The sequence below is a fragment of the Undibacterium sp. GW821-FHT07F11 genome (assembly GCF_059418665.1).
Map to the genome: position 1 here is coordinate 54,800 of NZ_JBWKQH010000010.1, position 57,671 is coordinate 112,470.

Here is a 57,671-nt window from a genome sequence, read left to right on the forward strand (position 1 = left end):
CTGGAAGGTTTACGCACGCAAGTGTCGCCACAATCCGCGATGACAGGCTGGCTGGCCGCCAATGAAGCCCCCAAAGGCTTCACGATTGACCAGGACACAGAGCTCAAGTCTTCGGCTGAAGACAAGGCCACCGTGCGCTACGTCCGCTACACGCTGGAAGCCGAAGATACGCAGAAGCACATCAGCGCGGGCAAGCAGTGTACCAAGCTGGCGCTCACCTGGGCCGACAAAGTCAGCTTTGTACTGACAGACACCCTGCAAATCAAGCGTATTAAGCCTTTGGACATCCTCAGTGAAGGCAAAGAAACCGCCAGCAACCAAGACGAGCGCTTTGATGGTGACTTTACGCTGATGGCGGCTGAGCTGGCGCAAATGTTGGATGACATTGTGTTTGCCCTGGGTGGTGAAGGAGTCGCAGCATGAAAATGGCAAAAGCATCAGAAAGGGATATCGAGGCGGCGGGCAACTTCATGTCGATTCTCAACCAAATAGACCGGGACGATTATCCGGTCATTGATGACGATGAGGTCGGGCAGGACTATTTCGATCCCGACAACTATGACCACCTGCGCCACTTCTACGATCTCGTTAAATCGAGTCTGGACAGTTCGCCAAACTGGCATGGGCGGGTAATTGGCGGAATGTGCTACGTGATTCTTTACGACAAGAATGAAATTGTTGATCCGGCATCTGACGTTCTGGACTTGCATCCACGGTTTCAGAAAATGTCGAATGAACGTGACGGTGCCCTGGCATTTCTCAAGGAAGTATTGGACGCATGCGAGCAAGGCAATTTGTCTCCGACACTTGGTCATGGCACTGATTTGATCGACCGCATCCGCGCTTTTGTACCAGGAGATTCAACTTGATCATAAGCAAAGAGCGCATCAAGCGCGAATACGACCACCTTGCCCAACATGAGCAGCCAGACCAGGCGGTGACATGGGTAGCTGAAAAGCTCGGCATCCCAGTGGCAACAGCAAAACAAACCATACAAGAACAGGAGCAAAAAGTATGAGAGCAATTGCAAATACTGAAACCGATGCAAGTCCCGTCATTTCTGAAACATTGAAGTTTATCTTGCCCACAAACGCCATGTCCCTTGCTCACAATAAATTTGCTTTAGCATCCCAAGGGGCCACGGTTGAGGCGCGCAACAAGTTGCTCAATGCCGTAATGAAATCAGCACGCATCCGCAACGATGCTGGCCTGTCCCGTTTGTTGAGCGTGGCGCCACCAGTGATTAGCAAAATCCGTCATGGCCGCTTACCTGTTGGTGCGACATTGGCGATCGCAATCACGGAAGTCGCGCCGCTGTCTATTGCTGATATCACAGCCATTCTGGCTGGCCAGGTGGTTGCATGATCATCGAGAAAGATATCAGGCACTTTCATTTCTGCTGTGGCCTCGGTGGCGGCAAGAAGGGTTTTAATAAAGCCAAGCCTCGCGTGGGCAACATGGTAGGCAAGCTGCGCTGCATCGGAGGTGTGGACGTGGACCCGGCAGCCATTCGTGACTTTGACAAAATGGCCGATGGCCGACCAGGCACAGTTATGGACCTGTTCACGCGTGGCCAGTATACGGCATTCCATAGCAAGCAACCACCTGCAGACTGGAAAGAAGTCACGCCGGCAGATATCCGCCGCGCGGCTGGCAATGAAAGCCCGAACATCGTTTTCATCAGTAGCCCTTGTAAAGGCGCATCTGGTCTGTTGAGCGAAAAGCTCAGCCAAACCGCAAAGTACCAGGCATTGAACGAGTTGACGCTCCGTTGCATCTGGTTGATGGCTGAGGCCTGGTCAGATGACCCTGTCGAACTGATCGTGTTTGAAAACGTGCCCCGCCTAGCTACGCGTGGCCGTCACTTGCTTGACCAGATCAATCAGTTGCTGCAACGGTATGGCTACGCTGTGAACGAGACTACGCACGACTGTGGTGAACTTGGCGGCCTAGCGCAATCCCGCAAGCGCTTTCTCCTGGTAGCCCGACATATTGAGAAAGTGCCATCGTTCTTGTACGAACCAGAGAAAAAGCGCCTGGCAGCCGTTGGCGATGTTCTTGGCCGCATGCCCATGCCAGGTGATTTGGCTGGTGGACCAATGCACCGCATACCTCGTCTGCAGTGGAAAACGTGGGTACGCCTGGCGTTTGTGGAAGCCGGTAGCGACTGGCGCAGCTTGAACAAACTTGCAGTCAATGATGGGCACCTGAGCGATTACCTGATTGTGCCTGAGTATCGCTCTGGATACCTTGGCGTACAAAACTGGTCTGATACTTCGGGCACGGTCTGCGGGAAATCAAATGCGACAAATGGCGCGTTCTCAATTGCTGACCCTCGGATGGTGACCACTGCCGAATACAGCCAGTACGGTGTGCTGCCATGGACAGACTCAACAGGCGTTATCAGCGCTCAATCCGCCCCTGGTGGCGGCAAGTACTCTGTTGCCGATCCGCGCATGCCTCAGAAAGCCAATCGCCAAAACGGCATGTACAGGGTTGTGAAGTGGGACGGCCAGTCTGGATCGGTTACAGGCGCTTGCCACGTCGCAGGCGCAGCAATGTCAGTAGCAGACCCGCGTCGCGCCGGGCCATCGTTCGGCAAGTATGCGGTTACAAAGTTTGATGGGCCTGCCGGTACCGTGATCGCTGGCAGCACAACTGGCCAAGGTGCATTTGCCGTGGCAGACCCGCGCACAAGCATGAATCGCAGGAGCGGCGATGCATATCTGACAGGTGGACATTATGGCGTTGTGCCTTGGGATGCACAGACCGGTGCGGTTAGCGCATCGGCCAATTTGGACAATGGCCGCTGGTCGGTTGCTGACCCTCGCATTGCCACCCTGCCCGCCATGGATGAAAAGACGATCGCCATTATTCAATCGCTTGATGGCACTTGGCACCGGCCATTTACGACCCTGGAATTGGCCGCACTGCAGAGCCTGGTCGAGCCAGAGGAATACTTGGAGCTGGACGGACTGTCTGACAGCGCCTGGCGCGAACGTATCGGCAATGCCGTTCCACCAGCAGCGGCGGAAGCTATTGCCGAAGTCATGGGTACAACCCTGCTCCTGGCCTGGTCTGGTGAAACGTTCGTGCTTTCGGCTATGCCAATTTGGGTTCAGCCTGTGGCGGTTGCTTTGTCCGTCTCTGGACAGCAGATTTAAGGAACGCCGTATGACCAAATCTCGCGGAATTCTTGGGCCTCGGCATAAATGGACAGATCAGGAAATCAAAATTCTCCGGACGCATTATCCGAATAGGAAAACTGTGGATATTGCTGATGAACTGGGCATAAAGCTGCAATCTGTATATCAGAGGGCGAAAGCGCTGGGCCTGAAGAAGTCTGAGGAATTTATGAAAAGTCCGGCATCAGGAAGGACAAACGGCAGGCAAGGCGTTGGCTCAAGGTTTTCTACGGGTCATCTTCCATGGAACGCTGGACTGAAAGGTTTGCAGATTGGCGGAGAGCGAACGCAGTTCAAAGCAGGGCAATCGCCATACAACACCGCTGAGATTGGAAGATACAGGATAACGAAGGACGGGACGTTGCAGCGCAAGATCAGTAATGCACCAGGCAATAACAGCCAGCGGTGGCGCAGCGTGCATGAGTTGGTGTGGATCGAAGCGAACGGCCCAAAGCCTCCAGGTTCAATAGTTGTGTTCAAACCAGGCCAACGCACTGCGGAACTCGCAGAAATTACCTTGGACAAGGTCGAGTGCATCACCCTGGCAGAGAACATGAAACGTAATACGTTGCACAACATGCCAAAGGAACTTGCTGAATTGGTTCAACTGCGCGGAGCCATTACCCGGCAAATAAACAAGAGGAAAGAGAATGTCTAAGACTATAGAAGATTTGCGAAAACACCTGTTTGCCACTCTTGAAGGCTTGCAAGATAAAGAAAACCCATTGGACATCGAGCGAGCCAAGGCTGTGTCTGATGTGGCGCAAGTCATTATCAACAGCGCAAAGGTAGAAGTTGATTTTGCCAAGGTAACGGGAGCATCAATAGGCGGCGGTTTCTTGACGCCCAATGAAGTTGCCACGCCTGGAACTTTGCCAAATGGAATCACTGGCATCCGTCAGCACAGGATTAAAGGCTAATGATGAGCCACGACAAAACGCCATGGAACCCATCAAAAACGGCTACAGCCAGGGTTAAGAATCCGCTGTCAGCGCCAACCATGTGCCCGTTCTGTGATCAATGCACTGTAAAAATCGTTCATCACAACGAGGTTTATGGTCGCGTTTATGGCGAATGGCCGTGGGTCTACATGTGCAAGGCCTGCTGGGCATACGTTGGAATGCACCCGTTCACAAATATTCCGCTCGGCACGCTTGCGGACGGCGCGCTCAGAAAGGCCAGGAAGACCTGCAAAGATCCATTTGAGCAGATCTACCTATCGAAACAGATGACGCGTGACGAAGCGTATGAGGGTTTGGCTGCGCACTTCGGCATACCCAAGGAGGAATGCCATTTCGGCTGGTTCGATATCGCCCAGTGCGAAAAAGCGAAGGTATGGGCTGTTCAACAGTTGAGAGGCAAAACAGTATGAACCAAGTAAAAGAACGCCCTATTCTGTTTTCCGGTGCAATGGTACGCGCTCAACTGGACGGCAGCAAGACTCAGACGAGGCGCGTGTTGAAACCTCAACCTAAGAAAGAGGAAAACGGGTTCTGGAGTGCGTTTGACGCAATGTGGACTGATGGAATGAAGTCAGTTCCAGCTGTAGCTGGCCACTCGCTTGCTTTCAACTGTCCGTATGGCATTACTGGAGAACAGATCTGGGTGCGCGAGACTTTCTATGCATATGGCCGGTGGGTGACGCGTTTCAGCGAGAAAAAGAAGCGTGATGAATGGCATTTTGTGGACATGACAGTCGAGTGCGATCGCGCCTATCAGTATGCTGCCGACAATCCCGAAGTGCCACTGGCAACTAGCCGCGGTGGCGCACTGCCTGGCTGGTACAAACGCCCTGCCATCTTCATGCCGCGCGCGGTTAGCCGCCTGCAGCTTGAAATCATCAAAGTGCGAGTTGAGCGTCTGAACGACATCAGCGAAGAGGATGCAAAGGCAGAAGGTGCGCCTGGTTACGAGGAAGGCATAGACCCGCCCCCACCAGATGAACATTGCGAATGGTCATATCAGGCGTCGTTCCGTAGGCTTTGGGAATCAATCAATGGCGCTGGCAGTTGGGCAAAGAATCCCTGGGTTTGGGTCGTGGAATTTCGGAAGGTCAAGCCATGACCTATCACCTGTTTGAACTCAAAACAGTCATTGCCAAGAAAAAGCACAAATGCATCTGGTGCGGCCAGTCGATACAACCTGGTGAAGCGTACGAACGCGAAAAGTCAGTTTATGACGGCAATTTCCAGAATCACAATTGGCACCCAGAGTGCCAAGAAGACGCGCAGCAGTGCTGGAAAGACGGCGGCGACCAGGAATTCATGGCGTATAGCGCAGACCGACCTGAGAAGAAAGAAGAAATAACGACATGATTACAGCATACCCACTAACCTGGCCAACTGGCTGGCCACGCACACAGCCCACGTTCCAAAAAGAAGGCCGGTTCGGTACCCGCAAGGTGCGTTCAGGTTCATCTTACGCAAGGTCTGAAGACATCACAGTCAGCGAGGCTGTCTCTCGCGTATTGGCCGAACTGGAACGCATGGGTATCCATCGCGATGACATCGTCATCAGTACAAATATCAAACTTCGCCTGGATGGCCTTCCGCGCGGCAACGAGCGGGAGCCTTACGACAATGGCGCAGCCGTGTATTGGGAAACCCGTGCCGGTGCCCGACGGGTTATGGCAATCGACCAGTACACCTCGGTGGCAAACAACCTGGCAGCGATCGCGGCCACTCTGGATGCTATGAGAGCAATTGAGCGACACGGTGGTGCCCAGATCCTTGACCGGGCTTTCACTGGCTTTACTGCTCTGCCTGCTCCTGGCGCAAAGCGAACGTGGCGCGAGGTATTTCAAGTTCCAGCCGATTGGAAAGGATATCCGGTTGAACTTAAAGCTGAGTTTCGTAAATTGGCCAGTCAGTTTCATCCAGACAAGGGAGGTAGCAACATCTCCATGGCTGAATTGAACGTTGCATACCAACAAGCGAAAAAGGAGTTCGGCTATGAGTGAGAACACAAACATAGAATGGTGTGACCACACGTTCAACCCCTGGGAGGGTTGCCAGAAGGTCGGCCCAGGCTGTGACCATTGCTATGCCGAGACGCGCAATGCACGGTTCTCCGGTGGTAAAGCGATCAACTGGGGACCAGGTGCGCCACGTCGCCGCACCAGTCCCGCCAACTGGCACAAACCACTGGTATGGAACGCAAACCATGCTGCATTCTTTGCTGAGCATGGCCGACGCCAGCGCGTGTTTTGCGCCAGCTTGGCCGATGTGTTCGACAACCAGGTAGATCCACAGTGGCGTGCTGACCTCTTTGCGTTGATCGCTGCCACACCGAATCTTGACTGGTTGCTGTTGACAAAGCGTATTGGGAACGTAGGAAGCATGGTGCCGTTGAATTGGCTGGCTTCGACACTCTACGGAAGACATGCAAATGTTGTACATCCAGCAGGTTGGCCTAAAAATGTCTGGATCGGCGCAACGATCGTGAACCAGGAAGAAGCCGACCGGGATATCCCGAAGCTCCTTGCTGTCCCAGCAAGAGTTCGCTTCTTGAGCATGGAGCCACTATTGGGACCGGTAGATTTGCGATTACAACGCCAAGCGACTGAAGACGATCGTCAAGATATGGACGGTTACTGCTACCACATCACGACAAAAGCAGGCGCTGGCATCAAATGGGTAATCGCCGGCGGCGAGTCTGGCCGAGAAACTGACCGGCCATTACATCCGGATTGGGCGCGCAGCTTGCGCGATCAGTGCGCCAATGCTGGCGTGCCTTATCACTTTAAACAATGGGGTGAATTTCATCCCGCGCACGATCCAAAATCGCATCCAAACACTATCGGATGCGCACATATTCATGTTGACGGACGCAGAGAATACCGATCCGCGGAGGCCTTGGCGCTAATTGGCATACCAGGTTGGGTAACTCTTTGCCGGGTTGGCAAGAAAGCCGCTGGCCGCAAGCTTGATGGCGTTGAGCACAACGGCTTTCCCAAATAAGAAAGGAATATTAATGACAACAACTATCGACACACCGCAGTTCCCAAGTACCGGCAATCCCTTTCTGGACGAGATACTGGCAATCGTATACGCAGAGCGCTTCGAGCCGCGTGATCGCCTGCAGCGCATTGCCTCAAAGATCAATATGCGGCCAGAGCAACAACCGGTGGCTTGGGTTCGCAAGCATCCGGATGGCGAACTGACGCGTGAATATCTCAGCGACGACACGATCGAAGACTTGCGTAAGCGGTCTGGCGCTTGGTTACCGCTACACCTTTCCTCATGGAAAACCGTCACCATGACCGAGGTGAAAGCGCAAATGCTGATTGCTGCCGGTGCTGACCAAGTCGGCGTGGTACTGCGTAAAGGTGACGAGCATGCGGTGATTATGGGCGGCATGGTGAACTGGTACCCAGTCAATAAAGACAGCCCAAGCAAGTTGGATCAGCAACGGCCAATTGTTCCGTTTGAAATGTCGGACAGTTTGGCCAATGCTATCACCGAGGCCAAAGAGCAAGGCCAGCGTATTGCAATCCACGAAGGCAATGCAGTGTTTTTCTCATGCGACGGAGATTCCGAGCTACCAGGTCATGACGTTGATTTGAATTGCCCGTACTGCGGTGGCAGTGGCCACAAAGACGATATCCCGCATGCTGACGGAGTGGTCAGACTTCCAGAACACCGATATGACTGGGTCGCCAGGAGCATAGATAACGCTGAATTTGCGTATAACCGGCTGCTATCAGGCGACACCCGAGAGCAACTCGACGCCAGCATTGACGCAGAAATTTCGAAGGATAAATGATGTCTGATCAATCAGCTACTGATTCACCGGGATTCAAGCACAGGATCTGGCCAGAGGGAAAAACTAAGACCACCTACATGTGCATGAGTATCGATGGGTTCATACGAAACAACAAGTTTCCAAAGGGTTGGGACTGCTTCGAAAAGCCCGACGGCTCCCCTATGAGTCCCGGCCAGGCTTTTACGCTGCTGAGCTCGCATCAAGCCAAGGGCCACAAAGTAATCTCGATCAGTCATGAGTGCGACAACCCGTGCAAGCATGCTCATCAGGGCTGCACCGGATTTGATTACGAACATGGCTGCCCTGGATTTTTCAAGGATGATCAAGAGGGAAAGGATGGCCCATGAGACGAGAACTTGCAGAGCGATACAGCCAGGTCGCCCAAGTACTGACTGACAAGTGGCTCTACATTGAAGACATCATGACGGAGCTGCAGACATCACAGAACTACACTCGCAAGCTGATAGGCGACCTTGTGTTTTCAGGCCACGTGTTGCAGCGCCCTATCCCGAATGGCCGTGGCAGGTTCAAAACACAGTTTAGCTGGCACAGTGGCAAGCCAGCGCCGACGATGTACACCAGGCAGTTCACACCGCCGCAGGTAGATATTCGCCGCACAGATCCGCTGATGATCGCGCTGTACGGGCAAGGACCAGGCAATCGGAATCTTGGCAATAAGTTGGCAGGAGGTTGAATATGTTGACAGCAGAAGAAGCAGCCCAACAGCTAGGCATATCAAAGCGCACAATGTACGATCTCGCAGCACCGAAAGGCCCTATCCCATGCGTGAGATACACGGCCAGATGCGTCAGATTCAGAGAACAAGATTTAGAGGAGTACAAAAAGGCATGTCTGTATCATTCAATAAAGCTCGAAGTCGTTGGGTCTTTGACTTCAACAAAGTTATCAACGGGCAAAGAGTCAGGGCTACTAAAACGCTTCCAGCAGGCTGGAGTAAAACCGAGGCTGAAACATTTAGCCGGGAAGAAACTGCAAGGCTCTATGGCATAGCAACTGGCACAATCAAAGAGCGAGTCAAGATTGAAACTGCAGTAGATCTGTACATACAACACAGATGCCCAGAACTTAAAACGGGCGACAATATGATCCGGGAACTTGGCCTGATCTACTGGTTATATCAGGGCAAGTACATGGACGAAATGCCCGAACTTGCAAGACTGTACATTGCAGAAAGTTCAGGAGAGTTAAAGCCAGCATCAATCAGAAATCGACTATCGTACTTGAGGTCTGCTTGCAGGTACGCTCAGAAGCACCATGGAATCGGAGTCGGGATAGCCTTTGATATCGTTCTGCCAAAGGTAAAAAACGAGCGCCAGGTGTACGCTGATCGCCTGCAGATGCTCACGATCGCGAAGCGCTGCGTCAGCCGCGAGGGCCGTGCTATTGTAAGAATTGCATTTTATTCTGGAATGCGTCTGAGCGAAATATTCGGCCTGGGCAAAAAGAACAAAATCAGCAAAGGAGTGTTTGCCCTGCCAGACACTAAGAACGGCTCAATAAGGCACGTTCCAATTCACCCTCGGCTGAATGTTCTGTTGAAATACTTACCGTTCCAACTGGGGAAACGTGGATTGCAGGACTCAGTGAGGAAAGCCATGGATCGCTCAGGTTTTGAGAAAATGACTTTTCACGATCTACGGCATTCAGCAGCATCGATGCTAATCAACAACAATGTTGATTTATACACTGTTGGAGCGATATTGGGGCACAAGGACCAACGCAGTACAAAGCGTTACAGCCACCTGTCAGTAGACAGCCTTGCAAAAGCCATACGTAAAATCAAATGACATATTTCTTACAGAGGCCAATAAAAAAGACCAGATTAATCTGGTCTTTTTTATCAAGCTAAGTACTTGATTATATTGGCGGAGAAGGGGGGATTCGAACCCCCGATAGTATTGCTACTACGCCTGATTTCGAGTCAGGTACATTCAACCACTCTGCCACCTCTCCGGCTTGGTTATTCGTCATAAACGAAGCCTTCGATTATAGCAAAGAACTTGCTCAAATCAAAATTAGCAATGTGACATAGTCAGGTGAATTAAAAACCTGGCTATACATCGCGACATGAAGATGTCATAAAGCAAGACTATATTCTGATGCAATGCGGCAAGCTGTAGCTTGTAACTGTGACTGCATTTGGCATTTCAATATTGGGATTAGCTTCAATGGAAAGTTGTATAGCGGGAGATACTGTGGATTATCTGTCTCAGCAAAACCTGGTATCAGAGCAAGACATCGGCCAGATCGGCGTACAGTCTGCCGCGCTGATGCTGGCGCATTTGCAACGCATCATTGAGCAGCGCCTATTGACTGCACGCTTCCAGCCCATCGTGCAGATGCAGAATGGCGACATACTGGGTTATGAGGGCCTGATACGCGGCCCATCTGACAGCCCCTTGCACTCCCCTGTCAATTTGTTTAAAGCAGCATGGGACAATAATCTGACGGTGACGGTAGAACACCTGTGCCGCCGTATCGTGCTGGAACAATTCGCTGCACAGAAATTGCCTGGCAAGTTGTTTTTGAATGTCAGCCCCGAATGTCTGCTGCAGAGAGATGTGCGCTATGGTGAGACGCTGGATTATATCCATGAACTGGGCATCAACCCTGAGCGCGTCATCATAGAACTGACGGAGTATCAACCCACGCATGACTATGCCTTGCTGTGTGAGGCAGTCATCCACTATCGCGAGATGGGTTTTGAGATTGCGATTGATGATCTGGGTGAAGGTTTTTCCAGTTTGCGTTTGTGGTCAGAACTAAAGCCTGACTACGTCAAGATCGACATGCATTTTATCCAGGGCATAGATCATGATCCGGTCAAGGCGCAGTTTGTACGCTCGATACAAAGCATCGCCGAGAAATCTGGCACGCGCGTCGTTGCGGAGGGTATAGAAACCCAGGCCGAGTTACTGGCTGTGCGGGACCTTGGTGTGGCCTGTGGCCAGGGTTACCATATCGCCCGCCCCCACCCTACCCCTGCGCGTGCGGTATCAGCTGAAGTGGCGCGGATTTTAACCCCAAATCAGTATCAGGCAGCACGACGTACATCAGGCAGTTTTGAACAGGCTGTCACGGTAGAAAAGATTTTAAAGACGCCACCGACCATTTCTTCGCGTATGCTGAATAACCAGGTCGATGACATCTTCTTGCAACATCCAAAATTGCAAATCATCCCAGTGGTGGATGATGGCATGCCTGTAGGCCTGATCAACCGTTACCACATGATAGATCGCTTCGCCCGCCCTTATCAGCGCGAATTGTATGGCAAAAAACCTTGCACGGTCTTCATGGAAGCGCATCCTGTCATCGTCGATAAAAATACCAGCATGCAGGATGTCAGCCACATTATTGTGGAAGCCAATCCCGAGCAGTTAATCAATGGCATTATCATCACCGATCAGGGGCGTTACATCGGTCTGGGTAGCGGGCCGGATTTGATGCGCGAGATCACGCAAATGCAAATCAATGCGGCGCGTTATGCCAATCCACTGACACAATTGCCGGGCAATGTTCCTATCAATGAACATATTGATGTATTGCTGCAGAAAGAGCAGTCTTTTTGCGCCTGCTATTGCGACCTTGACCATTTCAAACCCTTTAACGATGTCTATGGCTACCGCCGTGGCGACGACATCATACAAATGACCAGCGATGTATTGAAACAGCACTGCGATCCGCAACTGGATTTCATTGGCCACATCGGTGGCGATGATTTCATTATCCTGTTCCGCAGCGAGGATTGGGAAGTACGCTGTCAGGCCATACTTGCGAGTTTTTCTGCTGCCATTCATGACTTTTACAGTAATGAAGACCGTGAAAGAGGTGGTTACCTCAGTGAAGACAGGCAGGGTAAGAAAGTCTTTTACCCACTCGTGAGCTTGTCTCTTGGTGTGGTTAAGTCAAGGGCGAACCGCTATTACTCACATCATCAGATATCCATCGCTGCATCCGATGCGAAGAAGCAGGCCAAGAAAATTCATGGCAATAGCCTGTTTGTAGATCGACGTTCTGAAATGGATTTACTCGTAGGCTAAGCCGTAATCTGTCAACAAAAAACGCGCTTCACTTTATGTCGTGAAGCGCGTTTTTTATAGAGCCAGGCCTAATTAAGCTGTTGGCGCCAGTTTTTCCAGACCACCCATGTATGGGCGTAAAGCTGTAGGGATGACGACAGAGCCATCAGCCTGCTGATAATTTTCCAGCACGGCGACCAGAGTGCGGCCAACTGCCAATGCAGAGCCGTTCAGGGTATGTACCAGTTCTGGCTTGCCTTGCGCATTGCGGAAGCGGGCTTGCATACGGCGCGCCTGGAAGTCGAACATATTCGAGATTGAAGAAATCTCACGGTAAGTGTTTTGTGCTGGCAGCCACACTTCCAGATCGAAAGTCTTGCAGGCACCAAAGCCCATATCGCCAGTGCACAAACTCATGACGCGATAAGGCAACTCCAGCTTGGCCAGAACAGCTTCAGCATGACCTACCATTTCGTCCAGGGCTTCCATGGACTTTTCTGGATGAACGATTTGTACCATTTCGACTTTGTCGAATTGATGCTGACGTATCATGCCGCGCGTATCACGGCCCGCACTGCCCGCTTCAGAACGGAAGCATGGTGTGTGTGCCGTCATTTTGATAGGCAATGCATCGGCAGCCAGTATCTCGTCGCGCACGGTGTTGGTCAGTGTGACTTCTGAAGTCGGGATCAGATAAAACGTTTCGCCTGCGCCCTCTTGCCCACCTTTTTTCACTGCGAATAAGTCTTCTTCAAATTTGGGCAACTGACCTGTGCCACGCATGGAATCTGCATTGACCATGTATGGCGTATACATTTCGGTATAGCCATGTTCCAGTGTTTGCATGTCGAGCATGAACTGGGCCAGTGCACGATGCAGGCGAGCCATGCCACCCTTCATGACGGAGAAACGGGAGCCTGTCAGTTTGACTGCAGTTTCAAAATCCAGACCCAGGGCAGAGCCAATGTCTACATGATCCTTGACTTCAAAATCAAAGGCACGTGGTGCGCCGACTTTGCGCACTTCCACATTACCGGTTTCGTCCTCACCGACAGCAACAGATTCATGTGGCAGGTTCGGAATGGTTTGCAGGAATGCACTCATCCGCACTTGCACATCGCTCAAATGCGCTTCGGATGCTCTCAACTCTTCTGGAATACTGGCCGCTTCAGCCATCAATGCGGAAGTATCTTCACCTTTGCTTCTGAGATTACCGATCTGTTTGGAGATGGTATTTTTCTTGCCTTGCAATTCTTCAGTGCGGGACTGGATTTGCTTGCGTTCGGCTTCGAGGGCATTAAAGGTTTCTACATCCAGCTGGAACTTGCGGGTAGCCAGGCGCGCTGCCACATTGGCAATATCTTTGCGCAAAAGTTGAATATCTATCATGATTTTAAGTGCAGTGAACTAAGCTAATTGACTATTGTATCAAGGGATGGGCATTTCCCCTATTTTCAGATAGAAGGAAATGCCGTTTTTATATCAATACCTGACCAGGCTACGATAAGTCAGCTTGGTATTACCTTCGGCAGGTACGCTGATTTTCCACACTGCGGTATTGCTGGCGCCCTTGGTATAAGGATGACTGCTGTTCAAGACTTGCCAGTCACCTGGCACGGGTTCTTGCACGGTAACGACAACAGCTTCTTTCTTTGCATTCTTCAATACCAGCTCATAGGCGCTCTCAAATACATAATTGTATTTGCCTGTTCCTGCGAGTTTTTTAAAGTCTGTCTGCTTTTTGTCTGCTGTCACATCAAAGGCTTCGCCCAGTTTAAGGCGGACTTTTTCATTCTTTGGTGTGTGATCCACGTTATCTTCACCGATGAATTGCGCATTGCCTGCACCATCTTTTTTGTAAACGCGCACGACACCTTTTGGTAAAGGCATGCCCAGATGCGAGGCTTCTTTATTATCGAATTCGACAAAGACGCCTATCTTCATTTTTTGACCAAGATCACCGTAACTGCTTTGGTAGTAATAATCACTGCCTGTCAGCAGCAACTCTTTACGGGCGGGAACTCCGGAAGCCGTCAACAAAGCTACTTGCTTGGTCTGATTTTCTGCAATGGTGGTTGGCCTGTCCAGTGTGTAGAGGTGATATTCAAACAGAGATTCTTCCGCCATGGCTTTTTTGGCCATCATGGCTTGCGGGGCATCCAGTCTTTTAACTGCACTACCGCTAACCTCTATCCTTTGCAAAACCTGATGCACATCACCTGCCACCAGTTGCAGCTTGGCATTGCGGTAGGTCGTGCCACTGGTATTGCCCAGCGTGACCCAGCCTGAAATATCAAGCTTGTCATCAGCAGCATTCAGTTCAACGACATAATCTGCCTTCCAGGACAAGCCACCAGTCAGATAACTGAGCTCCACATCCTGTTGTTGTGCGCCATTGTTATCGAGTGCCATCACCAGGGTAGGACGATCACGCAAATTTGCTGGTACATCGGGATAAACAATACGGCCTGGCATACCGGTTTCTATGCGGTCACCTATCTTCAACACGACGCCATTGTTGGCAGACAAGACTTCTGCCGATTCTTTGGTCTCGATGCCAGTTGCCGGGTTCATGCGGACAATGCTGACTTGACGCCCTACATATTTTTCCAGCAGTTTTTGCGGCGTCAGCAAATCGAAATTAAAATTTTGTTCGACAACAGACAAGCTGCCTGGCGCTGACAAGCTGCGCAGCAAGGCAGTTTCAGCGCGCATCTTGGCACTGACATCGCGGAAAGCCAGTGCGCTTGCACCGCGTTTCAAAGGCAGCTTACGCTGATCCTTGATCAGGGCCAGATTTTCATTGTAGATAGTGACAGCAACTTCTTTCTGGTCGGCCAGGGTACTGCGTTGCTCTTCTGTCTGGGCATAGACAGAACCTGCCAGTGACAATAACAATAGGCCTGCACTTGCGGTAAATGTTTTATTCATGAAAGTCCTTGTTATGATTATTGGTTTGCAATGAGATATAAAAGAATGAAACTCAGACGATTGAAATCTAAACGAATGAAGCTTAAACAATTGAAATTCAGACGAAACTGAAATTACTTGGCCTGATCATCCAGGCTGCGCAAATATGCGAGTTTTTCTGCTATCTTGATTTCCAGCCCACGCGGCACAGGGTGATACCAGGATTCATTCTCCAAACCTTCAGGCAGATAGGTTTCACCTGCGGCGTAGGCATCTGGCTCATCATGGGCATAGCGATACAATTTACCATAGCCCAGTTCTTTCATGAGCTTGGTTGGTGCGTTGCGTAAATGCTCTGGTACGACACGGGACTTGTCTTTGGCGATCATGGCGCGCACGGCGTTATATGCTTTGTAGACTGCATTTGATTTGGCAGCACAAGCCAGATAGATTACTGCTTCTGCCAAGGCCAGTTCCCCCTCAGGCGACCCCAGTCTTTCATAGGTTTCTGCCGCGTCGAGGCAAATGCGCAAGGCGCGCGGGTCAGCCAGGCCTATATCTTCTGAGGCCATGCGTACTATGCGCCTGGCCATGTAGCGCGGGTCGGCACCGCCGTCAAGCATGCGTACCAACCAGTACAAGGCCGCATCAGGGTTGGAGCCACGCACCGATTTATGCAAGGCAGAAATCTGGTCATAAAAAGCATCACCACCTTTATCAAAGCGGCGCAAGGCATCACCCAGGCATTCGCCCAGCAAACCCTGGTCTACAGTATCGAGATGCTTGGCCAGCGCTGCATGGGCAACGATGTCGAGATTATTCAGTAATTTACGGCCATCACCATCAGCGCTGGAAACCAGGCTGGCCATGGCTTCTGGCGTCAGCGTCAAGCCATCCAGCTCACGCTCACAGGCGCGCACTACCATGGCTTCGAGGTCTTCATCTGTCAGTGACTTAAGTACATACACTGAGGCACGTGACAACAAGGCGCTATTGACTTCAAATGAAGGATTTTCCGTGGTCGCACCGATGAAAGTAAACAAGCCACTTTCCACATGCGGCAAGAAAGCATCTTGCTGGCTCTTGTTGAAGCGATGGACTTCATCGACAAACAGTATGGTCCTGCGATGGGAAGTTGCCTGCAATATCTGGGCACGTTCTACCGCTTCGCGTATGTCCTTGATGCCTGACAGGACTGCCGACAAGGCAATGAATTCACATAGAAAAGCATCTGCCATGAGACGCGCCAGCGTGGTCTTGCCTACGCCTGGCGGGCCCCACAAGATCATCGAATGTGGTTCACCTGATTGGAAAGCAACGCGCAAAGGCTTGCCTTCGCCCAGGATATGCTGCTGGCCAATGACATCATCCAGCGTAGCCGGGCGCATGCGCTCAGCCAGTGGGGCAGGCTTTTTGCGCGGATTATTGTGCAACATATTCATTAAATGCTATTACTGGCGAAATACATCCGCACCGGCAGGCACGACAAACTTGAATTGCTCGGGCTTCAGCACAGGATTTTTTTCCAGATTCTTGAGGGTCAGGGTAGAAAATTGACCGAAATTGTCGTGCAGTTCCAAAGCAACAGGAACGCCATCTTTCATACCTATGCCTATGGTCTCAAACTGTGAATCCTTGGCTTTGGGCGTGGCTTCCAGCCACTCCAGGCCTTGCTTGGCACCGACCTCCTTGAAATTGAAATTCTTGTCCAGATCAGCCGCGCCAGCACTGCCAAACAAAATGGCTGCGGGACTGGAGCCCAGGGAATTGCCTAGCGGTCGAATCGTGACCTGATTCAAGTCTTTATCGTAGATGTACAGCTTTTCACCATCTGCCTGCAAAAGTTGTTCATACGGCTTCACATATGACCAGATAAACTTGCCTGGGCGGGCGAACACAAAATTGCCTGTCGCCGTCTTGCTGATCTTGGGATTGCCATCAACCATTTTGATTTGCTGTTGCGTAAATTCACCCTTGGCGCTTTTATTGTTGGTAACGAAGGATTTGAATTGTTCAACTGCAGCAGCGGACGCCCATGCCGGTATCATGGCAAGTGCAAACGCACCTGCTGCCAGTTTTGCCATCATGTTTGCTTGTTTCTTCACTGATTTATCCTATTCTGTCGCTGCTATTTTGCGGCAATTATTCTGTCGCTTTATTCTGCCGCTTTATTCTGTATTCCCGGCGGGAACCAGGATTTCACGGTTGCCGTTAGACTGCATGGTAGATACGACACCACTTTGTTCCATTTGTTCCAGCAAACGGGCGGCGCGGTTGTAACCTATGCGTAAATGCCTTTGCACCAGCGAGATCGAGGCGCGGCGGTTCTTGAGTACGATGGCAACCGCCTGGTCATACAAAGCATCGGCTTCACCACCACCTGCGCCAGCACTCTCGCCACCTGCTTCACCTCCCTCTTCCAGCGTACCGCCTTCGAGTATACCTTCTATGTAATTTGGCTCACCCTGTGATTTTAAGTATTCAACGACACGATGTACTTCTTCATCGGAGACAAAAGCGCCGTGAACGCGGATAGGCAAACCTGTGCCAGGTGGCATATAAAGCATGTCACCCATACCCAGCAGAGCCTCGGCGCCCATCTGGTCAAGAATTGTGCGCGAATCTATCTTGCTGCTGACCTGAAAAGCAATACGGGTAGGGATATTCGCCTTGATCAGGCCAGTGATCACATCTACCGATGGTCTTTGTGTCGCCAGTATCAGATGCAAGCCTGCAGCACGGGCTTTTTGCGCAATACGGGCAATCAATTCCTCTACCTTTTTACCGACCACCATCATCAAATCAGCCAGTTCATCAATAATAATGACGATGGTTGGCAGTTTTTCAAGGGGCTCTGGCGCATCTGGCGTCAGGCTGAAGGGATTGGGGATATGCACTTCCTTGCGTGTTGCCTCGGCAATCTTGGTGTTATAGCCAGCCAGATTACGCACACCAAGTTTGGACATCAGCTTGTAACGGCGCTCCATCTCTGCCACAGCCCAGTTCAGGGCATGGCCTGCCTGGCGCATGTCGGTGACCACCGGTGCCAGCAAATGCGGTATGCCTTCATACACTGACATCTCCAGCATTTTTGGATCAATCAGTATCATGCGCACATCGTTAGGGTCTGACTTGTACAGCAGTGAAAGGATAGTGGCATTGATACCCACAGACTTACCAGAACCTGTAGTACCCGCTACCAGCAAATGTGGCATCTTGGCCAAATCTGCACAGATAGGAAGACCGCCAATATCTTTGCCCAATGCCACAGTCAGACTCGATGAGCTGTCGTTATAGACCTTGGAACCCAAAATCTCGGTCAGGCGCACAATCTGACGTTTGGGATTAGGCAATTCCAGACCCATGTAATTTTTACCTGGTATGGTTTCAACCACGCGTATGGATGTCAACGACAATGAGCGCGCCAGATCACGTGCCAGGTTAACGATCTGACTACCCTTGACGCCGGTAGCTGGTTCAATTTCATAGCGGGTAACCACAGGGCCGGGATAAGCAGCCACGACCTTGGCATCGACACCAAAGTCTGAGAGTTTTTTCTCTATCAGGCGACTGGTGAATTCCAGAGTTTGCACACTGACAGTTTCCTGCACTGGTGGCGGTTCATCCAGCAAAGACAAAGGTGGCAGATTCGTGTCCGGTAGTTCATTGAACAGCGACACCTGCTTTTCTTTTTCTACGCGTTCTGAGCGCTGCACGGCAACTACTTGCGGCTCTATGCGTATTGGTGTCGCCTCGACGATTTTGGCTCTTTCCTGCACTACGACTTCTTCACGCTTGACGGCGGCAGTCTGACCAACGCGCCGGTCTTCTGCATCAGCATGTTTGCTTTGCACGAAAACAAAAGCCCATTCTATGCCCCCACCTATACGCTCTGCTATCGTCAGCCAGGATACGTGAAAGTAGAGGCTGATACCCAAGGCAATCATCAGCAACAAGGCCAGTGTCGCGCCAGTGAAGCCCAGCGCTGCAAAGCCGGCATTGCCTATCAATTCACCCAGCACCCCACCCGGCCCTAATGGCAAAGCCACTTTGAGACTGTGCATGCGCAAGTATTCCAGGCCCATGCTGCCAGCCAATAGCAAGCCAAACCCGACATTACGCACCAGAATTTCAGGAAAACCAACATCAGGCTCAGGTTCAGGATTCAGCTTTACCCTTTGCGACAAACTGCTATAAGAAATCCAAACCTGGCGGCAGGCAAATACACACCACCACCACGCTGACATGCCGAATACATAAAACAGCACGTCAGATAGCCAGGCCCCAAATTTGCCAGCAATGTTGTGTATGCGTGGGATATCTACCGACCTTGACCAGCCCGGGTCTTGTGTGGAGTAGCTTGCCATGATCAGTATCAGGCAAATGCAAAATGCCGCCAGGGCTATCCATTTCGCTTCCATCAACAGAACCAGAAAGCGGTTTGGTGGCGCTGCAGGTGCTGCAGTTTTCTTGCTTCGAGTATAAGCTTCGTTACCAGTAGTCATAAAACAGAGAGCAACCTCATTCGGACAGCTATCAAAAGCTGACAAGATAGCATGAAGCCGTGTATGCGCCAAACAAGTGCACTGTAACAGTTGAAACAGATACCCTGGCCCGGCACCCTACGGCGGGAAGACGACCACTATGAGGATAGTCTATAATTCATGCTTATCTCAGGATAGCGATGCAAAATCAGCAAAAAACTTGAAATTTGCATGAAAAACGCCATCTATTATCTGCAATTCAGCTAATCATCCACTTTTTATCAGGTCTGCTATGTCCACACCCAAACATGCCCGCGTATTAATTCTTGGCTCTGGCCCCGCAGGTTATTCCGCAGCTGTGTACGCTGCCCGCGCCAATCTGAAACCTGTACTGATCACCGGTGTAGAACAAGGCGGCCAGTTGATGACCACAACAGATGTAGAAAACTGGCCAGCTGACCCTATGGGCGTACAAGGCCCGGAACTGATGCAACGCTTTTTGCAGCATGCAGAACGCTTTAATACAGAAATCATTTTTGATTACATTCACACTGCCAAGCTGGACGAAAAACCGATACGCCTGATCGGCGACCAGGCGCAATACACTTGTGATTCCCTGATTATCGCTACTGGTGCATCTGCACAATACCTGGGCCTGCCGTCTGAGCAAGCCTTCATGGGCAAAGGGGTCTCTGCCTGCGCCACTTGCGATGGATTCTTTTACCGTGGCAAGGAAGTGGCTGTGGTTGGTGGTGGCAACACCGCTGTGGAAGAAGCCCTGTACCTGTCAAATATCGCCAGCAAGGTCACGGTCATCCACCGTCGTGACAAGTTCCGCGCAGAGGCAATCTTGATAGACCGCCTGATGGCCAAGGTTGCTGAAGGCAAGATCGAAGTCAAATGGAACCATACGCTCGACGAAGTCATCGGTGATGAATCTGGTGTAACCGGCATCAATGTCAAAGCGGCTGATGGAACAATTACCCCTATTACGCTGCATGGCGTATTCATTGCGATTGGTCACAAACCGAATACCAGCATTTTTGATGGTCAACTGGACATGAAAAACGGTTATATCAAAACCCGTACCGGTACTGAAGGCATGGCAACAGCCACCAATGTACCGGGCGTGTTTGCTGCTGGCGACGTACAGGATCATATCTATCGCCAGGCCATCACCAGCGCAGGTACAGGTTGTATGGCAGCACTGGATGCACAACGCTTCCTGGAAGAATAAGTTTTAATCAAGGATGCAAAGCATGTCGTCTTTTAAAAACCTTGCTGACCTGAAGTCACTGAGTCAGCAATTAAAGCAGCAGGAAGAAAGCCGACTACGTGCCGAAGCAGAACGCCTGGAGCGGGAAAAGAAAGCCAGGGAGGAGGCGAATATTTTTCGTTCCAGCGTAGGCAAGGTGGAAGTGTTGAAGGCCGCAGTAAAACACCAGCCTGTACCTGCACGCCTGGAACCCCTGCCCTTTCAGCACATTGCAGATGAGCAGGCGGCATTGCAGGAATCTTTATCAGACGAGTTCGATGCCGACTCACTGCTGGAAACTGATGAAAACCTGAGCTACACCAGATCAGGTGTTGGGCAGGATGTCGTCAGGAAGCTCAGGAAAGGCCATTGGGTCATACAGGCGCAACTTGACCTGCATGGCTTGCGCCGCGATGAAGCCAGGGACAGTCTGGGAGAATTCCTGCGCAAATGCATGCGCAATGGCACGCGTTGCGTACGCATCATCCATGGTAAAGGACTGGGATCCATCAACAAGGAACCGGTACTGAAGCAAAAAGTCAGGAACTGGTTGATACAGAAAGATGAAGTATTGGCCTTTAGCCAGGCGACCGCTGCCGATGGTGGTGCTGGTGCCTTGATCGTGCTGCTAAAAGCCTGACAGCGGGCTTTAATGTTGCAGGCTTTGCATTCCTGCATTTACACTTCGTACTGCGCAATATAAGCATGGAGCATGACTAGCGACGCACTCTGCATCGCGTCGCTTAGTTTAGCTTAACTTAGGCAGTACTTAATTAAACCGCGTCTGGGCCAGTCTCCCCTGTCCTTATGCGTATTACCTGCTCCACATTCTGCACGAATATCTTGCCGTCACCTATCTTGCCTGTATGGGCAGCCTTGATGATGGCATCCACGACGTTATCGGTAATTTTGTCGTCTACCACGACTTCCACCTTGATCTTGGGCAAAAAATCGACGACATATTCTGCGCCACGATATAGCTCAGTGTGTCCTTTTTGACGGCCAAAGCCTTTGACCTCAACCACGGTAAGACCGGTAACGCCAACGTCAGCCAGAGCTTCACGTACTTCGTCAAGTTTGAATGGCTTGATAATAGCGGTAATTTGTTTCATTTCCCTCTCCTTAATATTACAAATTGAGTACACATTGAGCACGAATATTTGCGGATTAGTGCGAATTAATTTACTAGTCTCTGAATTTCGAAGTAATAGGATAACGCCAGTCGCGCCCGAATGCGCGATGTGTAATCCTGATACCTATAGGCGCCTGACGCCGTTTGTATTCATTGATTTTAATCAGGCGCGTGATACGCTCCACATCTTCTGTCTTATAGCCAGCCGCAACGATATCAGCGCGCGCCTTGTTTTCTTCCATGTACATGGACATGATGCCATCCAGAATGTCATAGGGCGGCAAAGAGTCCTGATCTTTTTGATCAGGCCGCAATTCAGCAGATGGTGCCCTGGTCAGTATCCGCTCGGGTATCACGGCTGACAGGGTATTGCGATAAGCACATAGGCGATATACCAGGGTTTTGGCAATATCCTTGATGACAGCAAAACCGCCTGCCATATCACCATATAGAGTACAGTAACCGACTGCCATTTCACTCTTGTTACCCGTCGTCAAAACAATGGAGCCATATTTGTTCGACAGGGCCATCAACAGTGTGCCACGTATGCGTGCCTGTATATTTTCTTCGGTAGTATCTTCCTTCAATCCGGCGAATTCCTCGCTCAGGGTGGAACGGAATGCGCTGAAGCAATCGCTGATGGATATCTCATCATAGCGCACACCTATGCGTGCCACCATATCACGCGAATCCAGCCAGGATATATCTGCCGTATAAGGTGAAGGCATCATGATGGCCCTGACCTTGTCGGCGCCCAGGGCATCCACAGCTATAGCCAGGACCAGGGCAGAATCAACACCGCCAGACAGACCGAGCAAGACACTGGGGAAACCGTTCTTGCCTACATAGTCACGCACACCCATGACGAGCGCCTGATAGACCTCAGCCTCCAGCGACAAAGCTGCTTCCACGCGACCACTCAAAGGCTGAGCACCGTTAAATTCCACCAATTGCAAATCAGCTTCGCAGTGCTTCAGTTGGGCGCAAACCTGGCCTTGAGCATCCATGACAAAAGAATTGCCATCAAAAATCAATTCATCCTGACCGCCAACAAGATTGGCATACACCAGTGACAGACCTTGTGAAATAACATTGGCACGCATCACGTCGTAGCGCTGATGCTGCTTGCCCATATGGTAGGGCGAACCGTTTGGCACCAGCAGCACTTCTGCGCCCGCCTGTCTGGCCTGGGCAGGTGCATCTGGTTGCCAGGTATCCTCACAGATATTGACACCAAAATTCACACCCTTGATAGTGAATACACAAGCCTGGTTACCAGATGAAAAATAGCGTTTTTCATCAAACACCATATCATTTGGCAGGTCTCGCTTAAAATAACTGGCTAGTATTGCGCCATCCTGCAAAACAGAAACAGCGTTATAGCGCTTGCCATCCACCTCACTCGGGTGACCGACCAAAACCGCAAGACCAGGAAATAGCGTAAGCTGTTTCTTTAAGGTATCGAGTGCAATAGCAGTTTCAAGATAAAACGCCTGACGCAGCAATAAGTCTTCTGGCGGGTAACCCACCAGTGACAATTCTGGCGTGACGAGTATGTCTGCCCCCTGTTCAGCAGCGCGACGGGCATATTCTGTAATCTGTGCAGCATTACCGGCAAGATCACCGACAACACTATTCATCTGGGCAATGGCAACTTTGACTGTCATATTGGCAAATCTGTATTAAATCGAAAATGAAATCTGAATCTCCAGCCCCACATTATCGCATGCGCATCGTGACTTCACTGAGCGAGATAGCGCAATCATCATGGGATAGCCTGATTACGGATCAGACGCATGCCAATCCTTTTTTGTCTTATGCCTTTTTGAGCGCAATGGAGGAGTCAGGCTCAGCTACTGAAGAAACCGGCTGGCAAAGTTGTTTCATCACTATCTGGGATGGTGAACAATTGGAAGCCGCCCTGCCACTATATGAAAAAACACATTCTTATGGTGAATATGTCTTTGACTGGGCATGGGCCAGGGCTTTCGAGCGACATGGTCATGATTACTATCCCAAACTGCTGTCTGCCATCCCATTTACCCCGGTCACGGGCAGCCGTCTGCTGGCGCGTAATGAAGCAGCGCAACGTGCCCTGATCGCTGCCCTGCAAGAATTACAGCAAGTGGGCGAATACTCTTCCAGTCATTTACTTTTCCTGCCTGAAAACCAGGCTCGCCTGTTAAGTGAAGAAGGCTATCTGTTACGCAAAGCAGTGCAGTTTCATTGGGAAAATAAAGACTATCAATGCTTCGATGATTTTCTGGATACCCTGGATAAAAAGAAACGTAAAAATATCCGTGCCGAGCGCAGGAAAGTACATGATGCTGGCATACAGTTCCAGCACTTTTGCGGCAAGGAATTACAGGAAGAGGACTGGCGCTTCTTCAAGAGCTGCTACGACCAGACTTATGAAGAGCACCATTCAACGCCATATCTGAATCTGGATTTTTTCTTGCGCATAGGCAATACCATGCCTGAAAATATCCACCTTATTGTTGCATTGCGCAATGGCAATAAAATTGCTGCTTCCCTGCTTATCCATGATGAACAACGTGTTTATGGCAGATATTGGGGCTGCCTGGAAACACATCCCTGCCTGCACTTCGAAACAGCCTATTACCAATCCATAGACTTTTGCATAAAGGAAAGAATCGCTATTTTCGAAGGTGGTGCGCAAGGTGAACACAAAATGGCGCGTGGCTTTCTGCCAACGACGACCTGGTCAGCCCATCATTTGAGTCACCCAGAATTTGCTGATGCCGTTTCCAATTTTCTTGAGCGTGAATCCGGCGATATTGAACTATATTTAAATGACTTACTCGAACACTCACCTTACAAATTGTTGAAACACAATGAAGTAAGCGCTACTTGAAATTTTGCTTCGTTCAAGGCATCCTGTCGCCATGCAAAATAACTTTCTCTCGACACCAAATGCACCACCTGCTGCATTACCAAGCAAACGCGTAGGACGCTTTTATCTGAGCGAACGTCTGGGCATGGGCTCAAATGGTGCCGTGTATCTGGGGCACGACCCTGTCATAGACCGCGATGTCGCCATCAAAATATTTAGTGCGGGCAACAATGCTGCCGACAAAAAACAACGCGAACAGCAATTTATTAATGAAGCGCGTGCAGCTGGCAGATTATCCCATCCAAATATTGTGACAATATTTGACGCTTCCAGTGAAGGTGGTACGACATTTATCGCCATGGAATTTCTGCAGGGCAAGGATTTGCGGCACTTATTGGCCGAGGGCAAGCAATTCGACATTATTGAGACGGCCAATATCATACAAAAGATAGCTGATGCGCTCGCCTATGCCCATACCAATGGCGTGATACACCGCGACATCAAGCCTGCCAATATCTTTGTTTTACCTAACCAGCAACCCAAGGTTGTGGATTTTGGTATCGCCCGCGCACCTAATCGTGTGCTCGATGAAACCAGGGAACAGGCACACACCCTGTTCAACAATAATATTCTGGGCACACCCAATTACATGTCGCCTGAACAAGCCAATGGCAAACCAGTCAATGCATTAACAGATGTGTATTCACTTGGGACTGTCATGTATGAAATGCTGACGGGCCAAAAGCCATTTCAGTCGCAAGATGTAGACAAATTATTGCAACAGATTGTAAATAAAGTAGCGAAATATCCTTCAGAAATTCGCCCTAGCATACCGGACTCCCTCTCCAAAATTGTCATGAAGGCGATGCAAAAAGACCCGGCAGCACGTTATGAAAGTGCGGCTGAAATGTCCCTGGCATTGGAAAAATTCCTGGAACGCGACAGGAAACTCAAGCGCAAACGTCAAAAGCAAGGCAGTGATACGAGTGACTACAAGAGTGATGACACGCACAAAGTATCATGGTTGAGCTGGGCGGCATTTATCGCCGCGATCGTTGGCGTAGCTGCATATCTGATGCACAGGATATAGGTCAGGCAGCCAGATGCTGCTCATCAGTCTGCAAAAACAAAAAAGGTGCGATGTAATCGCACCTTTTTTGTTTTAAAAACCGTTCAGTTTTTATGCTTCAGCTTTTTTGAAATTCTCTACGCCAGACAGAATTTCTGCTCTTGCATCATCAGGACCGCCCCAACCTTCGATCTTGACCCATTTACCTTGCTCCAGATCTTTATAGTGCTCAAAGAAATGCTGGATCTGGCGCAGACGCAATTCGTTCAAATCTTCTGGTTTTTGCCAGTGTGTGTAGATAGGCAAAATCTTGTCTACAGGTACCGCCAATACTTTGGCATCAACACCGGCTTCGTCAGTCATCTTCAGGATACCGATAGGACGGCAGCGCACGACTACGCCTGGGATCAGCGGGAAAGGCGTGATAACCAAAACGTCTACCGGGTCACCATCACCAGCCAATGTCTGTGGAACATAGCCATAGTTGCAAGGATAATGCATTGCAGTACCCATGAAACGATCAACAAAAATAGCGCCACTGTCTTTGTCAACTTCGTATTTGATCGGGTCCCCGTTCATAGGGATCTCGATAATAACGTTGAAATCATTTGGCAGATCACGACCTGCTGGTACTTTATTCAAGCTCATCTTGCACTTTCTGTATAAGTATCAATAGAAGAAATGGTTTGAGCGGGATTATATAGTTTTTCAAGGCAAAATTGTGCGACGCAACAGGCATCAACACAATTTAACCTGCACCTATCTCTATACAAGCCACTACTTCATAACATGGTTGCCATGGCACATTGACGATAATGGCTGGCAGCTTCCTCTGCCTGCCCCAATGCCTCATGCAATTGAGCCAGCTTGAGGTTGCCTTCGCGCACTGTGCGCGGATCAACTGCGTCTGACAAGGCTTGCTCCATATGTCTTTGTGCCTTACCCCATAATTTCTGGCGCAGGCATAGTGTACCAAGCGTCAGCGCCAGTTCAGGGTCTGTAGGATGCTGCTCTGACCATTTTTCACAATGTTCAATTTGCGACAACAAGGCAGCCGAACCTTCAGAGGCAGCTGCATCGCGATAGGCGCGCATGAGACGCTCGTCCCACTCTTCTGACAATGCCTTTTCGACTACGCCACGGGCATCATCAAATAAGCCGTGCGAATTGAAAGCTGTCGCTGCAGTGAAGGCAATAAAGGCAGATTTGCGGTCAGCCTGAGGAATTTCATACCAGACCCGACGTATGGATTCGGCATCATGTCCCTGATTCTTCAGCAAATCCTCATATGCCAGTTCACGCAAGCGCTGTGACAGTGCAGGATGCAGCGCACGATGCTTGTCCAGCGTGCGCACGAGTTTCAGCACTTCCTGCCATTTCTGTGCCTGCTGATTGGCTTTCAGAGCCCAGCGCAAGACCTGAATATGACGAGTACCATTGGCATTCAATTCACGCACAGCCTCAAGAGCCTTACCAGCCTGATGCTGATCGACCAGCAATTCAGTCATACTGACCAGTCGCGCTACCTTATACACATTGTCTTGCTCAAGGCCGGCAAACCAGGAATCGCGACGTTCATACTGACTCATATGATGAGCAGCACGCGCCCCTATGAGAGAGGCAACACCGGCATTGTCCGGCAAATCGGTAGCACGCATGGCGGCTTTTTCAGCATGGCCAAAGCGACCTTCAAACAAGGCTTTCAAAGCTTCGCGCAATGCTTTGTTACTGTCTTTTTCACGTTTGTTCTGACGATACATGGCCACTTTGCGTGGCATTTTTCTGGTGGTGACGATGGCACGTATCACCAGATAAATCACGACAAAAACGACCAATAGCAGGAACAGGAAGAAATTCAGTGACAAATCTATCCGGTACGGCGGAAAGAACAGAACCACATTTCCAGGGTTATAACGAGCGCCTACGGCAAGACCAACAGCAAGCGCAAACAGAATCAGAAGCCGGATAAAGATACGCATACTTTATGGCTTCACTTTATAGTTACGCACCGCATTCAGGCTTTCACCCAAAGTCGGCATTTCTATCGACAAATTACTCCCCTGCACCTGGCGCAACAGAGCCTGCACGGTCTGCGTCTGCTTGGCACGGGTATCAAAATACTTGCCTATGGCATCTTGCGCAGCAATCATATCGCTTCTGAAGATGCTTTCATTTCTGGACAACAGCGCCAGTCTGGCATTCAACAAGCGCAATTTCAGATTTTCACGGGCGAAATAAGATTGTGAGGGTGTCAGCAACAGCACATCCGGTGTTTCGACATTGCGCACGCGTATTAACTGCTTGACCTCATTCCACATCTCACTGGAAAAACTCTGCCAGCCATCTTGCAGGCGCATGCTCCAGGTAATTTCTTCGACATCTTCCACGGTTTTCTTGTCTGCTTTCGCAGTAACTGAAGATTTTGGCAAAACGCGCAACGGTGCCTTTGGCGGCGTGGCGGATACCACAGATTTTTCATCTGACCACAATGGGATATGGTCAATTTGGGCAATCACACTATCCAGACGCAGAGCCACGCCGGGCAAATCGAGGGCAGGCAAAGACTTCAATCTTTCTATGTCTTTGGCAATGGCGCGGCGTATGGAAATAAATTGTGGCTTGTCCGATTTCGCCAGGCGGCCGTCGGCATTTTGCAAAGCAATCAGGGCACCTTGTACGTTACCTGCCAATTGCAATTGCTGGCTGGCGGTTGCCAGTACCTGTTCAATCTCGGCCAGTGCCCAGTCGTCACGGTTCTTGGATAAGTCCTGATACAGCTGCTCCAAAGCCAGTTGCTGACTTTGTGCTTCAGATTGCTTGCCTTCCAACAGAATGACCTTGGACTGGATTTCTTTGGCAGTCTCTTGCACGTTGCGCGCCAGCACCTTGGTTTCGCTGCTATTGGTGTCGGCTGACAAAAGGCGCTTGGCAACTTCTTCACGCAAACCACTAATCTGGTTTTGTGAAGACCACCAGTTAGCTGCCAATAAAACTGCCAGCACGCCGGATACCAGATAGGCAGGATTGGCCCAACCTGGTTCCTTTGCAGCTTCTGCAGGTAAAGTTGGGGCTGGCTGTCGTACCTGGGCATCGACAGGATTTGCCGTCACGACGGCATCGGGATTTGATTGCTGTTCACTCATAGACGAGATTGTAACGCGACAAGCAGTTGTTCGTCGCCAGAAGCTGTTAAGGTTATGTGCAGAAACCCCAGAGATTGTGCGGTTTCTTCAATACGGCTGTGTGGCACCAGCAAATGTTGTCGTTGCATTTTTGCCACGCTACTATTTAAATTCAGAGTCTCTACATAATCACACAAATTGCGCAAGGCCTCAGAACTGGTAATGACCCAGTCATTATCGTCTTCAAGCAGTTGTGCTAAATGCTTTTCATTTTCATCATTCAAGGCAGGTTTAACCCTGCGATAAGCCGCCACCTGCACCACTTCCACATCCTGTGCGCGCAATGCTTCGGCCAATAATTCCCGGCCTGATTCACCACGCACTATCAATACTTTCTGGCCACGCAGCGCATCCAGGTCAAGTTCGGCAAGCAGGGTTTCAGAATCTGTCTTGAGCAGATTACGCGGACGTAAAATCGTCGCTGTCTGATCATTCACGCCATATTCAGCCAGTTTTGCCCGGCTGCCTTCCCCCATGACAGCAAAAGTCAGATTTTCGGGCAAGCTTGTCAAATGCCGGAAAAAAGCTTCTATCGCATTCGGGCTGACGAAGGCTATCAGGGCATAGTCTTGCAACTGCCCTAATTGCTTGATCAGGGCAGTATTGTCTTCCAGTGCCACTATCTCCAGCAACGGGAAATACACCACCTCACGCCCCATGGCCCTTACTTGCCTGGCAAAATCTTGCGCCTGGGCGACAGGCCGGGTGAGTATCACCCTATTGGCGAGCTTATTTGTTTGCATGCCGGGGCTATGTCACTCAGTGATCTCTGCTTTACACACCGCCAAAATGGCTTCCGCATCCTGCGCTGACAGGGCCTGTGCCAGTTTTAGTCCCAGCTCTTGTGGCTTATCAGCATCACCAACAGCTTCTGCCCTGGCGATGCGCGTGCCATCAGGGGTCGCCACCATGGCCCTGATCTGCATTTGCCCCTGGCTGACTGTGGCAAATGCTGCCAGCGGGATTTGGCAACTGCCGCCAAAGGCTTTGGACACTGTACGCTCCGCCATTACAGCTTGCGCCGTCTCGGTATGATTCAAGGCCGCCAGCATAGCTTGCAACTCTGGCCTGTTATCCGGTATTTCTATTGCCATCGCCCCCTGCCCTGCGGCTGGCAAGCTTTCTTCAGGATCCAGGCAGGCACGTATGCGCTCAGGTACACCGAGGCGTTTGAGACCAGCCGCAGCCAGGATGATGGCTGCATATTCGCCATTATCAAGCTTGCGCAAACGGGTATCCAGATTACCGCGCAGCGGACGTATCACCAGCTGCGGGTAACGTGCGGAAATCAGGGCCTGACGGCGCAAGCTGCTGGTACCCACCACGGCACCAGCAGGCAAGCTATCCAGACCTGCGTAGTCGTTGGAAACAAAGGCATCACGCGGATCTTCACGCTCCAGAATAGCCGCCAGGGTAAAGCCCTCCGGCAAATCCATAGGCACGTCCTTGAGAGAATGCACGGCCAGGTCAGCGCGGCCTTCTGCCATGGCGACCTCGAGTTCCTTGACGAACAAGCCTTTGCCGCCGACTTTGGAGAGCGCGCGGTCAAGTATCTGGTCACCACGGGTAGTCATACCCAAAATCTCTATCTGCCAATCAGGGTACAGCGCTGCCAGACGGTCACGCACATGTTCTGCCTGCCACATTGCCAGACGGCTTTCGCGTGAGGCAATAATCAATTTTTTAGAACTTGAAGATGTCAAAATAAGGCTACTTTCAACTGTAAAAGCTGGATACAAAAACCAGACACGATTTTATCATTGCAGGAAATGACTTTATAAGTAATTCAGATGACAAGATGATAGTTTTGCGTGAATTAAATTAAATGCAGGGACAGAATGGGGATAGAAGCACATCAAATCTGGTCAAACTTGACATAGTCAGCCTGAAAACGGCATCATAGCCTCAGAACACGCCTTGATATACGTCATGCCGCTCATGATTCAGCGGCTTTTTTTACGTATACTAGCTATTTTTCACCGCATCACCCAACTGGATTTAGCATGCTCCCTGGTACCGAAAATAAAAAACACCTGATACTGACGGGCGACCGCCCTACCGGCCCTCTGCACCTTGGCCATTTTGTAGGCAGCCTGCGCAACCGCGTCAAATTCCAGAACCAGTATGAGCAATACATCATGCTGGCTGATGCCCAGGCCCTGACTGACAATATGGAAAACCCTGCCAAGGTACATGACAATGTCATGGAAGTGGCGCTTGATTACCTGGCCGTTGGCATAGACCCGGCCAAATCAACTATCCTTATCCAGTCACAAATCCCTGAACTGACAGAATTAACTTTCTACTACCTCAATCTGGTCACGGTAGCGCGACTGGAACGCAATCCGACGATCAAACAAGAGATCGCACTGCGCAATTTTGAGCGCGACATCCCTGCCGGCTTCCTGACGTACCCGGTCAGCCAGGCGGCAGACATCAGCGCCTTCAAGGCCAGTCTGGTACCGGTCGGCGAAGACCAGATACCAATGATAGAACAGACCAATGAAATCGTCCGTCGTTTCAACCGCCTGGCAAATAAAGAGATTTTGGTGGAATGCCAGGCACTAGTGCCTGAAATTGGCCGTCTGCCAGGTGTGGATGGTAAAGCCAAGATGAGTAAATCTTTGGGCAATGTCATCAACCTTGGCTTTACACCTGCCGAGATCAAGGCAGCGGTGCGCAATGTCTATACAGACCCGCTGCATCTGCGCGTGGCTGACCCTGGTCATCTGGAAGGCAATGTCGCCTTTATCTACCTTGATGCCTTTGATGAAGACAAAGTCGGCTTACAAGAAATGAAAGATCATTATGTCCGTGGTGGCCTGGGCGACAGTATCGTCAAGGCGCGCCTGGAAGGCATCTTGCAGGATTTATTGAAACCGATACGCGAACGCCGTGAAGAATTTGCCAAAGACCGTGGTCAGGTTTTGCAAATACTGAAAGAAGGTACACGTAAGGCACGTGAAATCGCTGCGCAGACTACCGATGAAGTCAGGGCAGCAATCGGCTTAAAACACTTCTGATCTGCGGGGGGATTAAAACCCCCGGTTCTCTCCGTTATCCTGGGCGAAAATTTTATGAGCGCAACTGATTTCCATCTGACACTCAGTTCCGCTCGCGCCCTGCATCTGGCTGCACAAGGTTTATTAAATCCTTCGCCACGCAAAGCTGGCAAACAAGATGTGCTAGCCTGCATACGCAATATGTCGGCACTGCAGATTGACACCATCAGCGTGGTTGCGCGCAGCCCTTATCTGGTGCTATGGAGCCGCCTTGGTAATTATCCGCATGCGTGGCTGCATGAATTGCTGGAGGAAGGACATCTGTTTGAATACTGGTCGCATGAAGCCTGCTTCTTGCCGATAGAAGACTATGGTCTGTACCGGCATCAAATGGTGTCGCCACGGGGGCTGGGCTGGAAATACAACCACAAATGGTTCAAGGAAAATGCAGCCCAAGTAGAAACCGTCCGTCAACATATCCATGCAAATGGTGCCAGCCGTTCGGCAGACTTTGAACGCACCGATGGCAAAAGTGGTGGCTGGTGGGAATGGAAGCCAGAAAAACGTTCACTTGAAGTCTTGTTCACGACCGGCGAACTGATGGTTGCCAAACGCCATAATTTCCAGCGCATTTACGACTTGCGCGAGCGTGTGCATCCCAAGTGGAATGACAAAAAACACCTGAAACCCATCCTGCATTGCGAGCGCGCACAGATATTGCAATCCGTCCGCGCATTGGGTATTTGCAAGGCAAACTGGATCAGTGATTATTTCCGCATGGGGAAACCCGATATCAGTAACCAGGCAGCGCAGCTGGTCAAAGAAAGTTTGTTGATACCCGTCACGGTCGATCAGCACGACACCCTGTTTTATGTGCATCCAGATCGGATCGATTTGCTGGAACAGGCAAGCGAGAACAAACTGAAAGCTACGGCAACCCGCATCCTGTCTCCTTTCGACCCGGTGGTATGGGACAGAAAACGCGCCATAGAATTATTTGATTTTGATTACAAACTGGAATGCTATACGCCCGCTCCGAAACGGCGTTATGGCTATTTCACCCTGCCTGTCTTGCGCAAGGGTGCCCTGATTGGACGCATGGATGCCAAAGCCCATCGCAAGGAAGGCATACTGGAAATCAAGGCCCTGCATCTGGAACCAGGCATACGCGTTTCTCAAGCCCTGGCGGCGGACCTGGCAAAAACCTTGCGTGAATTCGCCCTCTGGCACGAATGCCAGGATCTCCAACTGACATGGAGCAATTCACCAGAGTTGACTCCCTTATTACAGGCACTGATTTAAATGTACCCACGGGTCGTATTTTTAATTGGTCTGCTGCTGACGTACAGCATGGCAATGGCCGTGGATGCACCAGAAATAGTCAGCTTCCCCAGTTTGGACCTGCAAAATGGGCAGGCAGTTCAGCTTGACGCCTTCTGGTTCCGTGCCGGCGGCAATGCCGCCACAGCACCAACCGTCATTGCCCTGCATGGCTGTGGTGGCCTTTACAGTACCCGTAAGGGACATGAACAGGACCTTAATGCCAGGCATCATAATATGGCCAGGCTATTGCAGGAAAATGGCTACCATGTGTTGATGCCAGACAGTTTTCGCCCGCGTGGTGTGAACAGCATCTGCAGCAGTGCCTACAAAAATCGTGACATCAGCACCAACAACCGCCGTCTGGATGTACAGGCCGCTTTGCAATGGCTGGGCAGGCAAGCTACCGTTGATGTAAAAAACATTGCTCTTCTGGGCTGGTCGAATGGTGGCTCTACCACACTGAATGCCTTGAATACTGCCCATAAAGCAGCAGGCAAGAATGATCTTTACCCCAAGGCAGCCGTTGCTTTTTATCCTGGCTGCCAAGCTTACCTGAAAGCTCGTCCCACTTATCGTCTCGCCTCACCCTTGTTGATATTGATCGGTGCAGAAGATGACTGGACACCTGCTGCCCCTTGCGTGAGTTTTGAAAAAATGCTCGCCCCCTCTCCAGTCAAGGTCAGCGTCTTTGCCGATAGTTATCATGATTTTGATGCCCCGGACCTGCCAGTGCGCAAACGCATGGATGTGCCGAATGGCGTACATCCGGGACAAGGCGTAACGACAGGCAGTAACCCTGCCGCCAAGGAACTTGCCTACAAGGAAATGCTGCTATTTCTTCAGCAGCAACTGCGTATGCAATAGTGATGCGCCGCCAAAAATTGCTGAATAATTCATCAAATCCCTTGTTTGAAATCAAAGCCGGTGCAACAATCAGAATACATACTAGAGGACTGCAACTGTTTCAAGTTCAATGATGAAAGGCTCAGGATATGTACTCCAGAATCTTGTTACCCACCGACGGCTCTGAACTGTCACATGCCTGTGTTGCAGCAGGACTGGAATTTGCCCAACAATTGCAGGCAGAAGTTGTCGCCGTTTTTGTTGCTGGCAATTATCAATATCCACTGTATGTGGACATTCTGCCCCCAAATGGACCGACTGAAGAAGAATATCAGGCAGCCATGCAAACCCTGGCGGAAAGCTATCTGCAGCCAGTCAGGGAAGCGGCAGCGGCAGCTGGCCTGGCCTATCAGGAAGTCATACAATTCAATGACTCCACTGCCAAAGAAATCGTCCACACTGCACAGGAATATGCCTGCGACCTGATCTTCATGGGTTCTCACGGCAGAAGTGGCCTGGGGCAATTCATACTTGGCAGTGTCACGACCAAGGTATTGTCACTGTGCCTGATACCTGTACTGGTGCACAGGATCAAGCATCACTGAGTCAATCATAAGTCAGACACAGGCCACATCCCGCGTCAGGCTACAGTACAATGATGAAAATCCTTGCCCTGACACAAGCATGTGTCAGATGCATCAACTGAACATGTACTGTAGCCTCCTATGACCCGTATCTTGATCGCCGACGACCATACCATCATGCGTGAAGGACTAAAACGCATACTTGAAGGTATAGAAGATATACAAGTAGTTGGCGAGGCGGTAGATGGTTTCGATACTCTCGAAAAAGTACGCAATACCGAATTTGATGTCTTGCTGATGGACTTGTCCATGCCTGGCCGTAGCGGTGTAGACCTGATACGCCAGATCAAAGATGAATTCCCTAAGCTGCCGATCCTGATACTCACCATGCATGAAGAGGAACAGTATGCGGTACGTGCCATACGCGCCGGTGCACGTGGCTATCTGACCAAGGAAAGTGCTGGCACGCAACTGGTCACCGCCCTGCGCAAGGTAGCCTCTGGTCGCCCCTATATCAGCATAGAAGTGGCAGAGCAACTGGCCATGAGTGCCATGCCTGCGGATGACAGCCAACCGCATACCAGCTTGTCTGACCGTGAATTTGAAGTGTTTACACACTTGGTGAAAGGCAGATCCATCACTGAAATCGGCGAACTGTTGCATTTGAGCGTGAAAACGGTCAGCACGCACAAGACCCGCATCATGCAAAAGATGAATATGACAACCCTGTCTGATCTGGTGCAGTACGCCGTTGCCCACCACCTCTTGCAGCCTCAGGCCTGAGCCCCTCCTCTTCCGTACTCCTCAATAAAATATCTGATACAGCGCAGCCAGTCCATGCAGGATGGCTTGCGCAAGCTCGCCTCATACATTGCCCTCTAGGAATATTCCTACAAGCGCAGCGTCAAATCTGACACTTCAAATCAGCATCCCCTGATTTAAATCAACGCCCGTGCTCACGATAATAGAGCCTAAGCAAACACGCACAGCAAGCACAACATGAACCTGTACATCGTCGAAGATTCACTCCTGATCCAGAACCGCCTGATACGGTTCATTGAAGAAGTGCCTGGCATGCATGTGCTGGGAGTGGCAAGTGATATGGGCAGTGCCTATCAAGCCCTGCTTGCCAATGATGCCGATGCATTGATACTGGACATCCAGCTTGCAGACGGCAATGGCTTGCAACTGCTGAAAAACATAAAGCAAAGCAGACCAGGAATCAAAGTGGTGGTACTGACAAATCATGCAACTGAAGGCAACCGCATCCATGCCTTGCGCGCAGGTGCAGATGGATTCCTCGACAAATCCACTGATTTTGGCCTGCTACAAGATTACCTGCTGCGTTGGCAGCAACCAGATTCGAATCATCAAATCAATTAATAAATTAACTAACGTCGCTTACCTTTCAAGGGAAATATCATGACTACAATAGCCTTCACAACCAGCACCGGCAATCAGTCTTCCATTGCCAGCAAAAGTGTCTTTCCAGTCATTTCCAATGAAGCGGGCTGGCGTTGTCATGGCAATCTCTGGTCGAATCTGCGGGAAGTCTGTGAACTCTTGCGCATTCCTACACCTGCCGCTTCCGCTGATGAAGAAGCTCTGTTTCAGCATGTACGTTTTAAAGCTGGTCAAAGGGTGCATACCATAGGCCAGGATTTTGACACTCTGTATATCGTCAATTCCGGTTTTTTAAAAACCGTACTGCTTGATGAATATGGCAATGAACAGGTATTAAGTTTCCCCATGAAAGGTGATTTGCTTGGTATAGACGGCATACATAACCAGCATCATGCGTCTGAAGCCGTCGCCTTGTCTGATTGCGACATCATCCTGCTGCCTTACAAAACCTTTTCCGCATTGGGGCGCGTTTATGCCGAACTGGAACAGGCCATGTTCTGTGTCATGAGCCGCGAGCTGGTGCGTGAACAAATCATGATAGGCATGCTCAGTGCCCTGAGTGCTGAGGCCAAGGTCGCCCGCTTCCTGACCACCCTGGGTGAACGTTTCAGTCAACTCGGTTACTCTGGTAAAACCTTTAATCTGCGCATGACCCGCCATGAGATAGGCAGCTATCTGGGACTGACCCTGGAAACAGTCAGCCGTACCCTGTCTGCCTTCAATGAAATGGGCTTGATCAGTGTTGACCAACGCCAGATTGCCCTCAATGACGTGCCTGCGCTGAAGACCCTGCGTCGCCTGCCACCAGCCAAGGCACGCATCAAGGTCAGTGAAAAGGTATCTGCTTTAGTTGGTAAGAATTTATTGCCACAATGGGGCAAAGAAGTTGCCGTTGCCTTAAATTAGTGTAAGCTTTAGCAAGTAGTCATCAATTTTTGCCAGGTTCCCCTGGCAAAAATTCGGCCAAACTTGTTTTTTTTCCACGATTTCACATCAAGGAGCAAAACATGCCTTACAAAACCATACTGGTTCATGTTGATGAATCTGAGCGCTCAAATTTTCGCGTTCGCGTCGCAGCAGAAATTGCCAAAAGCGACGAAGCCCACCTGATAGGAACTGCCGTTACTGGTGTCTCGCGTTTTATCTATCAGGATGGCAATATCAGCGCGAATGACCCCAACCTGACCATACATCTGAATTATTTGCGTGAACGCGCAGAAAAAGCTGCCAGCAACTTCAATGAACAAGCCAAGTCACTGGGAGTCAATTCCTACGACAGCATGATTGCCAATGATGAAGCTGGCGGCGGCATAGGCCTGCAAGCCAGGTATAGCGATCTGGTAGTCATAGGGCAGACCAATCGCGATGAACCTTCACCGTCAGTGTTGCCTGACTTCCCTGAATACCTGATCATGAATTCAGGCCGGCCGATAATGATCATCCCTTATGTCGGCGACGTCACTACAGTGGCAAAGCGGCCATTGATCGCCTGGGATACCAGTCGCGAATCGACCCGCGCCATTACGGATGCCATCCCTCTGTTGCGCCGCGCAGAACTGGTACATGTGGCTATTTTCAATCCCAAAGCTGTACCCGACAGCCACGGTGAACAACCAGGTGCCGATATCGCCCTGTACCTGGCACGGCACGGCATCAAGGTAGAAGTTGGCGTGCATAAGACATCGACTGATATCGGCAATGCCCTGCTGTCGCTGGCACATGATCTGGACAATGATTTGCTGGTCATGGGTGGTTACGGCCACTCACGTTTCCGTGAAATGATCATGGGTGGCGTTACCAGAACTATTTTACAGAGCATGACCCTCCCCGTACTGATGTCACATTAAACTGTGTATTTTTACGCTATAGCAAATGACACTCCTTTTACAGGAGTGTCATTTTCATTTGTAGTGACCAGAATAGCGAACTGCAATCTGACATTTCCGAATTAAAATAACTACCTCTTCATAGAACAACAAAAAATACATGGCACATGATTATCCAAGACTGGTAAAAGCACGCTGGATAGCAGGTCTGCTTGCGCTGCTGTCCAGCATTTTATGGTTGAATCACGCCTCCCTGTCGGCAATCCAGATGCCTGCTCCTTTGCCCGTACATACAGTGCTTGAAACCATCACCATCGTGATATTTACTTCGGTATTTATCGTCTGCTGGAATGCCTTTGGTGGTGCGCGAAAGAAGAGTAGTGTCATTCTGGCAGTCGCGTTTCTGTGTACCGCCATCCTGGGCTTCATGCATGCGATAAGCTTTCAGGGCATGCCCGGTTTTCCAGATACCGAAGACATGCATAAATCCCTGTTGTTCTGGCTGCTGTCGCGCTCATTCATCGCCACTACCCTGCTGGGTCTGGCGCTGGCACCGGAGGATTCTGAGGTCAGTCCGGCACAAGCCTATTTTGTGCTGATTGCGGGCCTGATAGCGACAGCTGGATGGATGATGATGGTATTTGCGCTGCCACATCTGTTACCACTGACCTATATCCAGGGCGAAGGGCAAACTTCCTTCAAAATGGCTTGCGAAGTCGGTCTGATTGCTATCAACCTGTTTACTGCCTATCAATTGAACAAGCGGAACGAAGCCATCTCCGAACCGGGCGAGCAAGGCGAACGCCTGCAGATAGAGCGAGCCCCGCTGTTCCTTGCTGCCATCCTGTTGGCCATCTCTGAAGTGTATTTCGCCATTTATGTCGATGGCAATGATGTCTTTGTCGCTATCGGTCATGTGTTCCAGTTGCTGGCCGCAATCGCGATTTATCGCGGCATGGTGGCTGTGAATATCCATACACCCTACGCCAGTCTGGCGGAAACCAGTCAAAATCTGGCTAACTCAGCCCACGAACTGAGTATAGAGCGTGAACGCCTGAGCCGCATGATAGATACGGCGATAGACGGCATCATCACCATCGATGAAACGCAATCCATCATCCTCGTCAATCCTGCAGCCGCGACCGCTTTCGGCTACGAGGTGCAGGACCTGATGGGCGCATCGCTTGATCTTGTATTACCGGAGCGTCATCGTAAGGTGCACGGCAAACATGTGCAGCAATTCGGTGAGACTGGTGAGACCCGCAGGAAGATGGGTGGAAATTTTGATGACTTTTACGTCACTGGTGTCAAAGCCGATGGTGAAGAGTTCCCGATTGAAGCCTCAATTTCGAGCCAGATTGAAAACGGCAAACGTTTTTATACCGTCATCTTCCGCGACATCACAGAACGCAAGGTCGCCAAAGAAAAAATGGCGCTTTACCATGATGAACTGACACAGTTATCAGCTGCCCTGCAAAGCATACGTGAAGAAGAACGCAAGCATATTGCGCGTGAACTGCATGACGATCTCGGTCAATTACTGGCCGCCCTGCGCATGGATTTATCGCTACTGCAAAGAGATAGTGTATTGACAGGCAAAACCCAGCAAACCCTGAATAGCATGGACCAGTTGTTACTGACCTCCATCACCACTCTGAGGCGCATTGCCACCGACCTCAGGCCACGTGCTCTGGATGAAGGCGGCCTGTACTTTGCCCTGCAAACCCTGCAAAAAGATTTTTCCCAACGACATGGGATAGCTTGTGACCTGGAAGCAAATGAAGAACAACTGGCGCTCGACGACGCGCGCAGTACGGCCATCTTCCGCATCGTCCAGGAGTCACTGACGAATGTGGTCAGGCATGCACATGCCACGGAAGTGCAAATCGCGTTCGAACGCAGTCCAAGTACCCTCAGTTTCAGCATTACGGATAATGGCAAAGGCATAGAGGCCGATGAGATGCGCAAATCACGCTCTTTTGGTCTGGTCGGCATGCGCGAGCGCGTCAAGGCCATGCAGGGAGAGTTTCTGGTTGATAGCCAACCTGGCGAAGGAACCAGGCTGAAAATTAATTTGCCACTAAATTAAGTAAATAAATCAAGCAAATAAGTTAAGCAAATTGAATAGCCGTGCAAACTTATCCGTTCCGGTATAAGCTTTCATTAAATCACCTTGTAATCACATTGTATTTGGAGTACTTCATGTCAGTTTCAGCGCTTAACAGTGGCCTTTCAGGACTCAAGGCTTACACTCGTGCGCTGGACAGTTCTGGCCACAATGTGGCGAATGCCAGCACTTCAGGTTTCGTCCCTCAACAAGTCAGTTTTCAAGAACAGCCTGCAGGTGGTGTGATTGCCAATATCAGCCGGGAAGGCAGCAGCCTGGCTTCGCAAGAACTGAGCGGTACTGATCTGACCAGCGAAATCGTGCAATCCATACAATTTAAAGCAGGTTTTGATCTGTCTGCAAAAATCATCAAGACCGCAGATGAATTACTGGGTACGTTGATCGATATCAAGGCTTGATACCGCCCTTGTTACCTTACCTGCCGCCCTCTCAGGCAGTTGGCACCAGACATAAGAATGATGGCATATCCTTCATATCAAAATGCCAAAGCCCTAAAGCACCTAGCCCTATCAAGATTGCTGCCCCCAGATAACGCAGGCCACGCATGATTTTTTTATTCTGCGCCTGTTGCATGACTGCCTGAGTCAGTAATAAATGCGGCAATGCAAACACGCCAAACACCAGCATCAGCAAAGCACCTGACCAGGCATCACCCGACAGCAAGGCAAATGGCGCAACACCGTACAAAAGGCCGCAAGGCAGGCAACCCCAGCTCATCCCCAATAAAAATGGATATTTTGCTGCCTGTTGCAGCGATGGCAGTCTCCTGGTCAATCCCGCATGTAATTTCGCCAAAAAACTTTGCAGAAAAGGGATTTGCGGCGACAGACCCAATACGCGCAATCCAAGAAGTATCAACATCAGATTGCCAACAACGAACAGAATTTGCTGTACTGGCAAATAAGGTTTGAACAACATGCCTGCCGTTCCAAGGCCACCAAGAATAGCGCCAGCAATTACATAGGTAAAAATGCGACCGCTTTGTAATAGGCCTTGATATAACACTCTGGCTTGCAAATTGACGGCAATTTGTCCAGTCCCGCCCTGGGGTACAACGGCAATCGGAATGGTTTTACTGGCTGGACTATCGCGTTTCTGCCCCGCCTGCGTCAACAGCATGGAGATCCCACCGCACATTCCAACACAATGGACACCACCTATGGCACCGGCAGTCATCGCGGCAAATACCAAAGGGAGGGTCAGCATATCAAATCAATTTGGAATACCGGGCACCTGACTGCTGCGACAGGTAGCAATCAAAGACCATCGCCAGTGCGCGTACGAACAAACGCCCTTTGGCAGGAATGCTGATACTGGCATCATCAATAAGTACTATGCCTTCTTTGGCATAGTCTTGCAGCTTCAGCAATTCAGCAGCAAAGTAATCGGAGAAAGAGATGCCATATTGAATCTCAAGAAATTTGAAATTCAGGGTATTACTGCACATCAGGCTCATGATGATCTGCCTGCGCAAGATATCATCAACATCAAGATGGTATCCTTTCTCGACAGGCAATATTCCCTTGTCCAGACTGGCATAGTATTCATCCAGCGTGCGCAGATTCTGACCATAAGACGCGCCCACCTTGCCTATCGCCGACAAGCCCAGGGCAATAAGATCGCAATCTGCGCGCGTGGTGTAACCCTGAAAATTCCGATGCAGGCTACCATCCAGCGTTGCCAATGCCAGGCTGTCATCCGGTTTGGCGAAATGATCGAGACCTATGTAAATGTAACCCTCAGCCAGCAAGCGTTTGATCGACATCAAAAAAATCTGCAAGCGCTGTTCTGCAGAAGGCAAATCTGCTTCGGCAATACGGCGCTGTGGTTTAAACCTGGTCGGCAGGTGTGCGTAGTTATACAGCGCAATGCGTGCTGGCGAGAGTGCGATGACCTGATCCAGGGTTTGCGAAAAACTGTCCAGATTTTGCTTGGGCAAGCCATAGATCAAATCAAAATTGATGGATTGAAAACCACAGGCGCGGCTATCAGCGACAGTTTGTGCCACCATCTCATAAGGCTGGATACGGTGCACTGCCTTTTGCACATCAGCATTGAAGTCCTGCACACCCAGGCTGGTGCGGTTGAAACCCAGCTCCGCCAACAATTGCAAGGTCTCTGTCGTGACTGTGCGCGGATCTATTTCTATCGAGATTTCAGCATCATCAGAAAAATCAAAATGTTCGCGCAGCAAGTGCATCAACTGACGCAGTTCAGCATGACTGAGGAAGGTAGGCGTACCACCACCCAGATGCAACTGGCTCAGGGTTTCCCTGTGATGCAAATGCCCTGTGACCAGCTTCAACTCTTTGGCCAGATATTCCAGATATTTGGCTGAGCGTCCATGGTCTTTGGTAATGACCTTATTGCAGGCGCAGTAGTAACACAACGAAGCACAAAACGGAATGTGTATGTATAGCGATAAAGGCGGCTTGTTCAATAAACGGCTGCGCTCTTCCAGGTAGAGTATGTAAGATTCTGCAGTAAAACCTTCCATGAATCTGTCTGCCGTTGGGTAAGACGTGTATCTCGGCCCCAGACTGTCGAAACGACGTATCAAAGCTTCTGGGATTTCTATTGCTGGAAATGCAGCCAGTTCGTTCATTTTCATGATGATGTCTCAATGTGCTTTCTGCACAAGCAAGGCCGTTAAACCACTAGACAGAATTCCCAGCATCCAGAAGGCAAAAAAACCTACTGTGTAAACACCAGTTTCATGCATTTGCAGGCGCTGATCCAGCACAATCATTTCCATAGGATCAATAAGGCTGAAAAACAAGCCAGTTGCCGCACAAGCCATCAAAAATGCAGGCCACAAGACGATCATTAACATGGAGCGCAACTGTGGTTTGCGTGATGTGATAGTGCTATTTTCCAAATCCTGTCCCCTTCTAGTGGTTATCCAGCCTCAGGTCAGCAAGCTTTCAGGGATTACCTTCATTTTGCTGCATTCAGTTGCACCGATTTTTGTTCTGGATCAAACCAGTCACCTGTCAAACGCCAGTCTGTTGTCTCCAGTTTGATATGAAACAGCTTTACAGTTCCCTCACCCGCCTTGGGCATCAATTTCAAGTCACCTTCATACTGTCCAGGCGAGGTCTGTTTCATAGGTAGTCGGCGGATGACTTCACTGACAGAATTACTGCCAGCAGCGGCATTGGCCATACTGAGTTGTATGGTCTCTGGCAAATTGCTCTTGCCACTGAGTTGCAACATGATCTTGCCTTTGACAAAGTCAGCATTGATGTAGGCATTCAGTTGCAATTCCCTGGCCCTGGCGTCACGCTGTATATCTTTGTTGATCATCAAGCCTTGCTTGTAATAGTCTTCGGCGACGACCTTATCAGCGCCACGCATGGCAATGTAGCCAGTGTAAATACTTGCGCAAACCACAAATGCCGGACCACCAGCAACCAGCAGCAACCATGGTTCTTTGTACCAGGTATCACGCCTGGATTTTGGGGGCATCAAACTGGCTTCCATTTTCTTCTCCTATCGTGGAACGATGAACACGGCTTTTTCAGTCACAGTCACTTCTGGCGAGTCCAGATCCTTGACAATAAAGCGTATGCGATTGGAACCTTTGGCCAACACATTTGCTGGCACCCTGACCCTGATCGGGAAGGCTTTTGCTGTTGCAGATCCAACTTCAAGATTAGCTGAATTCACGATAACTGCACCACTTGCACCCTGCACTTCCACACTGTAATGCCGGGCGGACTCCTGGGTGTTCATCACTTGCAGGCGATAGACATTTTCTATCGCACCCGTTTCTGTGATCTTGGGCATGCCGCGGTCTTTAATGACATCAAGCTTTAAAGGCGTATGCAGGGCCAGAGAAACGGCTGCCAGTAAAATAATCAAACCCAGCAAACCACCGTAGATCAGGGTACGCATGCGGAACACCCGCCTCCACATGGCTTTGTCATCCAGTTTTCGTGTCAGCGCATGTTCGGTGGTATAGCGTATCAAACCCCGTTCATAGCCCATCTTGTCCATGACCTGGTCACAGCCATCAATACAGGCACCGCAGGCGATACACTCATATTGCAAGCCTTCACGGATATCAATTCCGGTAGGACAGACCTGCACGCAAATCCCGCAATCGACACAGTCACCCAGGCCTTGTGCCTTGTAGTCGACTTTCTTGTTCCTTGAACCGCGAGGATCGCCACGTGCGGTATCGTAAGTAACAATCAGTGTGTCCTTGTCAAACATGGCACTCTGGAAGCGTGCATAAGGACACATATATTTGCAGACCTGCTCACGCATCCAGCCCGCATTACCATAAGTGGCAAAGCCATAGAACAGGAACCAGAATGTTTCCCATGGGCCTAGCGTAAAATTGCCCACTTCTATCGCCAGTTCACGTATGGGTGTGAAATAACCGACAAAGGTAAAACCCGTCCACAGTGCCAGCGTTATCCAGATGAAATGCTTGATGAATTTGAGTGAAAACTTGCGTGCCGACATGGGCGCGGCATCCAGCTTGATCCTGGCATTACGCTCACCTTCTATCTTCTGTTCTATCCATAAAAAGATTTCCGTGTACACGGTTTGCGGACAGGCATAACCACAAAACACTCTGCCAGCAATGGCGGTAAACAAAAATAGACTCAGGGCAGAAATGACCAGCAAGACTGCCAGATAAATAAAATCCTGTGGCCATAGAACCAGGCCAAAAATATAAAATTTACGTGCTACCAGATCAAACAATACTGCCTGTCTGTCATTCCAGTTCAGCCAGGCTGTGCCATAAAACAAAGCCTGGGTAAAAAACACCAGCACCCAACGCCAGGAAGAAAACCAGCCTGTTTGCGTACGTGGATAGATCTTCCTGCGCTCTTCAAAAAGCGCCAATTCAGCTTCTTCTATCGGCACCTGGATGATGGGTATGTGCTTCATCGTGATTCTGTTTTTCTTAATAAGACAAGGTGGCAAGGCCAAACAATGCAGGCGGGACATGCTGTATGATCACTTTCCCTCCCTGCGTATGATTGGCGTTGTCATGGTTATCATTCACTTACTTGTTTGAGTTCGCCGCGCCCGATGCCGTTGCAGCGATCTGTTTGACTGCGCCAACGTCGGCATCGCCAATCTGTGCAGAAGCTGAATTATTTGACAGTCCCCAGACATAGGCAGCCAGCAGGTGCAGCTTGCCGTCCGTCAAAATGGTTTTATGCGCTGGCATCTGGTTATTGCGTCCCTTGTTGATGGTTTCCATGACGTTTTCAATACCGCCACCATATAGCCACACTTTATCCGTCAGGTTTGGTGCACCCAGTGCCTGATTACCCTTCCCATCACCACCATGACAGGCGGCGCAAGCAGCGAATTTGGATTTGCCTAATGCGGCCTTGATAGGGTCATACGCAGAATTGGACAGGCTCAATACATAATTGGCGACGTTACGAACATCATCATCAGTACCCAGCGCCACGCCCATGGGTGGCATCTGGCCATGGCGGCCTTCGCGTATGGTAGTCAGGATGGTTTGTGGGTCACCACCATACAGCCAGTCATTGTCGGCCAGATTAGGATAGCCCTTGCCGCCTTGCGCATCAGAGCCATGGCATTGTGCGCAGGTGTTCAGGAACAGACGCTGACCAATTTCACGGGCTTGCGGATCTTTGGCAACTGCCTTGATATCCATGGCAAGATATTTATTGAAGATAGGGCCATATTGCGCCTCACCATCTTTCATTTCTTTTTCATATTCACCTTTTTGACTCCAGCCAAATGTGCCCTGCCATTTGCCAAAACCAGGGTACACAATCAGGTAGCCAACGCTATACACCACGGTCAGATAAAACAGCCACATCCACCATTTAGGCAGGGGGTTGTTTTGTTCCATCAAGTCGCCGTCCCAGACGTGGCCAGTGGTTTCTGCAGGCAAGGGCTTGCCATCGCTGCCGACTTTGACCTTGACCTTGGATTGTGACCACAGCAGTAACACGCAGGCCAGCATGGACAAGGCCGTAGCGATGGCGATGCCGGTACTCCACCATTCATTAAAAAAGTCTGCCATGGCTATTTTCCATTCTCATTATCAATTGGCAAGCGCGCCATTTTTTCAAACCTTTCCTTGTTACCCGCACTAAATGCCCAGTAGATAATGCCAAGGAATACGATGAGGCTGATGACGGTAACGACGCTGCTGATTATTGTGAAATTCATTTTTAATTTCTCCCCGAATAGCCGGGCCACTCAAAAACAGGGCCAGGCCATTCCTCTGTCAATTCTTGTTCGTGATCGCAGTGCCCAACACTTGCAGATAAGCGATCACCGCATCCAGTTCAGTCTTGTTCGCCAACTCAGAAGCACCAGCCTTGATTTGCGCATCGGTGTAAGGCACTCCCAAGGCTTTCATGGCTTTGAGTTTGGGCGTGACCTCATCAGGCACGAGCTGTGTTTTAGCCAGCCATGGATAGGCAGGCATATTCGACTCCACCACGACCGAACGCGGATCATTCAGATGGTCTTTGTGCCAGGTATCGCTGTAGCGTCCGCCAACACGCGCCAGATCGGGGCCAGTGCGTTTGCTCCCCCATTGAAAGGGGTGGTCGTAGACAGATTCACCTGCCACAGAATAATGGCCATAGCGTTCAGTCTCGGCACGGAAAGGGCGTATCATCTGTGAATGACAGCCATAGCAGCCTTCTCTCAGATAAACGTCACGACCTGCCAGTTGCAGCGCCGAATAAGGCTGCATGCCCTGTACTGGCTGGGTCGTTGATTTTTGAAAAAACAAAGGAACGATTTCAACCAGGCCGCCGACACTGATGGTCAGGATCACCAGCACCAGCAGCAAGCCCACATTCCGCTCAATCAAGTCATGAGTAAAATTACGCATTCAATTTCTCCTTTGATTTATGCATGTGCTGCAGTTGCAGGCAAAGCCGGGATCGCATTATTGACAGGCTTGGCAGCCACGATCGTTTTTGTGACGTTGTAAGCCATTACCAGCATGCCACTCAGGTACAACAGACCACCCAGCATACGTATCACGTAATAGGGATAGGTTGCCTTGACGCTCTCAACAAAGGAGTAAGTCAGCGTGCCATCCTCATTCACTGCACGCCACATCAGGCCCTGCATGACACCGGCAATCCACATGGACGCGATGTACAAGACCACACCTATCGTCGCCACCCAGAAATGCACTTCAATGAGACGTTTGCTATACATCTGCGTCTGACCAAACAGGCGCGGGATCAGGTAATACAAGCTGCCGATGGTGATGAAGCCTACCCAACCCAGAGCACCGGAGTGAACGTGGCCAACAGTCCAGTCTGTATAGTGAGACAAGGCATTCACGGTCTTGATCGCCATCATCGGGCCTTCAAAGGTCGACATGCCATAGAAAGACAGGGACACGATGAGGAAACGCAGGATAGGGTCAGAACGCAACTTGCTCCAGGCACCGGACAAGGTCATGATGCCGTTGACCATACCACCCCAGGACGGAGCCAGCAAAATCAGCGAAAACAACATGCCTATGGATTGCGCCCAGTCAGGCAAGGCGGTGTAATGCAAGTGATGCGGGCCTGCCCACATATAAGTGAAGATCAATGCCCAGAAGTGAACGATGGACAAGCGATAGGAATAAACCGGGCGCTCAATTTGCTTGGGGATGAAGTAATACATCATGCCCAGAAAGCCAGCCGTCAAAAAGAAGCCGACAGCATTATGGCCGTACCACCACTGCACCATCGCATCCTGCACGCCAGAATAAGCAGAATAGGATTTCATGAACGACACCGGGATGGCAGCGCTATTGACGATATGCAAAACTGCTACCGCGATAATGAAGGCACCATAAAACCAGTTCGCCACATAAATGTGCTCCACCTTGCGCTTGACCAGTGTGCCAAAAAACACCACGGCATAGGATACCCAAACCACGGCGATCAGCAGGTCGATAGGCCATTCCAGCTCCGCATATTCTTTACCCTGGGTAAAGCCCATAGGCAAGCTGATGGCTGCAGCGACGATCACCAGTTGCCAGCCCCAGAATGTGAATTCAGCAAGGCCCTCAGAAAACAAGCGCACATTGGATGTGCGCTGGACGACGTAATAGGAAGTGGCAAACAAGGCGCAGCCACCAAAGGCAAAGATCACGGCATTGGTATGCAAGGGGCGCAAACGGCCATAACTCAACCACGGTATGCCCCCCAGAAATTCTGGCCAGGCAAGCTGGGTAGCAATCACCACGCCCACGAGCATGCCGACGATTCCCCAAACCACTGCCATGACAGAAAATTGCCGTACAACCCGATAGTTGTATGTGTTTTCTTTAGTTATTGTCATGATCTCACTCTGTTGTAAAAATACACCGCCAGAATAACAATCACCTTGCCCAGCTACATTGATGCAAATCAAATGCAGCCAGATTCAAAATCAATTACCGGCAAAAGACAACATGCGCATAAATCTGAAGAATCAGTTTTTAAAAAAAGCAAAAAAAAAGACATCCAGAGGATGTCTTTTTTAACAGCAAGATGATGCTGAATTATGGTGCGGCAGTTACTGGTGCTGTCACTGCTGCCTTATTGATAGTGACCTTGGCTTTGTGCTTCAACAATTCTATATATGAATACAGATTTTGAGCAGACTGCATGCTCGTCAATTGCTGTGCTTCTGAAGCACGGCGTGCCGCATCAGGTGTACCCGCGGTGACTTTACTTATACGGAAAATCACATAGCCAGCATTACCCAGGTGTGTGCCGACAAAGGCAGGCAATTTCTGTGTATCAGCGCGCATCACATCAACCAACGCAGCACTTGGGATATCCTGATTCTTCAAACGGGACACCATTTTTGCTTCTGTAAATCCAGCCGTTGAATCTGCAGCCTTCAACGCAGCCAGTTTGGCTATGCCTTCTTTTTCAGCCAGTGCTGCAGCTTCAGTTGCAGTCACCTGCGCCTGAATTGATGCCTTCACTTCTTCAAACGGGCGCTTGGATGCGGGTTTGTATTCAACAATACGGCCAGCAATCAAGGTATTCGGGGCAACTTCAACTGCTTCTGTATTATGCTTTTTCTTGACCACGTCGTCAGAGAAAATCGCCTTCAGGAATTTAGGGCTATTGGTTTCTACCGTTGCTGGCAGACCTGGTTTACTGTTACGTGACAAGCCATTCACCGTTTGTATTTTCAGCTTCAGCTTTTCTGCTGCAGGCTTCAAGCTATCGCCTTGCTCGTACAAGACATTGGTAAACGTTTCGGCAGCTTCAGTATATGCCTTGCCAGCTTTTTGCTTTTTGATATCGGCAGCAATTTGCGCTTTGACTTCATCCAGAGTTTTTACGCCAGCAGGTTTGATCCCTGTCACAGTGATGATGTGAAAGCCATAGTCAGACTGCACCAGCTCACTGATCTCACCTTGCTTGAGCTTGAATACACTTTCATCAAACTGTGGAACCATCGCACCTTTGCCAAAGAAATCCAGATCACCACCTTTTTCCTTGGAACCTGGGTCATCAGAATTCTCTTTCGCCAGTTTGGCGAAATCTTCTGGTTTCTTGCGCAGTTGAGCAAGAATATCCGCAGCTTTGGCTTTCGCCTTGGCTTTATCTGCATCGCTACTGTCTTTACCAGCCGCGATCAAAATATGGCTGGCACGACGCTGCTCTTCTGTCGTATAGGATTTTTCATTGGCCTTATAGTAAGCCTGGACATCAGCATCAGATACCGTTGTCTGCTCAGCCAGCACTTCACTGTTCAAGACTACGTACTCAGCATTAATTTGCTCGGGAATTTCAAACTGCGCCGTATTTTTTTCGTAATACGCTTTGAGCATTTCATCAGTAACTTTGACACGTGACGCAAAATCACCCGGCTTGTACATCAGCATCTGCACTTCGCGCTCTTGCTCATTGATGGCAGAAAGACGCTCGGTCACAGTTTTTGAAACGAAAGCACTTGCCTGAACTGGGCTCAGCAATTGTTGCAGCACCATGTCCTGGCGCAGACGCTGCTCAAACATCGGCGGCGTCATGCCTTGTTGTGCCAGCAGACGGGTATATTCAGCATTGTCGAAATGCCCGTCAGCCTTCACCAGGCCTGGCGTCTTGGTAATATTGTCTTGCAATGTTGCATCTGCAATTGCCAATTTTTTGACAGCAATCTCACCGGCCATCGCCTTGCGTGCAATTAACTCGTCCAAAATACTTTGCCTTGCTTCAGGAGTATTAAGCATTTTTGCATCAAACTGCGGGCCATACATCTGGCGCATACGGTCTAGTTGATCACGCAAGGCTTGATCAAACTCGCCCTGGGTAATGGGGGCACCCGCAACAGTTGCAATACCTGCCTCTTTGCCTATTGAACGCAAAGCGTCAGTGTTACCGAACAAAACAAATGACGGCAAAATAAGAACAGCTAGCAAAATTTGCATTAAGCGCTGATGGGTACGAATAAATTCAAACATGTTCAACCAATCACGTGGCTAAGTATCACAATAACAATTTGACGAATACAAAAAAAGGCGAACTTTCGTTCGCCTTTTCGATTTTCTGGCGGAGCGGACGGGGCTCGAACCCGCGACCCCCGGCGTGACAGGCCGGTATTCTAACCAACTGAACTACCACTCCTTTTGTTTCTTTTGTACTTCCTGGCACTACAATTTGCTTGCTACTGGTGGGCGCTGAGAGGCTCGAACTCCCGACCTAAGCCTTGTAAGGGCTCCGCTCTACCAACTGAGCTAAGCGCCCCACGCATACAAACAAATATCGCGACCCATGTCCTGAGCCACGAAAGTGCATTAGTTTACCGCATCTTTCAATGCTTTGCCAGGTTTAAATTTAGGTACCTTGGCAGATTTGATCTTGATTGGCTCACCAGTCTTAGGATTACGGCCTGCTCTGGCAGCACGTTTGGCAACAGAGAAGGTACCAAAACCAACCAGTGTTACCGTGCCATTTTTCTTCAATGTGGTTTTTACGGCGCCGATCACAGCATCCAGCGCACGCGACGAAGCCGCTTTGGAAATATCCGCTGTTTTCGCAATATGATCGATCAACTCAGTCTTATTCACTTATAGCCCCCTCACAAAAATTTGAATTTCGCGATGATGTATTCGATTATTTTATTGGTCGTGCATCTATCACGGCAAGCAGGAAATCTGCATCCGGTATTAGAGCAAGCCGCAAAGCCTTATGTCAAGCGGTTTGCAAGCTTTATGGCCAAGTTTGCTGATTTGTGATTTGCTTATTCGGTTTTTATGCTTGCTCAGGCTAAAGCCACTGTGCAAAAAATCAGGTGGCTGAGTGTTTTTGCTATATGGAAAAGCCACCCTCTTTTGTATCCTGAATTAGAATGTGACAAGCCCACATTAAAAATTGAGGCATCATGCTACCCGGCAGCAATTCAGGTAACTGCGTATTTCATGTAACTGCGCACACGGTCAAGCTATTCCTGATTCGTTACATGGTATGGCTTTAAGTTATAGGAAGCCCTGACAGTCTGCCTGAATCATGATCTGCAAAAAAGCAGCGGATATAGCAGTCCCCAAAAATCGGAATAGACTTAAAACAAATAAAGATACACACGGAAGACAATGAAGAATTTTGACGTAGCAATCGTAGGTAGTGGACTGGCCGGCTTGTCTGTCGCCCTGCATCTGGCACAAACTCGCAAAGTCGCCATCGTTTCCAAGCGTGAATTACTCGACGGTGCAAGTAACTGGGCACAAGGTGGCATCGCTGCCGTGCTGGATTCTCACGACAGTCATGAGCAGCACATTTCAGACACCCTGATTGCAGGCGGTGGCTTGTGCGACGAAGGTGCCACCCGCTACGTCATAGAACATGGCCGTGAAGCTATAGACTGGCTGATAGAACAAGGCGTCCCCTTCACCCGTGATGAAGAAGCTGAGCTGGGCTTTCACCTGACCCGCGAAGGTGGTCATAGCCAGCGCCGCATCATCCATGCTGCAGATGCTACCGGCCATGCCGTGCAAGTCACACTGGAACAAAAAGTACGCAATCATCCCAATATCACGCTGTTTGAGCATCACTATGCAATCGACGTGATTACCTCAGCCAAGATAGGTGACACGTCCCCTACCCCACGCTGCCTTGGTTTGTATGTGCAAGATGTAAAAACTGGCAAGGTCGATACTTTTGCCGCGCAGCACACCGTGATGGCAACTGGCGGTGCCGGCAAAGTCTATCTGTACACCACCAACCCTGACACTGCTACCGGAGATGGCATTGCCATGGCCTGGCGCGCTGGCTGCCGCATCGGCAACATGGAATTCATACAGTTCCATCCCACCTGCCTGTATCACCCTTTTGCCAAATCATTTTTGATTACTGAAGCAGTACGCGGCGAAGGCGGCATATTGAAGTTACCGGCTGAGGCTGGTGCTTCTGCCGGCAAACGCTTCATGACCAATCATGATGACCGCATGGAACTGGCACCACGCGATGTGGTCGCCCGTGCGATTGACTTTGAAATGAAAAAACGCGGCCTGGATTTTGTTGAACTTGACATCAGCCACCAGCCGCCAGAGTTCTTGAAAGAGCATTTCCCCACCATTTATGCACGCTGCCTGGAGTTGGGCATAGACATCACCAAACAAGCCATACCTGTGGTACCTGCTGTGCATTTCACTTGCGGTGGCATCGTCACCGATACAGATGGCCGGACTGACTTGCCTGGTCTGTATGCTGTTGGCGAAACAGCTTACACAGGCCTGCATGGTGCCAATCGCCTGGCCAGCAATTCGCTACTGGAATGCCTGGTTGTTGGCCGCGCCACAGCCAAGCACATAGAAGCCCAGGAACGCGCCAGCGTCATTGCCCTGCCAGACTGGGATGAAAGCCGCGTTTCAGATGCAGATGAAGAAGTCGTCATCGCCAATAACTGGGATGAGCTGCGCCGCTTCATGTGGAATTATGTGGGCATAGTCCGCACCACCAAACGCCTTGAGCGCGCCAAACACCGCATACGTTTACTGAAGGAAGAGATAGACGAATACTATGCCAACTTCCGCATCTCGAATAATTTACTGGAGCTGCGCAATCTGGTAGAAGTAGCTTCGCTGATCGTAAATAGCGCATTGTCACGTCGTGAAAGCCGTGGCCTGCATTTTAGCCGTGACTATCCAGATACTTTACCCAAAGCACTGCCCACGGTCTTGTCGCCAAAGCGAAAAAAATAAACCCGTCTGCCAGCATCTTGGACGATGCTGGCAGAACCTTGCGGGCGTTCAAATGCAGCTCAAATAATACGCAAGGAATAATCAGTCGCTTTAATATCCTTGGTAAGACTGCCTATCGATATTCTATCGATACCCGTCTCTGCTATTGCCCTCACGGATGCATGATCAATGCCACCAGATGCTTCCAGCAAGGCACGGCCAGCGGTGATGGCAACTGCTTCACGCATCATGTTGGTGTTGAAATTATCCAGCAAGATGGAAGTGGCACCAGCATTCAGTGCGGTCTGCAATTGTTCCAGTGTTTCCACTTCTATTTGTATGCTGACGCCCGCATTCAGGCTCAGGGCATTTTGCATGGCTTCGGCTACGCCACCTGCTGCTGCGATATGGTTTTCCTTGATGAGGATGCCATCATAAAGCGCCAGGCGCTGGTTCTTGCCGCCGCCCACACGCACGGCATATTTTTGCGCCAGACGCAGACCCGGCAAGGTTTTGCGGGTATCGAGTATCGCTGCTTTTGTGCCGGCGATGATGGCGACATATTTGCTGGTAGCGGTTGCTACTGCAGACAGTAATTGCAGGAAATTCAGCGCAGAACGTTCGGCTGTCAGCAAGGCTCTGGCAGGTGCCTTGATTTTACAGACAACGGTGTTTGCCTTCATCTGCTCGCCTTCGGCGTATTGCCAGTCTACTTCTATGCTTGCATCCAGTGCTGTCATGACGGCATCGAACCAGGGTGCACCACACAGAACAGCATCTTCACGCACGATGACTTGTGCCCGCACTACTTCATCGGCAGGCACGAGCAAACCAGTCAGATCAGCAGCGCCGACATCTTCAGCCAGCGCATCACTGATATTGCGTTCAAAAGCTTTTTGCAAATCTGCATCAAAAGGAAAATGCGTATTCTTTAAATTACCAGACATGTCCAGATAACCTCAGTTTAATAGTATTGAGCTTGCGCAGTATTCAGAACCTGTTTACGATCTGTAGCGAGCGTGCGTCAGCGGGTTGAAGAGCAGCGCATGAGGCCCCGCATTAATTCCTGTTGCGCTCGCGCTTAAGATCGTCAACAGGTTCTCAGGCCGGGCCTATGCCGGAGAACAATTTGGCTTCTTTTGCCAAATCACCTGAAGGACGTACATTGGCTTTTTTGGCAGCCGCAAAATCCAGCATGCGGTCTATGCAGACTTTGGCTTTTTGCCCGACGGCTGGGTCAACCTGGATTTCATTATTACCGTTTTCCAGCACCTGTACCAGATTGCGCAAGCCATTCATGGCCATCCATGGGCAATGTGCGCAGCTCTTGCAGGTCGCACTATTGCCCGCTGTTGGAGCAACGATGAAACGCTTGGTCGGCGCAGCCATTTGCATTTTATGCAGGATACCATTGTCAGTGGCGACGATGAATTCATCTGCATCCAGGGTCTTTGCAGCATGGATCATTTGCGAAGTCGAACCGACCACGTCAGCCAGTGCCACGACGGCAGCCGGTGATTCAGGATGGACCAGGACTTTGGCATTGGGATGCTCAGCCTTGAGCACATCCAGCTCCATGCCCTTGAACTCATCATGTACGAGACAGGAGCCCTGCCACAGCAACATGTCTGCACCGGTCTGCTTCTGGATATAGCCACCCAGATGTTTGTCCGGCGCCCAGAGTATTTTTTTGCCTTGCGCATGCAGGTGAGCAACGATGTCCAGGCCTATGCTGGATGTCACCATCCAGTCAGCGCGCGCCTTGACGGCAGCGCTGGTATTGGCATACACGACCACGGTGCGGTCAGGATGAGCGTCACAGAAAGCCGCAAATTCATCTGCCGGGCAACCCAGGTCCAGCGAGCAGGTCGCATCCAGGTCAGGCATTAAAATGGTTTTTTCGGGGCTGAGTATTTTAGCTGTTTCGCCCATGAACTTGACACCGGCGACAACCAGAGTTTTGGCGGGATGGTCACGGCCAAAGCGCGCCATTTCCAGTGAGTCAGAAACGCAGCCTCCGGTTTCTTCTGCCAGGTCCTGCAGTTCGGCATCGACATAATAATGCGCCACCAGTACAGCCTGCTTTTCTTTCAGCAATTGGCGTATTCTGGCTTTGAGCTCCAGCTTTTCTATTGCTGAAGGCGCATCAGGAATGCGCGCCCAGGCATTGGCAGTACAACTACTACCCACTTCCATCTGTGGGAGTTCAAATTCGACAACTTTGGTTTCCATATAGCCCTACAAATCTGGAGTGCACAGAGTACATGCTGGCACGCACCCTGATGACAAGAAATATTGGCAGGTTTTGAGATTGCCAGATTTGCATCCAGCGCCCCTTTAACCTGCATCCACTACTGCATTTCAAGCCATAGTATACGCTGTTACCAGATATTTACCCGCGTCGCTGTTGGGCGCAGGGGTGAACGATCGCCCTTGCACTGGAAAGCATCAGAAAATTCTGTCATGTTTGCCAATGGCGCAATGACACGGTATTTGTCTGGTGAATGCGGATCAGTTGCCAGTTTCATGCGCAACATCTCATCACGAATGAGGCTACGGAAGCTCTGTGCATTAGCGACAAAGAAGCGCTGGTCCACCGTCAAGCCATCAATTTCCTTTGCCTGGGGCTTGCGTTCCAGCGATTTGTGCAGCGCTTGCAGAGCAATCTTCATCCCACCCAGATCAGCAATATTTTCACCAGCAGTCAGTTTGCCATTGATGTGCAATTTATCGATGGGGTTAAATTCATCAAATTGCTTTTCTATGGCTTTGACACGAACCAGGAATTTCTTCTCGTCGTCCTTGGTCCACCAGCTTTTGAGATTACCCTGGGCATCATATTGGCGACCTTCATCATCAAAGGCATGCGTCAGTTCATGACCTATGGTAGCTCCCGTATTGCCATAGTTGGCCGCAGGATCAGCATTCACATGGTACAGCGGTGGTTGCAGTATGCCTGCCGGAAACACCATTTCATTCATGGTGGGGTTGTAGTAGGCATTCACCGTTTGTGGCGTCATGCCCCACTCATTCCTGTCTATGGGCTTACCCAGCTTGGCCAGATTGCGCTTGAATTCAAATTCAGCGGCGCGTGCCATATTCGCTGCATACGGGCCAGTATCGATTTGCAGGCTGCTGTAATCACGCCAGACATCGGGGTAACCTATTTTTACCAAAATAGTGTCGAGCTTCTTATACGCTTGCTGCTTGGTGGTATCTGACATCCATTCCAGCTTGCTGATGCTTTCACGCATGGCGAGTTTGATGTTATCAACCATTTCCAGCACACCAGCTTTGGCTTCAGGGCCAAAGAATTTTGCGACATACAACTCGCCCATGGCTTCGCCAGCCATGTTATCTATAGAACCCAGGACGCGCTTCCAGCGCGGTTGCAATTCCTTGGTGCCAGCCAGAGTCTTGCCGTAAAAATCAAAGTTGGCATTGACAAAGGCTGAACTCAAATCTCTGGCACGTGCATTCGCCAATTGCCAGCGTAAATAAGTCCTCCATTGATCGAGGCTGACGGTATTAACCATGCGCCCTGCTTCTGCAATGAATTTGGGATGGGCGAGATTGAATTGACCAGGCTGCGCCAGACCCAGCTCATTAAAATAAGTTGCCCAGGCTGTTTTCTTGTCTGTCTTTTGCAAGGCATTCAGGTCAGACAAGTGGTAACTGGCTTGCGGGTCGCGTAATTCGACCTTGGTCAAGGATGCCTTGGCCAGACGGGTTTCCAGTGTCAGTACAACGCCAGCATTTTTCTTTGCCTGGTCTGGTGTATCGCCGAGCAAGCTAAAAATCTGAGTCACATAAGCGACATACTTGTCGCGGATATCCTTGGTCTTGGTATCAGTTTTCAGATAATAATCACGGTCTGGCAAGCCCAGCCCACCCTGCATGATTTGCGGGATGTAGCGGGCCGTGTTTTTGGCGTCCTGATCTACAGTGAAGCCAAACAAAGGTGAGACACCTTGCTTGTGCAAACCAGCGATCACAGCCAGTAATTGCGTACTATCCTTGATGCCATTGATTTGCGTAAACTGCGGCTCCAGCGGTTTGATACCTTCTTTTTCTATCTGCGATTCATTCATGCCACTGGCATAAAAAGCACCGACCAGTTGCGCTGCCTTGCTCTTGCCCTCGCCTTTTGAGGCTGTTTCTGCAATGAGCTTCAGTGCTGCCAGATTCCGTTCAGTCACTTCATCATAAGCGCTGTAACGCGCACGATCAGAGGGAATGGGGTTAGCCTTCAGCCATTCGCCATTTGAATACTGGAAGAAATCTCTGCAAGGGTCAGCCTTTTTATCCATGGTCATGGATTCCAAGACCAATTGGTTTGAAGTCGCTGTCTGAGCAAATACTGCATTACCCATGCAAGCCACGCCAACCAGGCTGGCCATCACACTGCGTTTGAAGATATTTTTTGTTTTCATTTTTTTGTCCCTGTCTCTTAATTTTTACGGCATTACTTGCACGGCTATACCTGAGTATTGTCCCGGCGAACGATAAACTCTTTGCGTCGCTTTCTGGAAATCCTCA

General features: G+C 50.2%; 58 protein-coding genes and 3 tRNA genes (2 of these 61 running past the window's edge). 31 read left to right on the plus strand and 30 right to left on the minus strand.

Annotated features, from left to right (window positions below; all coding sequences use genetic code 11):
- The 15 genes from AC07OI_RS23205 to AC07OI_RS23275 all read left to right on the plus strand — a co-directional run.
- On the plus strand, positions 1-423 hold the end of the coding sequence (locus AC07OI_RS23205; RefSeq protein WP_495258870.1) for a recombination-associated protein RdgC. Its footprint begins 477 nt before the window's first position; only the last 423 of its 900 coding nucleotides appear in the window; its start codon lies beyond the left edge, outside the window; its stop codon occupies positions 421-423.
- On the plus strand, positions 420-869 hold the full coding sequence (locus AC07OI_RS23210) for a hypothetical protein (protein ID WP_495258871.1): 450 nt from the start codon (positions 420-422) through the stop codon (positions 867-869). The genes AC07OI_RS23205 and AC07OI_RS23210 overlap by 4 nt, the downstream gene beginning before the upstream one ends.
- Entirely contained in the window at positions 866-1,018 is a 153-nt protein-coding gene (locus tag AC07OI_RS23215) for a hypothetical protein (RefSeq protein ID WP_495258872.1), read from the plus strand. Before AC07OI_RS23210 ends, AC07OI_RS23215 begins: the two co-directional genes overlap by 4 nt.
- The gene (locus AC07OI_RS23220; RefSeq protein WP_495258873.1) at positions 1,015-1,365 is read left to right on the plus strand and encodes a hypothetical protein; all 351 of its coding nucleotides are present in this window, start codon (positions 1,015-1,017) and stop codon (positions 1,363-1,365) included. Before AC07OI_RS23215 ends, AC07OI_RS23220 begins: the two co-directional genes overlap by 4 nt.
- Positions 1,362-3,164, plus strand: coding sequence for a DNA cytosine methyltransferase (locus AC07OI_RS23225; protein WP_495258874.1), 1,803 nt, complete (start codon positions 1,362-1,364; stop codon positions 3,162-3,164). Before AC07OI_RS23220 ends, AC07OI_RS23225 begins: the two co-directional genes overlap by 4 nt.
- A 10-nt stretch (positions 3,165-3,174) precedes the next feature.
- Positions 3,175-3,843 carry an HNH endonuclease gene (locus AC07OI_RS23230; protein ID WP_495258875.1) on the plus strand — a complete coding sequence of 223 codons (669 nt, stop codon included), beginning with the start codon at positions 3,175-3,177 and terminating at the stop codon, positions 3,841-3,843.
- Entirely contained in the window at positions 3,836-4,105 is a 270-nt protein-coding gene (locus AC07OI_RS23235; protein WP_495258876.1) for a hypothetical protein, read from the plus strand. The genes AC07OI_RS23230 and AC07OI_RS23235 overlap by 8 nt, the downstream gene beginning before the upstream one ends.
- Entirely contained in the window at positions 4,105-4,557 is a 453-nt protein-coding gene (locus AC07OI_RS23240) for a zinc-finger-containing protein (protein ID WP_495258877.1), read from the plus strand. The genes AC07OI_RS23235 and AC07OI_RS23240 overlap by 1 nt, the downstream gene beginning before the upstream one ends.
- Positions 4,554-5,249, plus strand: a complete 696-nt coding sequence (locus AC07OI_RS23245; RefSeq protein ID WP_495258878.1) for a hypothetical protein — start codon at positions 4,554-4,556, stop codon at positions 5,247-5,249. Before AC07OI_RS23240 ends, AC07OI_RS23245 begins: the two co-directional genes overlap by 4 nt.
- Entirely contained in the window at positions 5,246-5,500 is a 255-nt protein-coding gene (locus tag AC07OI_RS23250) for a hypothetical protein (protein WP_495258879.1), read from the plus strand. Before AC07OI_RS23245 ends, AC07OI_RS23250 begins: the two co-directional genes overlap by 4 nt.
- Positions 5,497-6,144 carry a J domain-containing protein gene (locus tag AC07OI_RS23255; protein WP_495258880.1) on the plus strand — a complete coding sequence of 216 codons (648 nt, stop codon included), beginning with the start codon at positions 5,497-5,499 and terminating at the stop codon, positions 6,142-6,144. The genes AC07OI_RS23250 and AC07OI_RS23255 overlap by 4 nt, the downstream gene beginning before the upstream one ends.
- Positions 6,137-7,144, plus strand: a complete 1,008-nt coding sequence (locus AC07OI_RS23260; RefSeq protein ID WP_495258881.1) for a phage Gp37/Gp68 family protein — start codon at positions 6,137-6,139, stop codon at positions 7,142-7,144. The genes AC07OI_RS23255 and AC07OI_RS23260 overlap by 8 nt, the downstream gene beginning before the upstream one ends.
- A 13-nt stretch (positions 7,145-7,157) precedes the next feature.
- Positions 7,158-7,949 (plus strand): hypothetical protein, encoded by a 792-nt coding sequence (locus tag AC07OI_RS23265; protein ID WP_495258882.1) that lies wholly within the window; start codon positions 7,158-7,160, stop codon positions 7,947-7,949.
- A 343-nt stretch (positions 7,950-8,292) separates the two neighbouring features.
- Positions 8,293-8,643 (plus strand): hypothetical protein, encoded by a 351-nt coding sequence (locus AC07OI_RS23270; RefSeq protein WP_495258883.1) that lies wholly within the window; start codon positions 8,293-8,295, stop codon positions 8,641-8,643.
- Positions 8,644-8,740: 97 nt separating this feature from the next.
- A complete protein-coding gene (locus AC07OI_RS23275; protein WP_495259052.1) occupies positions 8,741-9,757 on the plus strand; it encodes a tyrosine-type recombinase/integrase in 1,017 nt (338 codons plus the stop codon).
- A 76-nt stretch (positions 9,758-9,833) separates the two neighbouring features.
- Here the strand turns inward: AC07OI_RS23275 and AC07OI_RS23280 are convergent.
- A tRNA-Ser gene (locus AC07OI_RS23280) sits at positions 9,834-9,923 on the minus strand.
- A 317-nt stretch (positions 9,924-10,240) separates the two neighbouring features.
- Here AC07OI_RS23280 and AC07OI_RS23285 point away from each other — a divergent pair.
- Positions 10,241-12,010 carry a GGDEF domain-containing protein gene (locus AC07OI_RS23285; protein ID WP_495259053.1) on the plus strand — a complete coding sequence of 590 codons (1,770 nt, stop codon included), beginning with the start codon at positions 10,241-10,243 and terminating at the stop codon, positions 12,008-12,010.
- Positions 12,011-12,082: 72 nt separating this feature from the next.
- Here the strand turns inward: AC07OI_RS23285 and serS are convergent, their stop codons facing one another.
- From serS to AC07OI_RS23310, 5 genes are all read right to left on the minus strand, one after another.
- A complete protein-coding gene (serS, locus tag AC07OI_RS23290; RefSeq protein WP_495258884.1) occupies positions 12,083-13,378 on the minus strand; it encodes a serine--tRNA ligase in 1,296 nt (431 codons plus the stop codon).
- Positions 13,379-13,471: 93 nt separating this feature from the next.
- The gene (locus AC07OI_RS23295) at positions 13,472-14,920 is read right to left on the minus strand and encodes a DUF4139 domain-containing protein (protein WP_495258885.1); all 1,449 of its coding nucleotides are present in this window, start codon (positions 14,918-14,920) and stop codon (positions 13,472-13,474) included.
- A 113-nt stretch (positions 14,921-15,033) separates the two neighbouring features.
- Positions 15,034-16,341 (minus strand): replication-associated recombination protein A, encoded by a 1,308-nt coding sequence (locus AC07OI_RS23300; protein ID WP_495258886.1) that lies wholly within the window; start codon positions 16,339-16,341, stop codon positions 15,034-15,036.
- Between the two features lie 9 nt (positions 16,342-16,350).
- The gene (lolA, locus tag AC07OI_RS23305; protein WP_492706276.1) at positions 16,351-16,986 is read right to left on the minus strand and encodes an outer membrane lipoprotein chaperone LolA; all 636 of its coding nucleotides are present in this window, start codon (positions 16,984-16,986) and stop codon (positions 16,351-16,353) included.
- Between the two features lie 81 nt (positions 16,987-17,067).
- Positions 17,068-19,404 carry a DNA translocase FtsK gene (locus AC07OI_RS23310; protein WP_492705991.1) on the minus strand — a complete coding sequence of 779 codons (2,337 nt, stop codon included), beginning with the start codon at positions 19,402-19,404 and terminating at the stop codon, positions 17,068-17,070.
- A 271-nt stretch (positions 19,405-19,675) separates the two neighbouring features.
- Between AC07OI_RS23310 and trxB the strand changes: the two genes are divergently transcribed.
- Both trxB and AC07OI_RS23320 read left to right on the plus strand, forming a co-directional pair.
- Positions 19,676-20,620 (plus strand): thioredoxin-disulfide reductase, encoded by a 945-nt coding sequence (gene trxB / locus AC07OI_RS23315; RefSeq protein ID WP_492705989.1) that lies wholly within the window; start codon positions 19,676-19,678, stop codon positions 20,618-20,620.
- 13 nt (positions 20,621-20,633) lie between these two features.
- Positions 20,634-21,278: a Smr/MutS family protein gene (locus AC07OI_RS23320; RefSeq protein WP_492705987.1), complete on the plus strand. Its 645-nt coding sequence runs from the start codon at positions 20,634-20,636 to the stop codon at positions 21,276-21,278.
- Between the two features lie 133 nt (positions 21,279-21,411).
- Here the strand turns inward: AC07OI_RS23320 and AC07OI_RS23325 are convergent, their stop codons facing one another.
- Entirely contained in the window at positions 21,412-21,750 is a 339-nt protein-coding gene (locus AC07OI_RS23325; RefSeq protein WP_492705985.1) for a P-II family nitrogen regulator, read from the minus strand.
- Between the two features lie 73 nt (positions 21,751-21,823).
- Positions 21,824-23,437: an NAD+ synthase gene (locus AC07OI_RS23330; protein WP_492705983.1), complete on the minus strand. Its 1,614-nt coding sequence runs from the start codon at positions 23,435-23,437 to the stop codon at positions 21,824-21,826.
- Positions 23,438-23,463: 26 nt separating this feature from the next.
- On the opposite strand from AC07OI_RS23330, the gene AC07OI_RS23335 reads away from it, so the two are divergent.
- On the plus strand, positions 23,464-24,645 hold the full coding sequence (locus tag AC07OI_RS23335) for a GNAT family N-acetyltransferase (protein ID WP_492705981.1): 1,182 nt from the start codon (positions 23,464-23,466) through the stop codon (positions 24,643-24,645).
- Between the two features lie 31 nt (positions 24,646-24,676).
- Entirely contained in the window at positions 24,677-25,714 is a 1,038-nt protein-coding gene (locus tag AC07OI_RS23340; protein WP_495258887.1) for a serine/threonine protein kinase, read from the plus strand.
- 90 nt (positions 25,715-25,804) lie between these two features.
- Here the strand turns inward: AC07OI_RS23340 and ppa are convergent, their stop codons facing one another.
- The 5 genes from ppa to hemC all read right to left on the minus strand — a co-directional run bounded on the left by ppa (position 25,805) and on the right by hemC (position 30,578).
- Entirely contained in the window at positions 25,805-26,341 is a 537-nt protein-coding gene (ppa, locus tag AC07OI_RS23345; protein WP_492705978.1) for an inorganic diphosphatase, read from the minus strand.
- A gap of 134 nt (positions 26,342-26,475) precedes the next feature.
- Positions 26,476-27,672 carry a heme biosynthesis protein HemY gene (locus AC07OI_RS23350; RefSeq protein WP_492705976.1) on the minus strand — a complete coding sequence of 399 codons (1,197 nt, stop codon included), beginning with the start codon at positions 27,670-27,672 and terminating at the stop codon, positions 26,476-26,478.
- A gap of 3 nt (positions 27,673-27,675) precedes the next feature.
- Positions 27,676-28,836, minus strand: a complete 1,161-nt coding sequence (locus tag AC07OI_RS23355; protein ID WP_492705974.1) for a uroporphyrinogen-III C-methyltransferase — start codon at positions 28,834-28,836, stop codon at positions 27,676-27,678.
- Positions 28,833-29,618: a uroporphyrinogen-III synthase gene (locus AC07OI_RS23360; protein ID WP_495258888.1), complete on the minus strand. Its 786-nt coding sequence runs from the start codon at positions 29,616-29,618 to the stop codon at positions 28,833-28,835. Before AC07OI_RS23360 ends, AC07OI_RS23355 begins: the two co-directional genes overlap by 4 nt.
- A 12-nt stretch (positions 29,619-29,630) precedes the next feature.
- On the minus strand, positions 29,631-30,578 hold the full coding sequence (hemC, locus tag AC07OI_RS23365; protein ID WP_492705970.1) for a hydroxymethylbilane synthase: 948 nt from the start codon (positions 30,576-30,578) through the stop codon (positions 29,631-29,633).
- Positions 30,579-30,878: 300 nt separating this feature from the next.
- Between hemC and trpS the strand changes: the two genes are divergently transcribed.
- The 10 genes from trpS (at position 30,879) to AC07OI_RS23415 (ending at position 40,383) form a co-directional block, all read left to right on the plus strand.
- Positions 30,879-31,898 carry a tryptophan--tRNA ligase gene (gene trpS / locus AC07OI_RS23370; RefSeq protein WP_492705968.1) on the plus strand — a complete coding sequence of 340 codons (1,020 nt, stop codon included), beginning with the start codon at positions 30,879-30,881 and terminating at the stop codon, positions 31,896-31,898.
- 54 nt (positions 31,899-31,952) lie between these two features.
- Positions 31,953-33,179: a winged helix-turn-helix domain-containing protein gene (locus AC07OI_RS23375; RefSeq protein ID WP_495258889.1), complete on the plus strand. Its 1,227-nt coding sequence runs from the start codon at positions 31,953-31,955 to the stop codon at positions 33,177-33,179.
- A gap of 48 nt (positions 33,180-33,227) precedes the next feature.
- Positions 33,228-34,064 carry a dienelactone hydrolase family protein gene (locus tag AC07OI_RS23380; protein WP_495258890.1) on the plus strand — a complete coding sequence of 279 codons (837 nt, stop codon included), beginning with the start codon at positions 33,228-33,230 and terminating at the stop codon, positions 34,062-34,064.
- Between the two features lie 128 nt (positions 34,065-34,192).
- The gene (locus AC07OI_RS23385; protein ID WP_492705962.1) at positions 34,193-34,648 is read left to right on the plus strand and encodes a universal stress protein; all 456 of its coding nucleotides are present in this window, start codon (positions 34,193-34,195) and stop codon (positions 34,646-34,648) included.
- Positions 34,649-34,768: 120 nt separating this feature from the next.
- Positions 34,769-35,410 carry a response regulator gene (locus AC07OI_RS23390; RefSeq protein WP_492705960.1) on the plus strand — a complete coding sequence of 214 codons (642 nt, stop codon included), beginning with the start codon at positions 34,769-34,771 and terminating at the stop codon, positions 35,408-35,410.
- A gap of 216 nt (positions 35,411-35,626) precedes the next feature.
- Positions 35,627-36,010 carry a response regulator gene (locus AC07OI_RS23395; RefSeq protein WP_492705958.1) on the plus strand — a complete coding sequence of 128 codons (384 nt, stop codon included), beginning with the start codon at positions 35,627-35,629 and terminating at the stop codon, positions 36,008-36,010.
- Positions 36,011-36,049: 39 nt separating this feature from the next.
- The gene (locus tag AC07OI_RS23400; protein WP_492705956.1) at positions 36,050-36,937 is read left to right on the plus strand and encodes a helix-turn-helix domain-containing protein; all 888 of its coding nucleotides are present in this window, start codon (positions 36,050-36,052) and stop codon (positions 36,935-36,937) included.
- Between the two features lie 101 nt (positions 36,938-37,038).
- Entirely contained in the window at positions 37,039-37,878 is an 840-nt protein-coding gene (locus AC07OI_RS23405) for a universal stress protein (protein WP_495258891.1), read from the plus strand.
- Between the two features lie 139 nt (positions 37,879-38,017).
- A complete protein-coding gene (locus AC07OI_RS23410) occupies positions 38,018-39,946 on the plus strand; it encodes an MASE3 domain-containing protein (protein ID WP_495258892.1) in 1,929 nt (642 codons plus the stop codon).
- A 113-nt stretch (positions 39,947-40,059) separates the two neighbouring features.
- Complete coding sequence (locus AC07OI_RS23415) at positions 40,060-40,383, plus strand: flagellar basal body rod C-terminal domain-containing protein (protein WP_495258893.1); 324 nt, start codon at positions 40,060-40,062, stop codon at positions 40,381-40,383.
- A 31-nt stretch (positions 40,384-40,414) separates the two neighbouring features.
- Here the strand turns inward: AC07OI_RS23415 and AC07OI_RS23420 are convergent, their stop codons facing one another.
- The 13 genes from AC07OI_RS23420 to AC07OI_RS23480 all read right to left on the minus strand — a co-directional run bounded on the left by AC07OI_RS23420 (position 40,415) and on the right by AC07OI_RS23480 (position 51,023).
- Complete coding sequence (locus AC07OI_RS23420; RefSeq protein ID WP_495258894.1) at positions 40,415-41,191, minus strand: sulfite exporter TauE/SafE family protein; 777 nt, start codon at positions 41,189-41,191, stop codon at positions 40,415-40,417.
- 1 nt (position 41,192) lies between these two features.
- Entirely contained in the window at positions 41,193-42,596 is a 1,404-nt protein-coding gene (hemN, locus tag AC07OI_RS23425; RefSeq protein WP_492705947.1) for an oxygen-independent coproporphyrinogen III oxidase, read from the minus strand.
- 9 nt (positions 42,597-42,605) lie between these two features.
- Complete coding sequence (locus AC07OI_RS23430) at positions 42,606-42,863, minus strand: hypothetical protein (RefSeq protein ID WP_492705946.1); 258 nt, start codon at positions 42,861-42,863, stop codon at positions 42,606-42,608.
- A gap of 59 nt (positions 42,864-42,922) precedes the next feature.
- Complete coding sequence (locus tag AC07OI_RS23435) at positions 42,923-43,468, minus strand: FixH family protein (protein WP_495258895.1); 546 nt, start codon at positions 43,466-43,468, stop codon at positions 42,923-42,925.
- 9 nt (positions 43,469-43,477) lie between these two features.
- Entirely contained in the window at positions 43,478-44,890 is a 1,413-nt protein-coding gene (gene ccoG / locus AC07OI_RS23440; RefSeq protein ID WP_492705942.1) for a cytochrome c oxidase accessory protein CcoG, read from the minus strand.
- Positions 44,891-45,008: 118 nt separating this feature from the next.
- Positions 45,009-46,013 carry a cytochrome-c oxidase, cbb3-type subunit III gene (gene ccoP / locus AC07OI_RS23445; RefSeq protein ID WP_492705940.1) on the minus strand — a complete coding sequence of 335 codons (1,005 nt, stop codon included), beginning with the start codon at positions 46,011-46,013 and terminating at the stop codon, positions 45,009-45,011.
- 2 nt (positions 46,014-46,015) lie between these two features.
- A complete protein-coding gene (locus tag AC07OI_RS23450; protein ID WP_492705938.1) occupies positions 46,016-46,162 on the minus strand; it encodes a cbb3-type cytochrome oxidase subunit 3 in 147 nt (48 codons plus the stop codon).
- Between the two features lie 58 nt (positions 46,163-46,220).
- Positions 46,221-46,838: a cytochrome-c oxidase, cbb3-type subunit II gene (gene ccoO / locus AC07OI_RS23455; protein WP_492705936.1), complete on the minus strand. Its 618-nt coding sequence runs from the start codon at positions 46,836-46,838 to the stop codon at positions 46,221-46,223.
- Between the two features lie 17 nt (positions 46,839-46,855).
- Positions 46,856-48,295 carry a cytochrome-c oxidase, cbb3-type subunit I gene (gene ccoN / locus AC07OI_RS23460; RefSeq protein WP_492705934.1) on the minus strand — a complete coding sequence of 480 codons (1,440 nt, stop codon included), beginning with the start codon at positions 48,293-48,295 and terminating at the stop codon, positions 46,856-46,858.
- A 202-nt stretch (positions 48,296-48,497) separates the two neighbouring features.
- Positions 48,498-50,417 (minus strand): SurA N-terminal domain-containing protein, encoded by a 1,920-nt coding sequence (locus AC07OI_RS23465; protein ID WP_492705932.1) that lies wholly within the window; start codon positions 50,415-50,417, stop codon positions 48,498-48,500.
- A gap of 86 nt (positions 50,418-50,503) precedes the next feature.
- Positions 50,504-50,580 (minus strand) — tRNA-Asp (locus AC07OI_RS23470).
- Between the two features lie 44 nt (positions 50,581-50,624).
- A tRNA-Val gene (locus tag AC07OI_RS23475) sits at positions 50,625-50,700 on the minus strand.
- Between the two features lie 50 nt (positions 50,701-50,750).
- Positions 50,751-51,023 carry an HU family DNA-binding protein gene (locus AC07OI_RS23480; protein WP_162040973.1) on the minus strand — a complete coding sequence of 91 codons (273 nt, stop codon included), beginning with the start codon at positions 51,021-51,023 and terminating at the stop codon, positions 50,751-50,753.
- Positions 51,024-51,545: 522 nt separating this feature from the next.
- Here AC07OI_RS23480 and nadB point away from each other — a divergent pair.
- Positions 51,546-53,153: an L-aspartate oxidase gene (gene nadB, locus AC07OI_RS23485; RefSeq protein WP_495258896.1), complete on the plus strand. Its 1,608-nt coding sequence runs from the start codon at positions 51,546-51,548 to the stop codon at positions 53,151-53,153.
- Positions 53,154-53,212: 59 nt separating this feature from the next.
- Here the strand turns inward: nadB and nadC are convergent, their stop codons facing one another.
- The 4 genes from nadC to AC07OI_RS23505 form a co-directional block, all read right to left on the minus strand.
- Positions 53,213-54,079, minus strand: a complete 867-nt coding sequence (nadC, locus tag AC07OI_RS23490) for a carboxylating nicotinate-nucleotide diphosphorylase (protein WP_495258897.1) — start codon at positions 54,077-54,079, stop codon at positions 53,213-53,215.
- Positions 54,080-54,233: 154 nt separating this feature from the next.
- A complete protein-coding gene (nadA, locus tag AC07OI_RS23495; RefSeq protein WP_495258898.1) occupies positions 54,234-55,364 on the minus strand; it encodes a quinolinate synthase NadA in 1,131 nt (376 codons plus the stop codon).
- 149 nt (positions 55,365-55,513) lie between these two features.
- The gene (locus tag AC07OI_RS23500; protein ID WP_495258899.1) at positions 55,514-57,565 is read right to left on the minus strand and encodes a M13 family metallopeptidase; all 2,052 of its coding nucleotides are present in this window, start codon (positions 57,563-57,565) and stop codon (positions 55,514-55,516) included.
- 24 nt (positions 57,566-57,589) lie between these two features.
- Positions 57,590-57,671, minus strand: the 3' portion of a protein-coding gene (locus AC07OI_RS23505; RefSeq protein ID WP_495258900.1) for a CocE/NonD family hydrolase. It continues 1,868 nt past the right edge of the window; only the last 82 of its 1,950 coding nucleotides appear in the window; the start codon falls outside the window, past its right edge; it ends in the stop codon at positions 57,590-57,592.

Bases quoted from the DNA above. Each gene is read 5' to 3' on its own strand.
- AC07OI_RS23210 (WP_495258871.1), top strand. From the start codon at position 420: ATGAAAATGGCAAAAGCATCAGAAAGGGATATCGAGGCGGCGGGCAAC.
- AC07OI_RS23220 (WP_495258873.1), top strand. From the start codon at position 1,015: ATGAGAGCAATTGCAAATACTGAAACCGATGCAAGTCCCGTCATTTCT.
- AC07OI_RS23225 (WP_495258874.1), top strand. From the start codon at position 1,362: ATGATCATCGAGAAAGATATCAGGCACTTTCATTTCTGCTGTGGCCTC.
- AC07OI_RS23230 (WP_495258875.1), top strand. From the start codon at position 3,175: ATGACCAAATCTCGCGGAATTCTTGGGCCTCGGCATAAATGGACAGAT.
- AC07OI_RS23235 (WP_495258876.1), top strand. From the start codon at position 3,836: ATGTCTAAGACTATAGAAGATTTGCGAAAACACCTGTTTGCCACTCTT.
- AC07OI_RS23240 (WP_495258877.1), top strand. From the start codon at position 4,105: ATGATGAGCCACGACAAAACGCCATGGAACCCATCAAAAACGGCTACA.
- AC07OI_RS23245 (WP_495258878.1), top strand. From the start codon at position 4,554: ATGAACCAAGTAAAAGAACGCCCTATTCTGTTTTCCGGTGCAATGGTA.
- AC07OI_RS23250 (WP_495258879.1), top strand. From the start codon at position 5,246: ATGACCTATCACCTGTTTGAACTCAAAACAGTCATTGCCAAGAAAAAG.
- AC07OI_RS23255 (WP_495258880.1), top strand. From the start codon at position 5,497: ATGATTACAGCATACCCACTAACCTGGCCAACTGGCTGGCCACGCACA.
- AC07OI_RS23260 (WP_495258881.1), top strand. From the start codon at position 6,137: ATGAGTGAGAACACAAACATAGAATGGTGTGACCACACGTTCAACCCC.
- AC07OI_RS23265 (WP_495258882.1), top strand. From the start codon at position 7,158: ATGACAACAACTATCGACACACCGCAGTTCCCAAGTACCGGCAATCCC.
- AC07OI_RS23270 (WP_495258883.1), top strand. From the start codon at position 8,293: ATGAGACGAGAACTTGCAGAGCGATACAGCCAGGTCGCCCAAGTACTG.
- AC07OI_RS23285 (WP_495259053.1), top strand. From the start codon at position 10,241: ATGCTGGCGCATTTGCAACGCATCATTGAGCAGCGCCTATTGACTGCA.
- serS (WP_495258884.1), bottom strand. From the start codon at position 13,378: ATGATAGATATTCAACTTTTGCGCAAAGATATTGCCAATGTGGCAGCG.
- AC07OI_RS23295 (WP_495258885.1), bottom strand. From the start codon at position 14,920: ATGAATAAAACATTTACCGCAAGTGCAGGCCTATTGTTATTGTCACTG.
- AC07OI_RS23300 (WP_495258886.1), bottom strand. From the start codon at position 16,341: ATGAATATGTTGCACAATAATCCGCGCAAAAAGCCTGCCCCACTGGCT.
- lolA (WP_492706276.1), bottom strand. From the start codon at position 16,986: ATGATGGCAAAACTGGCAGCAGGTGCGTTTGCACTTGCCATGATACCG.
- AC07OI_RS23310 (WP_492705991.1), bottom strand. From the start codon at position 19,404: ATGACTACTGGTAACGAAGCTTATACTCGAAGCAAGAAAACTGCAGCA.
- trxB (WP_492705989.1), top strand. From the start codon at position 19,676: ATGTCCACACCCAAACATGCCCGCGTATTAATTCTTGGCTCTGGCCCC.
- AC07OI_RS23320 (WP_492705987.1), top strand. From the start codon at position 20,634: ATGCAAAGCATGTCGTCTTTTAAAAACCTTGCTGACCTGAAGTCACTG.
- AC07OI_RS23325 (WP_492705985.1), bottom strand. From the start codon at position 21,750: ATGAAACAAATTACCGCTATTATCAAGCCATTCAAACTTGACGAAGTA.
- AC07OI_RS23330 (WP_492705983.1), bottom strand. From the start codon at position 23,437: ATGACAGTCAAAGTTGCCATTGCCCAGATGAATAGTGTTGTCGGTGAT.
- AC07OI_RS23335 (WP_492705981.1), top strand. From the start codon at position 23,464: ATGAAATCTGAATCTCCAGCCCCACATTATCGCATGCGCATCGTGACT.
- AC07OI_RS23340 (WP_495258887.1), top strand. From the start codon at position 24,677: ATGCAAAATAACTTTCTCTCGACACCAAATGCACCACCTGCTGCATTA.
- ppa (WP_492705978.1), bottom strand. From the start codon at position 26,341: ATGAGCTTGAATAAAGTACCAGCAGGTCGTGATCTGCCAAATGATTTC.
- AC07OI_RS23350 (WP_492705976.1), bottom strand. From the start codon at position 27,672: ATGCGTATCTTTATCCGGCTTCTGATTCTGTTTGCGCTTGCTGTTGGT.
- AC07OI_RS23355 (WP_492705974.1), bottom strand. From the start codon at position 28,836: ATGAGTGAACAGCAATCAAATCCCGATGCCGTCGTGACGGCAAATCCT.
- AC07OI_RS23360 (WP_495258888.1), bottom strand. From the start codon at position 29,618: ATGCAAACAAATAAGCTCGCCAATAGGGTGATACTCACCCGGCCTGTC.
- trpS (WP_492705968.1), top strand. From the start codon at position 30,879: ATGCTCCCTGGTACCGAAAATAAAAAACACCTGATACTGACGGGCGAC.
- AC07OI_RS23375 (WP_495258889.1), top strand. From the start codon at position 31,953: ATGAGCGCAACTGATTTCCATCTGACACTCAGTTCCGCTCGCGCCCTG.
- AC07OI_RS23380 (WP_495258890.1), top strand. From the start codon at position 33,228: ATGGCAATGGCCGTGGATGCACCAGAAATAGTCAGCTTCCCCAGTTTG.
- AC07OI_RS23385 (WP_492705962.1), top strand. From the start codon at position 34,193: ATGTACTCCAGAATCTTGTTACCCACCGACGGCTCTGAACTGTCACAT.
- AC07OI_RS23390 (WP_492705960.1), top strand. From the start codon at position 34,769: ATGACCCGTATCTTGATCGCCGACGACCATACCATCATGCGTGAAGGA.
- AC07OI_RS23395 (WP_492705958.1), top strand. From the start codon at position 35,627: ATGAACCTGTACATCGTCGAAGATTCACTCCTGATCCAGAACCGCCTG.
- AC07OI_RS23400 (WP_492705956.1), top strand. From the start codon at position 36,050: ATGACTACAATAGCCTTCACAACCAGCACCGGCAATCAGTCTTCCATT.
- AC07OI_RS23405 (WP_495258891.1), top strand. From the start codon at position 37,039: ATGCCTTACAAAACCATACTGGTTCATGTTGATGAATCTGAGCGCTCA.
- AC07OI_RS23410 (WP_495258892.1), top strand. From the start codon at position 38,018: ATGGCACATGATTATCCAAGACTGGTAAAAGCACGCTGGATAGCAGGT.
- AC07OI_RS23415 (WP_495258893.1), top strand. From the start codon at position 40,060: ATGTCAGTTTCAGCGCTTAACAGTGGCCTTTCAGGACTCAAGGCTTAC.
- AC07OI_RS23420 (WP_495258894.1), bottom strand. From the start codon at position 41,191: ATGCTGACCCTCCCTTTGGTATTTGCCGCGATGACTGCCGGTGCCATA.
- hemN (WP_492705947.1), bottom strand. From the start codon at position 42,596: ATGAAAATGAACGAACTGGCTGCATTTCCAGCAATAGAAATCCCAGAA.
- AC07OI_RS23435 (WP_495258895.1), bottom strand. From the start codon at position 43,468: ATGGAAGCCAGTTTGATGCCCCCAAAATCCAGGCGTGATACCTGGTAC.
- ccoG (WP_492705942.1), bottom strand. From the start codon at position 44,890: ATGAAGCACATACCCATCATCCAGGTGCCGATAGAAGAAGCTGAATTG.
- ccoP (WP_492705940.1), bottom strand. From the start codon at position 46,013: ATGGCAGACTTTTTTAATGAATGGTGGAGTACCGGCATCGCCATCGCT.
- AC07OI_RS23450 (WP_492705938.1), bottom strand. From the start codon at position 46,162: ATGAATTTCACAATAATCAGCAGCGTCGTTACCGTCATCAGCCTCATC.
- ccoO (WP_492705936.1), bottom strand. From the start codon at position 46,838: ATGCGTAATTTTACTCATGACTTGATTGAGCGGAATGTGGGCTTGCTG.
- ccoN (WP_492705934.1), bottom strand. From the start codon at position 48,295: ATGACAATAACTAAAGAAAACACATACAACTATCGGGTTGTACGGCAA.
- AC07OI_RS23465 (WP_492705932.1), bottom strand. From the start codon at position 50,417: ATGTTTGAATTTATTCGTACCCATCAGCGCTTAATGCAAATTTTGCTA.
- nadB (WP_495258896.1), top strand. From the start codon at position 51,546: ATGAAGAATTTTGACGTAGCAATCGTAGGTAGTGGACTGGCCGGCTTG.
- nadC (WP_495258897.1), bottom strand. From the start codon at position 54,079: ATGTCTGGTAATTTAAAGAATACGCATTTTCCTTTTGATGCAGATTTG.
- nadA (WP_495258898.1), bottom strand. From the start codon at position 55,364: ATGGAAACCAAAGTTGTCGAATTTGAACTCCCACAGATGGAAGTGGGT.
- AC07OI_RS23500 (WP_495258899.1), bottom strand. From the start codon at position 57,565: ATGAAAACAAAAAATATCTTCAAACGCAGTGTGATGGCCAGCCTGGTT.